Source organism: Serratia sp. J2 (assembly GCF_046269175.1).
In the GTDB taxonomy this organism is placed as follows: Bacteria; Pseudomonadota; Gammaproteobacteria; order Enterobacterales; family Enterobacteriaceae; genus Chania; species Chania fonticola_C.
Genome location: NZ_JBKABN010000030.1, coordinates 1 through 57,671 on the forward strand (window position 1 = coordinate 1; position 57,671 = coordinate 57,671).

Here is a 57,671-nt window from a genome sequence, read left to right on the forward strand (position 1 = left end):
CTGTAAACTTTGCTCACGGTGCGCAGGCTGAACTGTTGGCAGAGGACGGCGTTGATAGCCTTGTTGCGGGCAACTACCATCAGCCCGGAAGTGCCGAAATCAAGGCGGTGAATCAGAGTGCAGCCGGGGAATATCTTTACCAGCCGATAATGAACCGAATCGAGATTTTGCGGATTCTTTCCAGAGAGGCTAAGCAGCCCGGTGGGCTTATTGATAAGCACCAGGTGATCGTCCTGATAGAGGATCTCTATCTCGTCATGACACGGCGGGGCAATAAAGGTATCGAAAATCGTAGACATCAGGCTGCCGGATGGGGAGTGGATGTGGATAATAAAGAATTTTCAGCTGGCTGGCGAATCTCGCCGTTAGCCTAATGGAGCAACGGAAATTTTTGATGAAAGTGATACTTGTACGACACGCGCAAACGGAATGGAATCAGCGCGGCATTATCCAGGGACATATGGATAGCCCAGTGACGAAGCGAGGTGCGCTCGAGACATCAGCGTTACTTGAAGCATTAACAGACGCTGCTTACCCTACAGACTGTGTCTACGCATCTCCCCTTGGTCGTGCCTGGCATATGGGGCAGGCACTGGCGGATTGTTTCCTCTGCCCGTTGGTTGCTGAACCCGCGCTGAAAGAGCAGGCATTCGGTCATTATGAAGGGATGACACGGGAGCAAATACAATCTGACTATCCCAGTGAAGCAGAGTCGCTATTTGCGCGAGATGCGCAGTTTTGTCCCCCTGACGGCGAATCACTGACACAGGCTTCTCAGCGAGTTATCAATTTTTTGCACAGCCAACAAGCGGTAGCTCCACACCAGACAATATGCATAGTGTCTCACGGCCAAGTCAGCCAGGGCGTTCTGGCATTGCTCAAAGAGGGAAGAATCGACAATTTTTCCAGTTATGCTCAACCGAACGCGAGCTACTCTGTTTTAGACCTGGCTGGGGATAAATGCGTCACTCTCCGATGGGGGATCGCAACACATTTACTTAAGCTGTTGTGATTCATCTGAGCAATTATTAAGACCGGGAAAGCGCACCCGGTCACTATGCCGATATTCTGTGAGTTATCGCCACAGCTAAATGTGCAACTGACCATTTATCAGCGTGCAACTCTGCCCACCAACCCAAGGCTCATCGTCAATAAAACGAACGCTAACCCGGCCATCTCGATGCAGTTGGGTACCTTGGCGAACCTGATACCCCTGTGCCGTCGAGCTACCGTCGGGGAAGTTATTGGCCTTCAACAAACGGGCCAGGCACGCATTGGCACTGCCAGTCACTGGGTCCTCAACCAACTTGTCCCATTCAACCAGAAACGCTCGCATTTCGTAATCTGCTGGATCACCCGATGAATAGGCACCATAAATCACCACGCCATCAACATGATAATCAGTTTGCAGCTTCTTAATCATGGCTTGATCCGGCGTCATCGTCAGGCAGGATTGAGCGCTTGGCATACGTACCATAAGCCAGCGAATACCCATATCGGCAATCACCGGCATCGTATCGGCTTCAATAACCGCAGGCAGAAAAGCGGCCGTTAGCGTTTCCCTTTCTTCTGAAGTCAGCGTTCGAAGCGTTACCGCAGGTGCAGCAAACGCCAGCGTTCCTTCAGGTAAGATATTGACCGCAACCAGACCAACCCCGCATTCTTGCATCACCACACCCGGCTGTTTGGTCACCAGCCCAGCCTCCAGTAATGCATGAGCCGTACCCAATGTTGGATGCCCGGCAAAGGGTAGCTCTTTTTCGGGGGTAAAAATGCGCACCTGATAATCTGCCAGCGGATTAGTCGGTTTGAAAACAAACGTCGTTTCCGAAAGGTTGGTCCAGCGAGCTAATGAAAGCATCTGCATCTCATTCAAGCCCTCCGCCTCCAGGATCACTGCCAAGGGGTTTCCCTGCAATGGCGAGGTGGTAAATACATCAACCTGTTTATAGGCGCGTGGTTTCACATCATCTTTTCTGAGCATTTGCTGTAATCCGCTAGGTATAAGGCTTGATGATAGCGCTATTAAATGACAGACATCAATTGCTAATACCTTAAAATGGTTGGCTTTTGTGATACGTTGGCACTCATTGAGGCAGTCCCGGAAATTAACAGAGGAATACTACATGCAGAGTTTATTTTCGTTAACCGCTGGCGCCTGTGTGCGTTGGCACGATTTGCCAGGCCAGGGTATCCCGATTGTGTTTGTTCACGGGCTTGGGTGCGCGTCTTCCTATGAGTATCCACGCATTGTGGCAGATCCGGCATTTGCGGGACGACGCGCGATTCTGATTGACCTTCCTGGATATGGCTTTAGCGATAAACCTCGTGATTTTGATTACAGCATTGCTCATCAGGCAGACGTTGTGCTCGAAGTGATTACTGCATTGAATCTGTCACATTGCCATCTCTATGGTCACAGCATGGGGGGCAGTATCGCGATTGAAGTAGCAGAACGATTGGGTAAACGGATAGGTAAACTGGTGGTTTCGGAACCTAACTTTCATGCCGGTGGCGGCGTATACAGCCGCCTGCTGGTGGAGAGACCGGAAGCTGAGTTTATCTCGCAAGTGTACGACGAAATGCTGGCAGACCACACATCCCCCTGGAAAGGTTCGGCCCAAAATGCGGCCCCCTGGGCAATGTGGCGGGGAGCCAAAAGCCTGATTGATGGAGCTTCACCGTCATGGATGGAGACTTTCCTCAATCTGTCCTGTTCACGCTCACTGATTTTTGGCGAACAATCCTTACCGGACCGTGACTTTGAGTATGTCAGCCATCAGGGTATATCTGTAGCAACAGTGCCACAAGCAGGGCACTCTATGTCCTGGGAGAATCCGTCGGCATTTGCCGTGGTGTTACACAAGGCATTTAACGATTGATTTAGCACCATCGGTTATCATCCAAACCAATAGAAAAACTTTTAACAGATGCTAAATTTTACCGTTTGCCGCCCAACATCAAGTTCTACAAACTATGCGCGTCTGATAGAACCCTTAACCCTCAATGACGGAAAATCGCAATGTTGAAAAAATCCCTATCCTGTGTGCTGTTGCTCGCCACCTCAGGTTCAGTGTTTGCAGCACCGCAAACGGAAAAACAGATAGCCGACATTGTTAATCGCACCGTTGCGCCATTGATCAAAGAGCAGGGCATTCCCGGCATGGCCGTAGCGGTGATTTATCAGGGGCAGCCTTACTACTTCACCTGGGGATTGGCAGACGTTGCGGGCAAGCAGCCCGTCACGCAGCAAACCTTATTCGAGCTCGGTTCGGTCAGTAAAACGTTCACTGGAGTGCTAGGCGGTGATGCCATTGCTCGCGGTGAAATCAACCTTGGCGATCCGGCGAGCAAGTACTGGCCAGCGCTGTCGGGCAAGCAATGGCAAGGGATCACTTTGCTGCACCTGGCGACCTATACCGCCGGTGGCTTACCGTTGCAGATACCGGAAAACGTTACCGATGAAGCATTGCTGCTGAATTACTATCAAACTTGGCAACCACAATGGGCTCCAGGCACCAAGCGCCTTTACTCGAACGCCAGTATTGGTCTGTTTGGCGCACTGATGGTTAAACCGTCAGGCATGAGTTTTGATCAGGCGATGACCAAACGCGTGTTCCAACCGTTGAAGCTATCGCAAACCTGGATAAACGTGCCGCAGCAGGAAGATAAACACTACGCCTGGGGCTATCGCGATGGGAAGGCGGTTCGCGTTTCTCCGGGCATGCTTGATGCCGAAGCCTACGGCGTCAAGTCGACGATAGAGGATATGGCAAGCTGGGTGCAGGCCAACATGGTGCCTGCCAACGTGAAGGATGCTTCGCTGCAGAAGGGGATTACGCTTGCCCAATCGCGCTACTGGCATGCCGGTGATATGTATCAAGGTCTGGGTTGGGAAATGCTGAACTGGCCGGTTAAAGAGAAAACCGTGGTCGAGGGTAGCGATAATAAAAACGCACTGGCAGCGCTGAGCGTCACAAAAATCACTCCGCCAGCGCCAGCATCAAGCACCTCTTGGGTACATAAAACCGGCTCGACCGGCGGGTTTGGCAGCTACGTAGCCTTCATTCCTCAACAGGATCTCGGCATCGTGATGCTGGCGAACAAAAATTATCCTAATCCTGTGCGCGTTGAGGCGGCTTACCGCATTCTTGAGGCGTTGCAGAAGTAATTTTTTAGCCCCGCAGTCTCAGGGGGCATATTGCCCCCTAAATATCTCAACTACCCCAGCGACTTTTCAGGTAATTCACGGCCTGCTGGGTCTGTGGCTGATTAAGATAATCCTCTCTGAACAGGATCGTGCCTTTAATTTGCGATACGGACTCATTCAAATCCAGCTGCTTTTGTAGCTCCAGCACGCCACCGTTGACCATCCAATCGGGCTCGTTCTTTGACGGAATACCCACTTTATAGAGCGCCACACCGATATAAAGACGCGTATTGGTGGGGGTCACCACATTAGCCCACCATTTGGCGAGCACATCATAACGGGCCGCGTCACGCGCGAAGGGCCAATACAGCTGCGGAGCGATGTAATCCAGCAGCCCAAGTTGCACCCAATTGCGGGTGTCGGCATAAGATTCATCATATGCCGCAGCACCTCGCGTATTGGAACCGGCCGCATCGTGTGAGTGGTTACGCCATACGCCAGAAGGGCTGACTCCAAATTCAACGTCGGGATTCAACTTTTTGATCGTACGAGAAACTTGCCCAACCAATTGCTTGGTGTTGTCTCGCCGCCAGTCCGCTTTGGAGCCAAAGTGTTGACCATACTTTTTGAACGTCTGGCTGTCGTTGAGCACAGAACCAGGGGACTCAGCATAGAAATAATCATCAAACTGCACGCCGTCAATATCATAATGGGTAACCACCTCTGCTACGATGCTGGTGATCCAGTCTCGTACCTCCGGGATACCTGGGTCGAGCACGAATCGGTCGCCTGCGGTGCGGATCCAGTCAGGGTGTAGCACATAGACGCTGGCTGGCTGCTGCGACAATGTACGGTTCAATTTATCAATGGTTACAGGCTTGGTGTTAACGGACACTCGGTAGGGGTTAAACCAGGCATGGACTTTCATGCCGCGTTTGTGAGCTTCATCCAGCATAAACTGCAGCGGATCATAGCCTGGGTTGTCGCCAATATTCCCCGTCAGCACATCTGACCATGGCAAAATTTTTGATGCCCAGAGGGCAGTGCCATCAGGCTTAACCTGGAAAAAAACGGTGTTAATACCCAGCGTCTTCAGTTTATCCAGCTTGCCCTTCAGTGCTTCCTGCTGTTGGCGAATGCGGATGTCTGGGCTGCTGGCATTGACCGATGTCACTGGTGGCCAATCGAGGCGGGATACGGTTGCCAGCCAAACGCCACGCACCGGTTCCTGGCTTTGCCGTGATTTATCCGGGTGTGGTTGTTTTGCCACCGAAGGCAACGGAGTGACTAAGGATTTCGCAGGTTCAGAGGTGCAACTGGCCAGTGAAAGCACACCGGCAAGAAGTACGCCCAGTTGTTTAACTTTGGTAAAGCTATGAGAACAGGCGATGATTCGCTCCGGCTTCTATTGAGTATCTAAACAATCTTGTCATTCTCTTATTATTCGAATTTTAGTCAATACCGGTAGGCCAGATTGGTTGGACGCTGCAAACCACTATCAGCGCGAGATAGGCCAATCAGCCGGGACAACGTTGCCAGCCAACAGGTTGGAGTACGACCGTTAATCTGTCGTTTAAATCCTTTACACTATAATGTCTTCTATACCAAGGATTTCACCGTTAGCGTGACTGACCTGTCCGATAAAGATATCGAACTCAGTAAGTTATGTTTACAAGTATCCTCTGCTAACAAGATAGCCCCTTCAAATTAACTAAAGAAACTTTTATGAATAAATGTTTGCTTGCTGTTTTTCCCGCCATTATTTTGTCAGGCTGTGCTGCCACATGGGAACCGTTAGGTACGCCAACGCTGCCCCTTCAAGAGGCGAATAGCCTTTGCGATACTGAGTCATTAGCTCAGTACCCGGTTAAAAATGAGGTCGCTACTAGAAGCGTTGAAAAGCAGGTTTCATTGAAATGCAATAAAGATGACGATGGATGTAACAGCAGTGGTTATAAATATGAAAATAAACTAGGCGTTGAAAGCTACCCCTTGGACGTTAATATAAATAGCCGCAAAGCCGCATTTACTGCCTGCATGGCAAAAAAGGGCTGGAAAAACACCAGCTGGCTTCCGGGCTGATGTACCGCCCGGAGGGTGCCACCTAACATGCCACAGTTCAATTAGGACACTCCTCCTCTGAACACGGCACCGTACCAGCTCCCTCGCCCTGTGGGAGAGGGTTGGGGTGAGGGGCATGTAAAGCCAGTGTCTCAAGCCGTGCCGGGATCAAAGGAAATCTTGGCTGCGGTATGGGCCAGTCAAACAGATGTCGAGCCGCCGTGGCGCAGATTTTCCCTTGGCAAGCCCCCATACCGCAGCGGCTATGCAGTTTGGTGGGTGCCCAGCCCGTTTCGACATCAATTTCCCCCAGCGGCACATCCTCACAGCGGCACAGGAAGGTGTCGGCTGCGCCGAGGGTTTTCAGCGTTGGGTTTAGTACAAAGGTTTGGCTGACTGCGGCGGCAAAGTGCTGCCATACACTCCGTTTTGCCAGTAGTGCCTGAGCACGTACGATATTGCCGCTGGCGGCATACCCGGCAATCGCGCCTTCCGCCAAGGCCAGTTCACTTCCCCCCACACCGGTACATTCACCCGCTGCATACAGGTTGGCCACGCTGGTTTGTTGCAATGCATCAACGGTAATGGCCGCATTCTCTATTCTGCACCCCAATAGCATGGCTAATTCGATATTCGCCACCAGCCCGAATCCATAGGCAAGTCGATCGCAGGCGAACGTACGAACCTGATCCCCTTGTTGAACGCGAACTGCGGTCAGCCGCTGGTCGCCTAGCGCTTCCAGTACATAGCTATTGGGGCGATAGCGTCGGTGAAGTAAGCGTAATGACTGCCGCACTTTCGCTGGCCAATGCCACAACCCACTGGCGAATCTCGCCAGGCGTTTCATCGGGGCTTGTTCGGCCAGCAGTATGACCTTGCCACCCGCTTTGGTGACGCTATCGGCAACCGCCAGTAGCAACGGTCCGCTGCCTGCAATGACAATCCGCTCGCCTTGCAGCGATAAGCCATTTTTGATCTGCGCCTGTAAGCCGCCAGCACCTGTCACGCCCGGTAGCGTCCAACCAGGGAAGGGCAGTAGCAGCTCGCGCGCACCGCAGCATAAGATTAAGCGCTGATAGTCGATCGTCCCGCAACCCTGGGCATTTTCATACAGGAGTTGTTGCGGCCCGCTTTGTGCCACGACTGTTGTCGCACTGAGCAGGGTGAAGTTATCCAACGCCTCAACGGCTTGCCGATAGCGTAGGGCGATCGCGGGTAAAGTGACCGCTGGCCCATCACGCCAGATTTGCCCGCCAGGCCGAGGATTATCATCGAGCATGACTATGCGTTGCCGGCTTTCGCCTGCGGCCAGGGCTGCAGCCAATCCGGCTGGGCCAGCCCCAATAATCAACACTTCGCATTGCAGGTTGTTCATTTCTGCCCGTTCCTTTCGATATTCATCTCGGGCTGGCACAAGGTTTGGCAAGCCAGCCGCTGTACGCCATTGATGATGACTCGGCATTCCTGGCACACGCCCATGCCACAAAAGGGTGCGCGCGGTTGCTGGCTGACGGAGATCCGGCAATGATCCTCTCCGCTTAAGCTGAGTGCGGCGGCTACGGTAATGCCTTCCTGTACCTGATAAGGTTGCCCGGCAATGGTTAAGGCAATCAGTTTCATTGGTGGGCCTCGTTTGTGGTGAACATACGCGCGGCTCGATAAGGGGTGTCATCAATTGCTGTGCGCTGTTGCTGGATTTGTGCAGCGATCAATGCAGCGCTACCCATCGCCGTGGTTACGCCCAGCCCTTCATGGCCCAGAGCCAACCACAGCCATGGATAAGCCGGGTGTGGGCCCAGTAGGGGTATTCCGTCCGCCGATGCGGCTCGAAACCCCGCCCAGCAGCGGATGAGGTTCATGGTTGCCAATGCGGGCAGAAACTCTGCAGCACGCTTGAGCATGGTGGCGAGCAATGGCATGTCGATTGCCGGATCGAGCGAATCAAACTGGCGTGAGGAACCGATCAGCAACTGACCAGTTGGCCGAGCCTGCACGTTAAAGGCCACCGAGGTCCCATCAGAGGCATGCGCACTAGCCCCGTAGCCCAACTCAACCAATTGGTGCCGAACCCGTTGCGGGTAACGATCGGTGATCGCCAGTTGGCCTTTTTTCGCTCTGAGCAGCGGGGCTGGTAACAGCTTGTCGGCGTGCAATCCACAGGCTAACGTTATCACCGCTGCGCTAAGCCGCTCCCCATTGGCCAGTATCACCGCCTGTTGTTCCAACGCGACCACTTCGCCATAAATCTGCCGTACCGCATCCCCCGCATCTTCAACCAACCAACGCGCAGCATTTGGGGCATAAATGATGCCATCCCCCGGTACGCGCAATCCTCCGGCCAATCCGCTACGCAGCATGGGTTCAAGCTGTGCGACTTGTTGTGAGCCCACAAGTTCGCTGTTGACCCCAAGTGCAGCCATCCGCTGCTGCTTCACTTCGGCAATCGCCATTTCTTGCGGTTTTTCCGCCAACCATAACGTTCCGCAGCCGCGCCAGGCGCAGTTATCCGGCATACGGTCCAGCACGCTGCGCCACAAATGCAGGGAATAGGCACTCAGCGCCATCTCTGCTGGGTTGTCATCCATACAAACCAAATGGCCCATGCCAGCAGCGGTAGCGCCAGGGCGGCGATCGTCAACCAGTAACACCCGTAATCCTTGTTGCGCTAGCTGCCACGCGCAGGCAGCACCGATAATGCCCGCGCCAATGACAATCACATCGGCGGTTGCCATTAACGTATCCCCCAGGCGAAAACGTCACGCTCATCCAGCAAGAGTTGGCTATCGGCGCAAATAAAAGCTTCCCCGCGAATGAACGGCGTCACGCGGTTTCCTTCATTAGCTTGGTAATATCCACTGAATTCACTGCCGATCACGCTGGCCTGTCGCCATTCTTCACCTGGCTGCAGTTTTCCGTCTGCTGCCAGGCAGGCGAGTTTGGCGCTGGTCCCGGTGCCGCAGGGCGAGCGATCGTAGGCTTTGCCTGGGCACAACACGAAATTGCGACTATCGGCTCGTTCATCGGCGGCGAAAAGCTCAATATGATCGATGATCCCTCCGTCTTCACCGTAGATCCCCGCGTTTTCGAGCGCCTGCCGTACCGCCCAGCTAAAGGCCGTTAGTGCTTCCAGATTGTGGGTGTCGATCGCCAAATGATGATCGCTGATGAGAAAGAACCAGTTTCCGCCCCAGGCGATATCGCCGGTTACCTCGCCATAGCCGTCAACAGTCACGGTTACCTGCTGGCGGTAGCGATAGGCGGGCACATTCTCAATGGTTACGCTGCCATCGGCATGTAGCGTGGCGTTCACCGTCCCGACCGGGGTCTCGATCAGGTGTTCGCCGGCGCTGATGCGCCCCAGGTAAGCCAGGGAAGTGATTAGCCCAATCGTACCGTGGCCGCACATGCCAAGATAACCGGAATTATTGAAAAAGATCACCCCGGCTGCGGCTTGCGGTGAGCAGGGCTGGCACAGTAAAGCCCCCACCAAGACATCATTGCCCCGGGGTTCAAGAATGATGGCGCTGCGCCAATCATCATAGCGTTGTGCGAAAAGCGCCTTTCGCTCGGCCATGCTGCCGCTGCCCAGGTCGGGAAAACCGTCGATAATCAGCCGAGTGGGTTCACCGCCAGTATGGGAATCGATCGCTCGTAATGTGATGAAAGGGGATGCAGGTGTCATCGGAATCTCTCAATGGTTAATTAATTGTTATCAATAACCCAAGACTGACCGAAACCCACCTTCGCGGCTTGACCTGTTTCGGCAAAGGTAATGCCGAAATCAGCATAGTGCTAAATTGCCTGAACGAACTTATCCTTCAAGAAGGAATAAAAAGTATTTATTTATCAGAATATTAATTGTTTCTTAGCGCCAGAATTTGATGAGTTTGCCTGAAACTTGCCAAAAATTTGCGGTGATCCGCATATTCGGTAGAACGCGCTTGATAAGTTACAGAAAAGTTAATACTGATCCGGGTGAGTTAAAAACAGCCAATTATGGCCACTTGCTGAAAAGGGTATTGCTATGCGATTAACCTCAAGCTTTCAGGCTCCTCCGCTCACGCCCTGTAATGTTGAGCTGCAACCACAAGAGTGCTTTGCTGTCGAACACCTCACCCAGTTCTGTGATGGCTTGGTGCAACAGCGTCCCCATTCGTTACATAGCGTATTGAATTCACTAGCATTGATTGCGCCGCTGCTTAATGCCATTCCCAATGTGGTGTTTTTTATCAAGGATGCGCAGGCCCGCTATCTGCTGGCAAATCTCACTTTGGCCAAACGTTGTGGTTTTAAAACGGTGACGCCGCTGTTGGGTAAAACCTCGGCAGACGTTTTCCCGACCCAGTTGGGTTCAGGCTATACCGAGCAAGATCTGCGGGTGTTACACCAAGGGGTGCAGATCCAGGATCAGCTTGAAATGCACCTATACAGCGGCCGCGAAACGGGCTGGTGCCTGACGCAAAAGATGGCGCTGTATGACCAGCAGGGCAAGATTATCGGCATGGCCGGGATCTCACATGATTTGCAGGAAGCGAAGGCTAACCACCCGGCCTATCAACGATTGGCGGCGCTAGATGTTTATATCCGTCAGCACTACGGCAGGCCGATCGCGATGGAAGAGTTGAGGGCGTTGACCGGCCTTTCCGTGGCGCAAATCGAGCGCTACTGTAAACGTATTTTCCACCTGACACCGCGCCAGATGATCCACAAGGTCCGGCTAGAGAAGGCCACAGAACTGCTGGCTGGTGATATGCCAATTACCGAGATCGCATTGCAATGCGGTTATACCGATCACAGCGCTTTCAGTCGCCAGTTCAAGGCCATGACCGGTGCTAGCCCCCGCGATTTTCGTGCCACGTTAGTTCCCTAATTAGCTGAAATTATGACTTTTATGATGCAACTGCGTCACAGGCTCCGCTGCGCGCAATTCCCCCCATTATGCCAATTTCGTCCTCGCATTCGGTGAAAACCGTCAAGCCGCTGCCGAGAATACCCGTCAATCTGTTATTGAAATTCACCAAAAATTAACGGGCAATTAACATTTCAAGCAAAAGGGACCCATACGATGAGCAATAAAGCGATTAACTGGAGTGGGGTATTTCCGGCAGTCAGTACGCAATTTCGCAGCGATTTTTCTCTGGATCTTGATGCGACCCATGCGGTGATCAAAAACCTGGTCAAAGACGGTGTCTCTGGCCTGGTGGTTTGCGGCACCGTGGGTGAAAACACCTCGCTGACTATGCAGGAAAAACTGGCGGTCATCGAGGTGGCGAAAGACGCCGCACAAGGCAAAATCCCGGTGATCGCCGGGATTGCCGAATTCACCACCGCCTTTGCACAGAATATGGCACGCGAAGCGGAAAAAGCCGGTATCGACGGCGTGATGGTAATGCCTGCGCTGGTTTATTCATCCAAACCGCACGAAACCGCAGCACACTTCCGCAGCGTGGCCACCGCCACCGATCTGCCAATTATGGTCTACAACAACCCGCCGATTTATAAAAACGATGTCACACCTGACATTCTCACCACGTTGGTCGACTGCGACAACATCGTCTGTTTCAAAGACTCTTCTGGCGATACCCGCCGCTTTATCGATTTACGCAATGCGGTCGGCGATCGTTTCGTGTTGTTCGCCGGGTTGGACGACGTGGTGTTGGAAAGCCTCGCCGTGGGCGCAGAAGGGTGGATCTCTGGCATGTCCAACGCGTTCCCTCGCGAAGGGGAAACCTTGTTCCGGCTGGCGAAACAAAAGCGCTTCGAGGAAGCCCTGGCCCTGTATAGCTGGTTTATGCCGTTGCTACATCTGGATGCCCGCCCAGACCTGGTGCAGTGCATCAAGCTTTGTGAAGAACTGGTGGGTCGTGGCAGCGCGGTGACCCGCCCACCGCGTTTGGCATTGCAGGGGGAAACGCTGCAAGAGGTGACGAGAGTTATCAAAACAGCGCTGGCCAACCGTCCGACTCTGCCAGATGTCGGCCTGTGATCTCTCAAGGAGGCCCGGCTTTTAGCCGGGCTATAACAGGCAATCGAACAGGGGAAACCAATGCCGACTCACAGCACATACGCCCTTAGCGGCAAACAGTTTATTGGCGGGCAGCGGATAGCTAGCGGTAACGCCGAACTCCTCAGCCTGCGGGCCGATAATAACCGGCCAACTGGCCATCGTTTCCATCAGGCCAGCACCGTAGAGGTTGATGCCGCAGCGCAAGCCGCTGCCCGAGCTTTTAGCACCTATTGCCAAACCAATGCCGAGCAGCGGGCAGATTTTCTTGCCGCTATCGCCGATGAACTTGATGCGTTAGGGGAGGAGTTTTTTGCCTTTGCCACACAAGAGACCGCGCTACCTCTCCCACGTCTGATTGGCGAGCGCGCTAGAACCAGTGGACAGATGCGGCTGTTTGCAGAACTGCTACGTAGTGGCCGCGTGCACGGTGCAAGAATTGATTGCGCACAACCAGAACGCACACCGCAGCCAAGGCCCGATATACGCCAGTATCGCATCGCCATCGGCCCTGTTGCGGTGTTTGGGGCCAGTAACTTCCCGCTGGCGTTCTCTACCGCCGGTGGCGATACCGCTGCCGCACTGGCCGCCGGTTGCCCGGTGGTGTTCAAGGCACATAGTGGTCATATGATCACGGCGGAATTGACCGCGCAGGCTATTGAACGTGCAGTGCAAAAACAGCAGATGCCTGCGGGTGTCTTCAATATGGTGTTCGGCAGCAGCATCGGTGCTGATTTGGTGCAACACCCGGCGATCCAGGCGGTAGGGTTCACCGGCTCGTTGCAAGGGGGCCGGGCATTATTTGATTTGGCGATGCGACGTCCACACCCCATCCCGGTGTTTGCCGAAATGTCGAGCATCAACCCGGTGGTGGTCTTGCCACAGGCGTTAGCTCAGCGTGGCGCAAAAATTGCGCAAGAGTTGGTTGCTTCCTTCACGCTCGATTGCGGCCAATTCTGCACCAAACCGGGGCTGATTATCGGCCAGCGCAGTCCGGCCTTCAGCCAACTGATCGCCAATTTACAAACCCAGGTTAATGCCTGCCCGCCACAACCCATGCTGAATGCCGATACACGGGACCATTATCTGGGTGGCTTGCAGAGGTGGGCTCAACATCCTCAGCTTCAGCATCTGGCCGGAAGCCGGGTAGAACAACCCCATCTGGCGGTAGCTCAGCTCTATCAGGCCGACAGTAGCTTGTTACTTAACGCAGATCCGCTGTTGCAGGAAGAAGTCTTCGGCCCTGTGGCGATCGTTGTTGAAGTCGCAGACCGGGCGCAACTGTTTGCCGCACTGGAAAACCTGCAAGGGCAGCTCACCGCCACGCTACTGGCTGAACAGGAAGACCTTGGCGAGGCGAGTGAATTAGCGCAATTACTGATCCACAAAGCGGGGCGTGTCCTGTTTAACGGCTACCCGACCGGTGTGGAAGTCTGCGAAGCCATGGTGCACGGGGGCCCTTATCCGGCGACCAGCGATCCCCGTGGCACATCGGTCGGTACGCTGGCTATCGAGCGTTTTTTGCGCCCGGTCTGCCTGCAAAACTACCCGGCGGCGCTATTACCCCCTGCGCTGCAAGACAGCAATCCACTGAACCTGTTGCGCCTGGTCAACGGTGAATACACCCGCGCAGCCCTTCATTCACCTGCGGCAATCAAATAATTCGAAAGGTAATGCTATGACCATACAGGGAAAATTTAAAAAGCAGCTGACGCTAACCGATCTGACGTTTATCGGCCTGGGTGCGATTTTTGGTTCTGGCTGGCTGTTCGCCGCCAGCCATGTTGCGGCCATCGCAGGCCCTGCGGGGATCTATTCGTGGCTGATCGGTGGGTTCGCCGTGCTGCTGCTGGGCATTGTTTATTGCGAGCTGGGTGCAGCACTTCCCCGTGCCGGTGGCATCATTCGTTACCCGGTGTTTTCCCACGGGGAACTGATGGGTTATCTGTTGGGGTTCATCACACTGATTGCGTTCTCCAGCCTGATCTCGATCGAGGTTGTCGCCGCCCGGCAATATGCTGCAGCCTGGTTCCCAGCGCTCAGCCAGCCTGGCTCCGGCGATCCCACGTTGATCGGTTGGCTGACGCAATTTATCTTGCTGTGTCTGTTCTTTACGCTGAATTACTACAGCGTGAAGACATTTGCCAAATCCAACAACCTGATCAGCATACTCAAGTTCATCGTGCCGGTGCTGGTGATCGTGGTACTGTTCACCTTCTTCAAACCTGAAAACCTGCACAGTCAAGGCTTTGCTCCCTTTGGTTCCGCCGGGGTGGAAGCGGCGATTTCAGCCGGTGGGATCATCTTCGCCTATCTGGGGCTGACGCCGATTATCTCGGTGGCCAGCGAAGTCCAAAAGCCGCAGCGTACCATCCCGATCGCACTGATCCTGTCGGTGGTACTTTCCACCATTATCTATGTGCTGCTGCAACTGGCTTTCCTCGGCAGTATTCCAAGCGAAATGCTGAGCGGCGGCTGGCAGGATATCAGCAAGCACTTTTCACTGCCGTACCGCGATATAGCCGTAACGCTGGGGATGGGGTGGTTGGCTTTTCTGGTCGTGAGCGACGCGATCGTTTCACCGAGCGGCACGGGCAATATCTATATGAATGCCACACCACGTGTGGTGTATGGTTGGGCTCGGGCGGGTACTTTCTTCAAAATTTTTACCCGCGTCGATGGTGAATCGGGGATCCCGCGTCCGGCACTGTGGCTGACTTTCGGACTGGCTGTTTTCTGGACACTGCCGTTCCCTTCCTGGGAAAAGCTGATCGGAGTGGTCTCCGCCGCGCTGGTACTTAGCTATGCCATTGCCCCGGTTACCGCCGCCGGGCTACGTCGCAATGCACCGAATTTGCCACGGCCGTTCTATGTCTGGGGATTTAGCGTGTTAGGGCCAGTGTCATTCATCATCTCGGCATTGATCGTTTACTGGTCAGGCTGGAACACTGTCTCCTGGCTGCTTGGCCTGCAAATTCTGATGTTCTTGGTCTATATCCTGTTTAAAAACAAAGTACCGACTCACGCCGTCAGTCTGAAGCAACAGATTTGGTCTTCGCTGTGGCTGATAGCTTTCTACGCCTTGATCATCGTGGCTTCCTATCTCGGCAGTTTTGGCGGAATCAATGCGATTGGTCACCCGTGGGACACCCTGTTGGTGGCGGCTATCGCGCTGCTGATTTATTACTGGGGAGCTTACACCTGTTTACCTCAGGCAAATTTTGTCGGGGACGAGGAAGAGTAATGCTAAAGGAGGAAACGACAATGACCACCACAGTCAATCTTACGTTGCCAGAGGCCTATCAACTGGCGTACCGAGCCTTGCACAGTAATGGTTTCAGCGTCAGACATGCCGATGCGGTGGCCAAAAACGTCACCGCCGGTGAGCGCGATGGCTGCCATTCCCATGGTTTGTATCGTGTACTGGGCTGTGTCCGATCGCTGCATGCTGGCAAAGTGATGGCAGATGCTGAACCGACGTTCACCGACAGCGCTCCGGCGATTTTACGCGTAGATGCTCACGGTGCGTTCTCGTTGGTCGCCTATCAAACTGCACTGCCTGCCTTTATCGCCAAGGTTCGTCACTGTGGTATTGCCGCACTGGCGATCAATCATTGCGTCCACTTCTCTGCGCTGTGGGCGGATATCGAGCCGCTTACCGAGCAGGGATTGGTGGCGTTGGCTTGTACCCCTAGCCATGCCTGGGTAACGCCCGCCGGGGGGAGCCAGCCCTTGTTTGGTACCAACCCGATAGCCTTTGGTTGGCCACGCCAGGGACAAGCCCCGTTTGTGTTTGATATGGCGACCAGCGCAGCCGCACGCGGTGAGATTGAGCTGCATCGCCGGGCGAATAAACCGCTGCCAGAAGGGTGGGGAATCGATCGGCAAGGTAAACCCTCCACTGATGCCGCCAGCGTATTACAAGGTGCAATGTTGACATTTGGCGGCCATAAGGGGTCAGCACTGGCAGCAATGGTGGAGCTGATTGCCGGGCCGTTGATTGGCGATATGACCAGTAAAGAATCGTTAGCTTACGACCAATCGACAGGTTCTTCACCTTACGGCGGAGAACTGATTATTGCGATGGATCCTGAGCGTTTTCTGGGGCCGGATAAGGAAGAGCATTTCGCCAGAGCGGAAGGGCTTTTTAATGATATGGCAGAGCAAGGAGCCCGTATTCCTGGGGAACGGCGTTTTAAGGCGCGTCAGCACAGTGATCGGTTCGGTGTGGCATTACCACTGACGTTATATGAAGAGATTTTGGCGTTGTGTCAGTAGCTTCTAGCAGGCTCATCGTTTACCGATGGGCCGATGTGTTCGCCGTTAAGTGACTCTCTTGTCGCTGTGGCATAGATATAAATTCAACAATATGTTAACAATGTCGAAACAATTAATTCGGCGATAAATTGTGGGGACGGTTAACGAGAAAACGGCGTTACCGGATATCAAAGAGACCATTTGATAAAGGGGAAGGGCATGAGACAACAACGCTGGTGGGGAGTCGTGGCGGCATTACTGCTAATCGTGATCGCCTATGCTGACCGGGTAAATATCTCCGTCATGCTGGTTAATCCCGAATTTCTCCATCACTTTGGCCTGGCAGGCAATCGAGCCTATCAAGGAACGTTGATGACCGCCTTTCTGCTGGGCTATGGCCTTTCAGCCATGTTGTTGACCCCGTTTCTGGAAACGCTATTCGGGTATCGTAAAGGTTTAACCCTCAGTGTGGTTCTCTGGGCACTCTTTACCGCGGCTTCTCCGTTGGTGGGATCGTTCATCGTTTTACTGGTCGTGCGGGCCTTCCTCGGTGTCAGTGAAGGGCCACTTTTCTCGCTGAAAACCATGTACATCAGTGACCATTTCGCCGCCAATGAGCGGGGAAAGCCCAATGCGGTATCTGCATTAGGAGTGTCTTTGGGGCTGGTGATTGGTTTCCCGCTGGTGGCTTTCCTGATGAGCCATTTCGGTTGGGCCCTCTCATTTCATATCCTGGCATTAATCAATCTTCTGGTTGGCCTGCTTTTGGTGCGTGTGTTTATCCATCCTAGAGCAACCGGAGTGGTGCAACGCAGCAGTGAACCCATGATGCAACGTGTCTGCCATACCTTCTTTCTGGCTTGGAAAACACCAATGCTCGGTTGGATCATGTTGGTTGAGATAGCCACGCTAAGTTATCTTTGGGGAGCAAGTTCCTGGCTGCCCGCTTACCTGACCAATGAACGTGGTTTTTCCATCACCCAAATGGGTTGGCTGGCATCGCTACCCTTTATTATCAGTATCTTCTCCAAGTATCTTGGCGGGGTGATCCTGGATCGCGTTCGACCCCAACAGATGCCACTGATTTTTGCCTTTGGCGGGGCAGCAACGGCTATCTGCATGCTAGGCGTGATGCTGAGCTCTCAAAGTGGCTGGCTGGCCGTGTTCCTGCTATCGGCCAACGCTTGTTGGGGGGCGCAAGGGGCGGCAATTCCCACCCTGATCCAACACCATGCCAAAGCAAAAAGCGTTGGTTCTGCCTATGGGCTGATCAACGGCGTGGGTAATCTCTTTTCGGCATTTATTCCCTTGCTGATGGGGCTAGTGATGATGTCGTTTGGCACCGTCTCCTCAGGCTTTTCGGTGCTGGTGGCATCGCAGGTTCTCACTATGTTCGCTGGTGGGATGCTGTTTATTCGTATGCAAGGTAACCGGCAATTCACCACAGCGTGGTAAGCGTGAAGGGCTTGGTGTTGCCAAGGCTAGTCGATACGCAATTCGGCAGCGAGCAGGTCCAGCATGGCATCCACTTTTGGCTGCAGTTGTCGCCCAATGGGCCACACCAGATTGAGCGGCAGACCATCAGTCGCCAGTTCCGGTAGGATTTGCACCAATTCACCGCGTGCAATTTCATCGCAGACCAGCCAGGTTGCCAACTGTGCGATACCGCATCCAGCCTTGACCGCGGCAACCTGAGCTTCGCCGTTGCCGACAATAATGCGGCCTTCCATCGTTCGCCGCTCAATCAATCCTGCATCATGTGCGATCAGCCAAGGCCCCGTGGTTCCATCGGCCTTGCCATAGAGCACGGCATCATGGCGAGACAGTTCGGCGGGCGATGTCGGTGTCCCGTTGCGGGCCAGGTAATCGGGCGAGGCGCAGAAAATGAGACGTTCACAGCCCAGGTAGCGATGGCCAACTGAGGTAGGCCAATGATCCGGGCCACCGATACGCACAGCCACGTCGATCGCTTCCTCGAGCAAATCAACGAAACGATCGGTCAAGGAAACATGCGGGCGTAAGTGCGGGTGTTGCTGTGAGAACTGGAGCAGCAACGGCCAAACACGGAGGCGACCAAACGTCGCTGGTGCGTCTAGCCGCAGACGACCCACCGGTTCACTGTGCTGTGCGGCGAGCACGGCTTCAGCTTCTTCCAAATCGGCCAGCACTCGTACGCAAGTGCGGTAGAACGCAGCCCCTGCATCCGTCAGAGCCAACCGGCGGGTTGTGCGCTCGAACAGCCGAGTCCCAAGCCGATCCTCCAGGCGTGCCACACTTTTGCTGACGGCAGAGCTGGTCAGGTGCAATTGCTCTGCCGCTGCCGTGAAACTGCCTGCGTCGGCCGTTGCCACAAAGGTTTCGATGCCCTTAAGCCGCTCCGCTGGGATCATGCTGCCCTCCCTTATTAAGGAATTTAATTCAAAAATTTCGGTAAAATATATCAATAATAAGAATATATTTCTTAAATATACTGAAGGCAACAGCAAATCCCCCCGTAGGAGCCTTTTTGATGTCTTGCATTACCGCACCGGGCACCGCCATTTCGGCGAGTCGTAGCCGCCTTTCCATCGTCATTCTTGCGGTGGCGGCTTTCGTCATTGTCACGACCGAATACCTGATCGTCGGACTATTGCCAGCACTGGCACGCGACTTGGATATTTCAATTTCCGCTGCCGGCCAGTTCGTTACCCTGTTCGCCTTCACGGTCATGCTGTTCGGCCCTTTGCTGACTGCGTTGTTGTCACACATTGAACGTAAGCGCCTGTTCATCGCTATTCTGATGATCTTTAGCGTTTCGAACGCTCTGGCCGCAATCGCTCCGAACGTTTGGGTGCTTGCGATTGCCAGGTTCATTCCAGCGCTGGTACTGCCAGTATTCTGGGGGACGGCCAGCGAGACGGCCGGACAGATTGCCGGGCCGCATCGTGCCGGTCGCGCAGTATCGCAGGTGTATCTGGGGATTTCAGCCGCCTTACTGTTTGGCATTCCACTGGGTACGCTAGCGTCGGACATCATCGGCTGGCGTGGCACCTTCTGGATACTGGCCGGGCTGTCGCTGGTTATGGCATTGGCCCTGGCGATCTTCATGCCGACCCTGGCACGCCCCGAACGGCTGAGGCTGGCAGAGCAGACACGCATCCTCAAAGATCCGTATTTTGTCGGTAACGTTGTGTTGTCGGTCATTGTGTTCACCGCAATGTTTACGGCTTACACTTATCTAGCCGACATGCTGGAGCGCATCGCTGGTGTGGCACCGGCGCAAGTCGGTTGGTGGCTTATGGGCTTCGGTGCTATCGGCCTGGTAGGTAATTGGCTTGGCGGGCGCTTTGTGGATCGCAACCCACTGGGCGCTACCGCCATATTCTCGTTATTGCTGGGCATAGGCATGATGGCCAGCGTGCCTGCGGCAGACTCGCTCATTCTGTTATGGTTGGCACTTGCACTATGGGGTATCGCCTATACTGCACTGTTTCCAATCTGTCAGGTACGGGTGATGAAGTCCGCTTCGCACGCTCAGGCGCTAGCCGGGACGTTGAACGTCTCTGCTGCCAATGCCGGTACGGGTCTTGGCGCCATTATCGGTGGCCTGGTGATCCCCCAATGGGGATTGGAAAACATCGGTTACGTCGCCACTGGCGTCGCGATAACAGCCATTTTGCTGGCGGCTTGGCTTGTACGCTTTCGGCGGCAAAGCGCGGAATAAGCAGGAAAGGGCAGATGACCCACCTATGCGATCACCTTGATAAAAATCACGCCTCAAATAAATTGCTTGGTGGAAATAGTGGAGAGATGATTTTGTCTGCTACCTTGGAAGTGAGGGAATTTTTTAATAAATTGATTTAAGAGGATTTAATGGTGATTATCATTGAAAGTCTGAAGACAAAGTATCCGGGGGCCATTGCATGGCCATTTGGCGATTCCGCCGAAATGGCAGACAAGCTAGCAGACCTGGTTATTAAAGGGGTAAAAACCGCAACCTGCTGTTCGCTTTCATCTTTCAAAAATGAAGAAGAATCACCAACGATCGGCGGCTACAGCATTATCCTAAATGGCAAAGGTGATCCAGTCTGTGTCATTAGGACGATCGCTATGCGGATAATTCGTTTCTGCGATGTGACAGACGAACTGGCGAAAAAAGAAGGCGAGGGAGATTTCAGCCTCAGGTACTGGAGGCAAGGGCACAAAGAGTTCTTCCAAAGAGAAGGGAGTTACTGCGACACAATGGAACTTGTTTCAGAAGAGTTTGAACTGGTCGAGTTGTTGTAATATATGATCCTGCGGTGCCGTAAAATAAATGGAAATAGGGTGAATTTAAATGCAGCTGATTTATCCCAGTGATTACGTTAACCCTGCCAAGGCCGATGAAACCTTTGAGCAGGAGTTTAACTGTGCCAGACAGAATGGATTAACCTGTGCGCTGCTGTCGTCTGAACACGCCTCGATGGGAAAGTACAAGTTCTCTCACAGCTTTGAGCCAGATGTCCCCGTGATATGGCGTGGATGGATGCTAAGCCCGGAAGAATATCAACAACTGCATAGAGCCGTTTCGCTAAGCGGCGGGCAAATGCTTGAATCATTTGATGATTACATTCGGTGCCATTACATCACAGGCTGGTACGAAATTTGCCAAAAGTATACGCCGGAAACCGTATTGGTCGGTGCAGATGCTGATTTCGATAAGCTGACCGATCAGCTTAAGTGGCCGTGTTACTTCGTTAAGGATTATGTTAAATCTTTAACCACCTCCAGAGGCTCTGTTGCCGTAAATGCCGATGAGATCCGCGAAGTATTGCAATTCATTGAACACTTCCGTGGAAAAATTGAAGGGGGAGTTAGCCTTAGACGTTTTGAAAATTTTGTCCCCGAGAGTGAGCGCAGATATTTTTCGTTGAATGGCAAAGTTTTCTCTGCAGACGGAATCATTCCAGAAGTGGCTATTGAAATCGCGCAGCTCATAGATGCTCCATTTTTCTCCATCGATATGGTTGAAAATGATGCGGGTCAGCTCCGGCTTATAGAGATTGGGGATGGGCAGGTATCCGACATCAAGGAATGGCCGGTTGAGCGTTTTGTACGGATGTTTATGGAGCCACAGGCGCGTTTTAGGGGCGCATAAACGCCCCGATTTAACTCACTCAAATAACCTACGGTGCAGCGCAATAACTGCGCCATCAGCAACGTCGCTTGGCAGCAGGAAGCAAAGATTATCATTGGATGCGCCATGGAAAATCATGCGCACGGCATACTCATCCAGATCCATAAATGTATCCCGGCATACTCCCGCGCCACGATGGAGTTGATTGCCAATCAGCGTGACCAGGGCCAGCCCGGTTTCAATCTCGACCCGGCAATGAGAAGAGAGTGCCGTAAGCAGCGCGGTGGTTAGGGTGTGATCTTCTCCCGAAGTGGACCCCGTGGAATTCAGGGCCAGCGCTATGCAGCTGTCGGAGGTGGTCACCAGATCCACATCAACCTGATGTTCTGCAAGAATCGCGAACATTTCTGCAAAGAATGTGTATGCCGGTTGCGCATGCAGGCGGTGCAATCTCAGTAACGTCTGTTTACGACGAACGGCAATGGCGCGATAAAGTGGTGGATTGTCCGTCTCGCGGCGAACCAGCGTGCCGCCGGCAGCGGTATTTTTGCTGGAACCCACAAAGACCGGGATATTTTTCCGCACCGCGGGTAACAGGGTCGCTGGATGGAGCACTTTTGCACCAAAAGCAGCCATGTCGCTGGCTTCGGAAAAGGAGATATGGTCGATACGCCTGGCCTGCGCCACAATGCGCGGATCGGTGGTGTAGATCCCGGCCACATCAGTCCAGATATCGACACGTGCGGCCTGCAATGCTTCCCCAAGCAGGGAGGCGGTGTAGTCGCTGCCGCCCCGGCCCAACGTGGTGGTATGCCCGGCGTCATCACGGCCGATAAAACCCTGGGTGATAACAATCGCCTGCTCAATACGCGGCCGCAGATGGGCTTCTGCCTGATCTTTCACAAGGCTGATATTGGGTTCGGCGCAACCGTAAAAGTTGTTGGTTCGAATGACTTTACGTGCATCAAACCATTCTGCTTGCGCTTTACGCTCACGAAGCACTTCAGCAAATAACAAACTCGACATCAGCTCGCCATGGCTGACCAGTTCATCACTCAGCGCAGTGGAAGGCGTTGCCAATGCCGTCTCGGCAAGACGGGCAATATTTTCAAGGAGTTGGTCGATTTCCTTGCCAATGACCAACGGCGCTTTCAGGCGGGAAATAATGTTGTACTGGATAGTGCGAAGGGTATCAATTTTATCCATACGGTCACGACTTTCCAGCCCTTCAGAAAGTTCGACTAATAGATTTGTGACTCCCGCGGAGGCAGACAACACGACCAAACGAACCAGGTCATCAGCAAGAACAATACCGGCACTGCGATTCATCGAGTCAAAGTCAGCAACGCTGGTGCCGCCAAACTTGGCAACGACGAATTGTGGATAAATGCGTGTCATAACAGTCTCATATCAGGGCGCCATAAAAATGGCTAGAAAATTTTCATTCTCGGCATAAGGGAAGCTCGCTTCGCCTTACGAAATGTCCGCCCGCGAACATTTCTGATGACAACCCAGGAAAGCCTCCTGTTGTCGATAACGTGTATTGCCTCTTACGCGTTACCGGTGTGATGCGCATTAATTCTTTATTTACGGATAGTAAAAATAAGCGCGCCATAGTAAGTGATTTATCTTAATGGATCGACATTTTTATTTTATTTGGCAATAAATCAGTGAAAAAGAATGCATTACAGGCCAATGCCTAACATTCTTAACGGTAAAATCGTGTAACAAAAGAATAAAACCATATCAAAACGATGGTTTTCATGACGTTGTGTGCAATCTGGGTATTCGTAACGTTTTGCACGATATTGGTAACAAAAATTAATGCATGATGAAAGGTAACTTGTTGTTGCACTTGGATTTTACAGGGTTGATTGCATGCTGAAACAAATGATTGAGTACACCATTAAAATAATATATATTGGCCGCGTTTTTACAGGCAATCCCCTTAACCTTTAACTCAACCCGGCGTTAATAATACCCGAGGTTGTGGGAGTGATATGATGACGGATAAAGTCCGTATTGATACTTTAAGTGCTCGTTCATTACCACAAAGCAATGATACCTTTTTAGCAAGACAGGCTGAGTTTGAGTCTAACGTCAGAAGCTATCCACGTAAACTGCCATTGGCAATAGCTAAAGCGCAGGGCGTTTGGATTACTGATGTTGAAAATAATCAATATCTTGATTGTCTTGCAGGCGCCGGGACTCTGGCGCTGGGTCATAATCATCCTGACGTGCTTCAAAGCATTCAAAGTGTCATCAGCAGCGGCTTACCGTTACATACGCTGGACCTTACCACACCTCTGAAAGATGAATTTTCCTCTTATTTACTCTCTTTATTACCGGGCCAGGGCAAAGAGTATTGCCTGCAATTCACCGGTCCTTCTGGCGCTGATGCGGTTGAAGCCGCGCTCAAACTGGCAAAAAAAGTAACTGGCCGTTCAAGCATCATCAGTTTCTCCGGCGGCTACCACGGTATGACGCACGGTGCGCTCTCCGTAACCGGTAACCTGTCACCAAAAGAAGCCGTCAGCAATATGATGCCTGAAGTGCAGTTTATGCCTTATCCGCATCAGTACCGCTGCCCGCTGGGTATCGGTGGCGACGCAGGCGTTAAAGCGCTGACGTACTACTTCGATAACTTGATCAACGACGTGGAAAGCGGCGTACGCAAACCAGCGGCGGTGATCCTCGAAGCGGTGCAGGGTGAGGGCGGCGTGAACCCGGCTCCGGCCGAGTGGCTACAGCGCATCCGTAAAGTCACGCAAGACCATGGAATTCTGCTGATCATCGACGAAGTCCAAGCTGGTTTTGCACGCACCGGTAAGCTGTTCGCATTTGAACACGCAGGTATCGAGCCAGACATCATCGTTATGTCTAAAGCTGTCGGTGGCGGTCTGCCGTTGGCCGTACTGGGCATCAAAAAACAGTTTGATGCATGGGCGCCAGGCCACCATACCGGAACATTCCGTGGTAACCAGCTGGCAATGGCCACCGGTCTGACCACGCTTAAGATCCTTAAAGACAACGCCATTGCGGATAAAGTTGCCGCCCAGGGCGAGTGGCTGAAAGGCAAACTGGTCGAGCTGCAAAAACGGTTCCCGGTTATCGGTCACGTACGTGGCCTGGGCCTGATGATCGGCATTGAAATCGTGAAGCCTAACGAAGCGCAGGATCACATGGGATGTTACCCGGCGGATGGCGAGCTTTCGGCACTGCTGCAGAAAAAATGCTTCGAATCTGGTTTGATTCTGGAGCGGGGCGGCCGTCATGGTTGCGTACTGCGCCTGTTACCGTCACTGCTGATCACCGACGCTGAGCTGGAAATTTTCCTCGATAAATTTGAAAACGCCTTGCTGGCCACTGGCATGGAGCCGGTTTAATCGGAGTTAACGATCGTGTCTGATAACAACCCAATTCTCTCCGGTTCGGCGCAAAGTATCGCCGCCTATCAGGATGCCATTGAGCAGAGCAGCAAAGCCGTTATCGAATGGTTAAAGCAGCCAGAAATGTATCAGGGGAAAACCGTCGACCAGTTGCGCGAGCGCATCCAGTTGAACTTTACCTCTCAGGGCCTGGGTAACCAGGCCGCCATTGAGCGTGCAGTTGAGTATTTCCTCAAGGACAGCCTCTCTGTACATCACGCACAATGTGTGGCACATCTGCACTGCCCGAGCCTGGTGATAAGCCAGGCTGCAGAGGTGCTGATCAATGCTACTAACCAGAGCATGGACTCCTGGGATCAAAGCCCATCAGCGACCATCATTGAGATCAAACTCATCGAGTGGCTGCGTGAGCAGATAGGATACAGCGCCGGTGATGCCGGCGTGTTCACCAGTGGCGGCACCCAAAGTAACCTTATGGGGCTGATGCTGGCGCGTGATGCTTTCTTCGCGCGTCAGGGGCACTCCGTTCAGCAGCAGGGTTTAACGGGCGATCTGAGCAAAATCAAAGTGTTTTGCTCCGAAAGCGCACACTTCTCCGTGCAAAAAAACATGGCGTTGATGGGGCTGGGCTATCAGTCAGTGACCCAGGTGAAAACCGATGCGTTCTCACGTATGGATATCGCTGACCTGAAAAGCAAACTGGCGCAGGCAAAAGCCAACGGTGAGCAGGTGATGGCGATTGTGGCCACCGCCGGTACGACTGATGCAGGTGCAATTGATCCGTTAGAGGATATCACCGCGCTGGCCGCGCAGGAAAATATCTGGGTTCACGTTGATGCCGCATGGGGCGGAGCACTGCTGCTTTCTGAGAAGTATCGCCACTACCTGAACGGCCTGGAATCCGCAGACTCCGTGACACTGGATTTCCACAAGCAGTTCTTCCAGACCATCAGCTGTGGTGCATTCCTGCTGAAAGATGCACGTCATTATGAGTTGATGCGTTATCAGGCGGCGTACCTGAACTCTGATTTTGACGAAGAGCACGGTGTACCTAATCTGGTATCAAAATCACTGCAAACCACGCGTCGTTTTGATGCACTGAAGCTGTGGATGAGCCTTGAAGCGTTGGGTAAAAAACAGTACGCCGAAATCATTGATAATGGCGTTACACTGTCACAGAAAGTGGCTGAGTATGTCTCTGCACAACCGCATCTGGAACTGGTTATGCAGCCACAATTGGCAAGCGTACTGTTCCGTTTCTGCCCGAAAAGCGGCGATCGCGCGTATATCGCGCTGTTGAACCAGCGTATCGGCGATGTTCTGTTGGCATCAGGTAGCGCAAACGTTGGGGTTACTGAAGCAGATGGCGTAACCTGTCTGAAGCTAACGCTGCTGAACCCAACGGTTTGTCTGGAGGACGTAAAAGTCCTGCTGGCAAGTGTGAAAGAGACGGCTGAAAAATTGCTCAACGCGTAATCCTTAATAGCCGAATCTGCGTCGAGTTGCTAGTCAATTCGGCGCAGTCAAAATGCTTCCTATGGTGAAATCTGTTGGGTAATGACAGCCATTATTCCTCAGATTTCACGTAGCGCGATCAAAAAAGGAGGGCATTTTGAACGATATTGCACAGCTTTTACCAGTAATCCAAGCACTAGAGGTTCAACTCCATCAGTCGGCAATACGCAACGATGCCATTCTCGTTGGAGAATTGCTGCATGACGATTTTGAAGAGATCGGCTGTTCCGGGTTGTACTATGACAAACAGCAAACCATTGCGGCGCTAAAGTTGGAAAGCGGCCCGCCACAGATTTTTGCCGAAGAATTCAAACTGGTGAAGATTGCCGATGGTGCCGTATTGTTGAGGTATAAAAGTTTTCAACGTGATGCGGATGGCGGCATTGTTCACCGTGCCGAGCGTTCATCGATCTGGTTGCAATCGTCACAAGACAGCGGAGGCCATTGGCAGATGCGTTTTCATCAGGGCACACCGATCGGGGATTGAAACCGACTGAGTATCAACTCGAACAATCGTCATTCATGAACCAACTTCTAGAAAACTAAGCAATCAAAGCATGAAGGTGAGGTGAGATAAACCTAGCGGGATAACCCGGTGCGTAACTGCCAATGCAATTTAACATAATATACATTATGCGCACCAAGACAACGATATGTAGAATCTGGCTATCTGGTACTGTCATTGGTTCTTCATTGGCCCTGGTCAAAAATTCACGTTGCCAGTGAACCTCATGCTCTTTCCTGACTTTTCAGTACCAAATCTCATCCAAGCAATCCGCTGATGCAACCGACAAAGCTGTAACCTCGGGCTGGCCCGCACCGTGGCAAGCCATCAGCAGCAGTAACGGAAGAAGCCCCGCCATTAGGAATAATGTCTGCTACCAATTACCGTAGGGATACGTTTTCCCTTTGATAAAACTCTCAGTATTTTCCCCATATTCATAGCCGTTAGAAAACCGTGTTATCCCTTTGCAAAGCTCTAATTTATCCCCGGACACGGTCTTTAAGACTGATGGCGTCACGCGATAATTAGGCTGACTACCGATACCTCGTAGCCAGACTGCAACCTTACCTCCTGGAGCCAGACCAATTTGTATGTTGTCGTAATACCCGATATTACCCTGATAATCCTTATACACGCTGGGATTGCGCATCTTCTCCACAACGGCGTCAGACAATGTCAGGCGAGTTTCATATACTCTTTTATCAATCACCGAGTCCCAGCAAAAAAGAATATGCCTGGGGGGATGTTTAACGTGATTCCAGTGCCCTCCGGGTGCTCGATCGGTATCATTCCAATTACCGATGACTTTATCCAGGTCCGGGGTGCTGTCCAGCGTATTAAACCGGTAATCAGTTCCGTTAGCATCAAGGATAGCGACAAACGTTACCAGTGCGGGTAGCGCCTTGGGCGTGAAAAAATTAAACTTCCACTCGGTGGGCACATCGTTTTGGACAGAAGCCTCGGGCTTGCCCGCACTGTGACTGTGGCACGCCGCCAGCAGCAGTACCGGAAGAAGCCCCGCCAAACGGATTATTTTCATATTTTATTTCCATCCATATCGTATACCGTTCTCTGCCAGCTTTCGTCAGGACGGTTAGTAAAGGTTACCAGCTTCGCCGGTTTGACTGCCCCAGCTATCATCCCCTCACCGTCTCTGACCACGCTGTTCCAGTTGGCTGAACAATGGATATATTTCTCCGCCAGCATTTCGATTTCCCGACTAGTGAATCCGGGAGCAGATGCCCCATTCCTTACCGCGCGACCCATCACAATTGCTTTTTCACACAGGCTGTTCAGATCAGCTCGCAGTGACAGATTATCGTCTTTAGGTAATATAGGATCGAATACCACGCCTGCATCCTGCGCAGCATCGATCATTACCCGCAGCACCACCCTCGACCAGTCGTTGCGCGTCGGGCGCTCAATGACCGCTGCCGCCCCGCTGCGTTTTTGCGGAATGCCGTAGCGATCGGCTGGCATCCGCTCGTCGTGCCAGGTATCAATGTTGATCTCCAATGCCTGCAATAAAGGGCCAATCGCTGGCCAGGTATCCATCGCACTGAGCTGCTCACAGGCCTGTTGATAAACCCGCGTGTTCGTATCAGGTGTGGAAAAGGGCACGGTTTCAAACTGCGGACGGGTAATGAAATAGGCTTCGTACTCGTCAGGGTTGTAACCGCCACCAATGTCAGAGTGCGCACCTGGCAAAGCCAGTTCCGGCCACGCAGGCTTCACGCTGTTCAACGCAAAGTTAAACCGGCATTCGTGCTGTGCGGTGATATGAAAAACCTTCTCGGCCACACCCGGACGCAGCACAATATTCACCTCGCCCGTATCGGCGCTGTGCGGATTGAACCCGTTGACCGGGGTACCGATGCCAGCCACCGTATCAAATATCCCCAGAAAACGGGTTTTACCACCGGGCGTGCCTGAGAACTCAATACTTCCCAGACCGGCCTTAATGGCAGTGATAATAGCCTGATCCTTACTGAATACCCGGTTGGCAAAATGCCGTGCCGCAGCAGCTCCCCGGCTGAACCCGAAAATATCAAACTGCAATTCTTTGATGATGCAGGAACTGGCGTCAGGCAGGTTATCCAGATAACCTTTGATAGCAGCAACCAGCATAGCAACTGCCTTATCGGTTTTTCTCACTACGCCAGTGTTACCCCTGCCGGTGCCCATCCCGTAAGTACTGTCGCCTTCCCCGCTTTCCGTACCAATCCCCTCGATATAAATTGCGCGCTGGCCGTATCCCGTATCGGCAGTGAGTTTTTGGTTATACAGAATATTAAGCCAGTGCACATTGGTGTAATAACCGAGATGACTTCCTGCCGCGAAGCCGCTGTGTCCGCTTTTTAGCTGGACACACTGGAAATAAGCTGACTGAGCATCGGCATTGTTCATCCCAAAATGCTCTCCGGAGCAGGCATCAAGGCTGGCTGCGGTATTATCCGCATTATTGCCGGTGCCGTCGAAGAATACCCCGATGGTCAGGGTAATTTCCCGCTTCTGCCTTTCCTTTTTGGCAGCCTGCGCGTGCTGCTCTGGTTCTACTGCCTGTTTCTTTGCACTTTGAGCATACTGCGCTGGCTCCGCTGCCTGTCCGCTATTCATCAGCAGTGAGCGCGGAGATATGGATGGGGCAACCGAAAGCGGTTGACTGCTCGCAACTAGACGATGGCTACCAGCCGGACAACCACATGCCACACGATGGCCGTCAAGTGCCGTTGGTACACCATAAAAACTTAAGTTTACTTCCCCTTCGGCAATAACCCCCACTTTCCCGCAAGCCGGACAAGAAACCTTATGCCCTTTCAGCGAGACAGGAATACCATCACATGTGTAACGATTTCCCAGAACGCCCTCCAATACCCGCCCCCCTGTGGTGGTGGTATCGCCCTGGCAAATGACCGATATTCCCTGGTAGTTCATTCCTCTGCTCATATCCTGCGAGCCTCTTTGTCAGCCTCTTCCATGACATTACTCCATGTTTTATTAAGGGTTGTATCCGGAACCAGACTAAACTCTCTACGACAAGCTGTCAAAAATTGACCAATTTGAAGAAGCCAGTGGACACCAGCATGTTAAACGTCAACATCATCAAATCGGCGCCAATGCGTATCATCGGCCTGTCTCACACGGGTTCTTACATATACCAGTTGGTGAATTGTGTTCGCGCTGAAAAGCCAAGTATTAATGTTGAGAAATATTGAAGTGGCATTCAGCTCTGGAATGCCACGGTGTGTGTCCCTATCGATACCGACTTCCCTACCTCAACGCCAGTTCGGATCCTTCATTACCGAATAGCGACCACTGCCAAGGAAGGCGATGGCCAGCCCGGCAAAGAAATACACCGCCATATCTTCTGCTCCCCAGGCCCCAACCTTTGTCAGCATCAGCGCCTTGCCGGGATCGATCAGCAGGTAAGCCGCCAGCATGGTAAATGAAAACACCAACGCCGCCGGGCGGGTAAAAATCCCCAAAATAATCAACAGAGGAGCCACTAACTCGCCGAGGAAAACGCCGTAACCGATAAATCCTGGCAGCCCATGCTGAGTCAGCAATCCCTGGATATAATCGATGCCGCCGATCAGTTTATGCCACCCATGGAATATCATCATAATGCTGAACGCCAAACGCAGGACCAGCTTGCCCAGATCCGGACGATCCATGACACGATTAAACCAATTCACCATGTTGCACCCATTAAAAGTTAATGATAATCGCAATCAATCTAATCCTAAGTTGTATTTTTACAACGAAATTCGCAGTAAACTTTGATCTAACACATTAAATTAGCTTTCATAAAAACCAACGCCACCTGCATGCCTGCCTCCTTAGATCGCGGCGTTATAGTAAGCTTGTAAAGAATTATCTTTCTATCTATAGGGAGCAAATGTTAAAAATTGATATTTTATGCTGGCATGGTGTCTTTGGTAGCAAAATATATCGCACTCATGGGAATTATATATCATTAAATACTTTATTAATGCTTAAGCTTGCGGAATATGGCCTCTCATACCATATTTATTACACTCTCAAGAATGTGGTGGATTAAGTGAAATAAAAAACTTAACCACGTACTTTACCTGTAACATTCTGAATGAGCTTTTATTTTAATGAGATGCCACTCGCCTGCGCAATGTTGGCCCGCTATGTGTATTTCATTTTATTTAGCATAGCAATTCACCGCTAATATAATTAGCCCGGGAAGTAAACGTTGTGAACCTCACGTAACTGTTCGCCACCACCGGTGGTCTTACCTACGCGTGGTACACACTATTCGTTCCAATTCAAAAGGTTACAATGAGTTAAATTACCGTTATTGTTTTTACAATAGCGTACTTTTTAGTGCGCCTAAAAAACAAGAAATCATGAACATCCACGTTACTGGAGGCTCAGGGATTAATACACCTATTAATCCATGGCAATAAATAAAACGATAAATGCAACCTGTTTTATTGATTATTCCCGGCGGTGGTAATACGGCCGCCATAATAAAACCCTATACAGGCAGCACCTTATGAGCGATGAACAACTTGCATCCGATGCAGCACTACAGCAATTTATCGATCTTTCTCGTTTATTAACCGGTTTTGACCGTTTTGAGTTACTCGGTACTGGCCAGGCAGCCTTTTATTATGACTGGGTACAAACGCACGCGGCAGAACGTTTTGCCACATTGTTGGCGACCTACGGTGAACTCCCGGCAGATGCTGCGCAGCACTCGTCATTTGTAGAAACCCGGCTGTTGGGTTCAGAAAAATTATCAACGTTGGTGACCAGCATTATCAAACTGTTATCGTGTTGCAGAGCGTGGCATTCCAATTGGATATCGACCCACACAGTAAGGCGATCAACGGCGTTCAGTTAAAACACTATCGCTATCCTGGGGATGATTCCTACAGCCTGCATACGGTGCGGGGCAAACGCTATGTGCTCGCCGCCCACGCTGTCGCCAACGCAGTGCTATTACTTGCCTCCGGTGCCTGTAAAGGCAACGATCTGGTTGGCCGCCATCTGATGGATCACCCGGAGTTGCTGACATGGGGCCTAACCAAGAAAACGCCATTGTGGCCGCTACGTGGCCCATTAGCGACCTCCGGCATCGAGGATCTCCGCGGTGGCAGCTTCCGTAAACACCATGCGCCGTATCGATTCGAAATGGGCAACGACGGTTGGCTGTGGCCAGCTCAGGCACCGTCGAAGGATGTGATCACCCTGGTAGACGAGGAGCAACTGCACGGTAAAGAGTTACGTGAAAGGCTCAAAGACCAGGTTTCACGTCAATTCCGCTTCGGCATCTTGGTGGAACAGCTACCGGAGTACGATAACCGCGTCACCATCGATCCGAATTATCTAGACATAATGGGTAACTACCGCCCGGTTATTCACTACGATTTATCGCCCTATACCCGAGCCGGTTTCGCCAGCGCTTACGATATGTCGATGAAAATCTTCGACCAGGCCGATATCAAGAACTACTCGTCCTACTCAAAAGAGGATGCTGGAGCCTTCGTCTGCCCAGACGGCAGAACCCTCACCTTTAACGGTGCCGGGCATTTTGCCGGAACCCACTGCATGGGGGGTTCACCAGAAAGCTCCGTGGTGAATAAGGACCAGCGCACCTGGGAGCACCCCAACCTCTATCTGGTAGGCTGCGGCAACATGATCAACATGGGTACCTCAAACCCAACGCTAACCATGTCGGCGCTCACCTGTTGGGCTGCGCACAACATCCTGCAGGATCTGAACAGGGGGCATCATGCGGCAGATTGATTGGCAGCAAGCCACCGCCCAACCCTATGATGCGGTGATCGTAGGTTCAGGATTTGCCGGTTGTATCATGGCCAAGCAGCTGACCCGCGCTGGCCGCCGGGTGCTGATCGTCGAAGCCGGGACGGGTAACGACAGCTTTGGCCAGCACCTGGATCATGTGCAAACCTTTATGCAGGCGGTGGCAAAAACGCCTAACGCGCCCTATCCCAACTCGCCCAACGCACCACAGCCAGAAGTGACTGACGTTGAACCCATCACGCCGGGGAAACCTTCGCACAAAGGGTATTTCGTGCAGATGGGTCCCTATCCCTTTGAAAGTAACTATACCCGCCGGCTGGGTGGTACTTCGCTGCACTGGTTCGGCAGTTGTCCACGGATGTTGCCTGAGGATTTTGCCATGGCCACGCTGTTTGGCCGTGGCGTGGACTGGCCACTGAGCTATGAAGAATTGCTGCCGTATTATCAACGCGCTGAACTGGAAATTGGGGTTTCCGCCGACGTGCAGGATCAGCAATACCACGGCATCTATTTTGCACCAGGCTATCAGTACCCGATGCAAAAAATCCCCCAAAGCTATCTGGATCGCTGGATGATCGCCGGATTGTCACAGGCCGAATTACCCGGTACGGCAGACAAAGCCCAGATCCGTTCTATCCCGCAAGCCAGAAACAGCGTGCCCAATGCAGGTTATACCCCGCGTGGTGCAGTGGATAATCCGGCAGTGGGTCGCCGATGTATGGGCAACTCCAGCTGTATTCCTATCTGCCCGATCCAGGCTCGTTACAACGCATTAAAAACCCTGGTGGAAACGGATGCCGATCTGTTGATCCAGGCGGTTGCCTCTCGTCTGCATATCTCGCCAGAGACGGGGCAAATCAGCGCGTTGGACTGCAAGGTGTGGAAGAACGACAGCAGCCATGACTTTGAGCCGATCACCTTACACAGCGAGCTGTTTATTCTGGCCGCCAATGCCATCGAAAATGCCGTGTTATTACAGGCATCACAGGCCTGTCAGTCCAGCGGAGAGCTGGGGCGCAACCTGATGGATCACCCCGCCATTCTGTCTTGGGGGTTAGCGCCGGAAGCGATAGGTGCATTTCGTGGGCCGGGTTTGACGTCAACGCTGGTGAACTACCGGGGGGGCGAATTCCGCCGCGAACGCGCCGCATTTGTGCTGGAGATCGGCAACTGGGGCTGGAGCTGGCCACGCAACGAGCCGGTGGACAGCACGGTGGATATGGTGGATGACGAGCGATTGTATGGCAAGGCGTTACGCCAGCGGCTTGGGCAAGTGCTGCCCCGGCAAATCCGCCTGGATATGATGACCGAACAGCTGCCGGATGCCGCCAATCGCGTCACCATCGACGATCGCTGGCGTGATCCGCTCGGCAATTACCGGCCAGTGATCCACTACAACGTGGATGACTACAGCCAAGGTGGCATGGCGTTTGGCCGCGAAGTAGCCAGCAGCCTGTTCAGCCAGCTGGGTATCAAGGATTTCACCCACTACCCGTCGGACAACCCCGGCTATTTTACCTGGCAAGGTAACGGTTACATCTGGGCAGGCGTTGGCCATGTGGCAGGCACTCACCGGATGGGAACGCGGCCAGAAAACTCGGTAGTCAACCGGCACCAGCAAAGCTGGGATCACCCCAACCTTTACGTTATTGGCTGCGGCAGCATGCCAACGCTGGGTACCTCAAACCCCACGCTCACTATGACGGCCCTGACCTTCGCCACTGCCGACCACATACTCGGACGGAAACATTGATATGAATATGACCGCAAAAGCCAAGACCTTCCAACTTGCTGAAACCTCGTTTGCCCAACTCGGCTATGTGCAGTTTGCCGACGAAAAAAGCCTGGCGCAGGATCTGAACGAACTGCGCGATCTGCTGCAGAACGCCATGCGGCTGGAACATGCCACCATTCCCCCTTATTTGACGATGCTCTATACCCTGGATGACGACGTGGACTGGCGTATCATCGAAAGCCTGCGTTCAATCGTAGTTGAAGAGATGCTGCACTTCACCCTGACGGCCAACCTGCTCAACGCCATCGGCGGTACGCCTGCGGTCGATTCGCCCGACTTCTTGCCCAGTTATCCCGCACGTCTGCCTTACGATATTGATGATATTGAAGTGAATCTGTACGGCTTCTCAAAAAACGGCATCTTCCAGGGCATGGTGATCGAGCATCCGAAAGATGTCCGCCCTCGCGCCATCGCCAATGAAGTCCCCAGCGATATGACCATCGGTGAGTTTTATCTTTACGTTGAATCGCGGCTGCGGGCGGCGGTGGAAACCCATGGAGAACAGGCGATTTTCTGCGGCGATCCTCAGCGCCAGATCCCGCCAGATGTCTTCTACTACGGCGGCGGAGGCAACGTACTGAAAGTAAACGATCTGAAGACTGCGATAGCCGCCATGAAACTGATTACCGATCAGGGTGAAGGCACAGAAAACGATATCTGGGTCGTGGATGAAGATGAGTTGGCCCACTATTTCCGTTTTAGCCAGATCTACAATGAACGGCTGTATCAAAAAGGCGATAACGTGGCCACTGGCCCTACCGGCGAGCCGTTCCCGGTGCCGTGGGGGAAAAGCGTGCTGATCGACAGCAACGCCAAGGTCAATGATTATCCACCAGGTGAAGTTCGTGACGCCATCATCCGTTTTAACCAGCGTTACTGTCAGTTGCTCGGCGACCTGCAGGCTGCATTTACCGGTGCCCCAGACAAGTTGATGGCCGCCGTGGTGGCGATGTGCGCGTTGCGGGATGACTTCCGGGCCATCACCGCCAACCCTTTCCCCGGCAAGGAATTATTCCACTGCGCTCCCACGTTTGAGTACAGCGTGGCTAACCGCCAGCCGCTGGGTAAACAGGTGTTCATGGCTGCTCCGGCCACCGCAGCAGCAACCGTAACCGACAGTGCTAGTGCTAGTGCTAGTGCCAGCAATGAGGCCACTCTGGATCAACTGCAGCAAGCCTATTCCACCGGTAACCTGCAGTTGGCACTCTCCTGCATGACTGACGAGGTGATCTGGGATATCTCCGGCCCCAGCGAATGCCCCTATCTGGGGGTGTTCTACGGCCACGAAGGGTTTACCCGTTTTTGGACACTGCTCGGTGCAACGGTGAATTTTGGCAGCGCGGGCGTCGAGAAATCCTTCTTCAGCGGCGATCAGGCAATGTCCTACGGGGGCGAACAAGGCACGACCAAATGCGGCCGCGTGCCCTATCGCTACGACTGGGCGATCCGTTATCAATTCAATGAACAACATCAAATCACCCTGATGCGTCAGTACTTCAACCCACTGAATATTCTTTCGGCGCTGAAGGCCGCGCCTTATCCGGTACCGGCGGCTTGCCCACACTCGGCCAAACCTCAATCCCAACAACAGTAGGAACCACGCACATGTCTAATCAGCAAAATGATTTACCCAGCATCCCGACGCCGTTCACCATGCCGTTCTACTACGCCTCACTGACCAACGTTGGCGTGTATTATCTGGTGCCGCTGAGCCGCGTGGAACCTTATTTGCAGGGAACCGGGCTTAGCGCGGCGCGGTTTGGCGATAAGGCGATGGTGAGCTTTAACTTCCAATTGTACGCTGGGCAGTTTGCCTCTGGCATCAATACCCCGCCGGAGCAATGGGGCAGCAGCGGTGCAGCGATCACCCAGGAGCTGGAGCTCAACATTGTTGCCTATCCCGAGCACCGTAAAGACCAGTTGGCTCCGATTGGCTATGAGGAATTTATTCAAGACGGCGATCAAACCAAACTGTACGGCAACCATCGCGTCTGGGTGCCTTGCGATGCCCCTATCGCCATCGCCGCCGGTGAGCAACTGTTTGGCGAGCCTAAATTCCAGACCACTTTCAAGGTCAATTTGGCCTCACAAAATCCGGTGCGGACCAACTCTGCGGTCTATCAACCCGAGTGGGTAGAAACCTGGGGCTTCCGGGTGGACGATCCAAAGGATGCCAACACCGCGATATTCACCTGCATCGTCAACACATTGGGCATCAAGGCGATCCCGGGCAACATCTCGCCAATTACCGAATACGGCGTTCACGATAACAAACTGATCGGTTGCCGCTGGAACATCCTGCAGGCGATGGATACCTATTTCCTCAATGGCGGCCACGCTGAGGCGGTAAAACTGGTGCTGGGTACCAGCAGCCACCCCATGCGTAAAGATCTGGAGCAGTTGATCGGCGGTTGCGCCCCTGTGGCAGTGCAAACCCTCAACTCAGCCCCGGCGGCCATTCAAAGCCGCGCCTATTACCCATAGCCGTTTGCCCCGCCGCCGGTTCGGGGCGGGGATGATTTTTCGCATGCCACGTTCCGGGAGCCAACTATGAGTGAAGTCGACAATATCTACTTTTCCCGCTTTGCCCAGATCAAGGGGCAGTCTTTTGACTATATCGTGATTGGTGGCGGTGCCTATGGCACCAGCTTTACCCACCGGGTGCTGCAACATAATCCCCATGCCCGAATTCTGGTGCTGGAGAAAGGTGACTATCTGATCCCCGACCATATTCAGAACATTCCACCGGCCTACATCAAACTCAATACCAGCGTGGGTATCCGTCCATGGACGTATCATGGTTCTGCCGATATGAAGCTCAGCCTTAACTTTATGCCGCAGATCCCTTATGTGGGCGGTCGCGCGCTGTTTTGGAACGCCTGGACACCGCAACCCGATAGCAGCGAAATGCCGGACTGGCCACCGCAGGCGATCGAGCGCCTGGATAATCAGTGGTATCCCACCGGCGAATTTATGGGGCGGCGCTACTCCCTGGAGATCCCCGGCAATCGCAACCAGTCACTGAATCGCTTTATGGGTGAGCGCCTGTTCTCGCAGTTGGCCAATATCAGTGGAGCCAAGCCGCAGCCAAGCCCGAGCGCGTTGGACTCAGCCATGGCAACTGGCCAGGGAGTGGCACCAGAGGATTGGGCCAAGTTCTCGCCCATTTCGGTACTGGTGAATGATGTGCAGGCTTACGCCTCACTCAAGGTGGTGGTCAATGCCGAAGTGGAGAAACTGATTGCAGAAGGTGACGTTGTCACAGAAATCATTACTAAAGATGGCTCACTAAGCGTCGGCAATGCCAAGGTGATTTTGGCCTGCAACACGCTGGAAGCCGGGTTTATCCTCACCAAGTCTTTCCCTGACGATAAACTGGTGGGAAAAAACCTGTGCGGTCATATCCGTTCCTGGCTGGCAGCCCGTATCCCCGCCAGCAGCCTGCCGGTATTAACCAACCAGTTGCAAACCGTGGCCTATTACCTGCCCGGTATCGATAAAACCACCAACCGCCTGATGCACACCCACATCAGCGTGGTCCATAACCCACAACCGGCGGAAAGCTACGACGTGTTGTATCGCATCCTGCCAGATGCTTCTTCACCAGAAGCCGTTGCCACCTATCAGGATCCTGACTACGTGGTGATCATGCTGCATTCCATGGGGGAGTTCCTCGGGGAACGCTCGGTAAACTCGTGGAATTACGTCACGACCAACCCGCTGGGTGAGGCCGAAGTGTATATCCAGATGAAGGAAACCGACCGTCAATTCTGGGATGCGATGGATAAAACCACCTATGACGTGATGTACGCCCTAGCTGGAGATGCCCCACTTGAGTACCAGCACAATAACCCTGACGGCAGCTTTACCTGGGAAAAATCGCCGCCGGACAATATCCGCAATCAGGGGTTAGTGCACGAGGCGGGCACCCTGTGGATGGGCGACGATCCTGCAACCTCGGTCACCGCCCTCAACGGTCAGATGCACCGTTACCCGAACGTTTATGGCCTGGGCAGCATGCTGTTCCCCCGCCCTGGCTCATGGAACCCAACGCTGACCGGCGTAGCCCAGTCATTCGCTCTGGCCGATGAACTCAGTGGCCCACATCAGGATCAAAATCAATGAAGCGACGTAAACTGAAAATTGATGTGCAGAAAGTCCCCAAATCGTACCGCGCCTATCTGGAACTGTTGGCCAGCAAGGGGGAAGTGGTGGCGATCCCTGATGAGGTGGATTGGTATCTGGAGATTGGCGCTATTCTGCGCCACGCCTGCGAAACGGAAAGCCCAATGCCGCTGTTTAGCAAGGTGAAGGGCGCCCCCGGTTTTCGGGCGGCAGAAATGGGCCCGACGGTCAGCCGCGTGCCGGGCAAACGCTGGCAGCGTCTGGCGCTGATGCTAGGTTTACCGGACGATGCTCAGTTGCTGGAGATCCAGGATGCCTTTCTGGATGCCATCGGCCAGGAGCCGCATCCGCCAGTGATGGTTGACCCGGCCACGGCCCCATGTAAACAAAACAAATGGGTGGGCGATCAGGTTGATATGACCAAAATCCCGGCTCCTATCCTGCACGACGGCGACGGCGGCCGCTATTTCCAGACTGCCGGAGCCATCATGGTGCGAACCCCGCCGGGTGAGCCTGTGCCGGAAGACGCCTACACGGTAGATAAGGACGCCTGGACCAATTGGTCATTCAGCCGGGCGATGATCGCCGGTTCACGGCCGCAGAATAACCCAACGCCAAAACCGCCTCACGCCAGTTCGGTCGGCGTACCACACGGTAATGGCCCGCATTATTCGAAGAACAATATTGTCGGCCTGTGGCTGCCTTTCCAGCATAACGGCATGATCTACAATATGTGGACGGCTCAGGGAAAAGACTGCCCGTTCGTGATCGCGCTGGGAGTGCCTCCGGCGGTTACCATGTTGCTGTCTGCCGCACCGCCAGCCTGGCATGATGAATACAACTATGCTTCGGCATTCCTTGGCCACGGCATTGAGATGGTGAAAGCGGAAACCTGCGATGTGTTGGTACCAGCCGAATGTGAAATCATCATCGAAGGCTATGTCAGCGCGGATAAATCCGTGGCTGAAGGCCCGTTTGGCGAGTTCCCAGGCTACCTTTCCAACCAGTCCAGCCTGAAACCCTTGGCTAAAATCACCTGCGTCACCTTCCGCGATGAGGCTATCTTGCCGATCTGCATTCCGGGTGTTCCGATCGACTCTACGTTAATGCTTGGCTGCTTCTGTTTATCTGCCACCGCCAGAGTGTATTTTGAAAAGTCCGGTCTGCCGATCATCGACTGTTTCAGCCCGTTGGAGGCCTCTTCCCATTGGCTGGTGATCCGGGTACGTGACGACTGGCATAAAATCACCGGCATGACGGTCAAAGCCTTTATCGACAAGATTGCCGAAGTGTTCTGGACCAACCATATTGGTAAAACCACCGCCAAGCTGATCATCGTGGGAGAAGATATTCCCCCTGATGACAGCAACAAAGTGACTTGGGCATTAGCGACGCGCAATAACCCGGTGCAAGGCGTGTTTCACTATCCGCAGTACGACTCCGACGGTACCGGGTTACAGATTTACCTGGATGTGGCCACCAAACTGCGCGGGCGCGGCGGCCTGGTGGCGTACAGTTGCTTGCAGATCCAACAGCAGGTCAACCAACCGTTGGAGCAGGTATTGAGTTTTGCTACCAATTATCCGCTGCCGTTGCAGGAGAAAATCAAAAGCAAATGGTCTGAGTGGGGATTTGAACGCTAAAAAACCGTCCCCGCACCGCTTAGGTGGTGCGGGAACAACCCGGTTACTTGCCCTTGTTATCACTCTCACCGTTGCTGAAAAATGCATCAATATTGAGATCGTGATTAACCACCTCACCGTTGAGCGATCGTACCAGCAATTCACTGCCTAACAACTGCAGTGAGAGTACGGCATCGGGTTTGACACGTTTGATCTTGTTCATATTCTGGCTTTCGTTGACCAACGTGATGGTTTTGGTGTCTGCCCCACCCACCTCTTTGGCCGCCAATATGATGAAAGCGTTAACCGCATCGCTTTCGGTCAAGGCAACAATGTATTTCGCCTTTTCAGCCCCGGCTAATGCCAGCGTCGCAACGGCGGAAGGATCGCCTTCAACCACATCCGCATGGTCAGGGTAATGTTGCTTATTGCCTGGCTCGCAAACAATAGTCACGTTACCGCCGCTTTCAATCAGCCCCTGATAGACATTGAGTGCCAATGAAGAGGTACCAACAATAATATAATGATTTTTGCGAACCATGTGAGAGAACCGCCCTTTGATAATACGTTGAAGATTTTGGCTGATTAGCACGCCAGCAACCGATGCCAGAGAGGCGGCAAAAACCGTAATGCCAAAGATAATCACCGTGAGTGTGAACATCCGCGCAGTAGTGGTATCCGGAATGATATCGCCAAAACCGACAGTAGACATGCAGACCACGGCAAAATAAAACGCCGTAGGCAGATCGGTGACCGCGGGGGTGAATTGATCGCCAATGTACAGCGTTCCTAACATACTGTAGACAATCAATGAGGCTATGCTGGTAACAGCAAAGAAACTGGTACTCGCCAGCTTACGTTGGTCAAAACGGCGCCAGTAGATGAGCATCCCTAATAGGGTGACCAGTGAATACCCTGCCAACACCGTGATTTGCCTATAGATAACGATATCTACGATAACGATGCAACTGAGCAACAGTAACGAGAAAAACCAGGCAATACGCGTTTTTAACAGTAACATCCCCGCCATAAAGAGCAGCACAATGCCAATCATAAAGCGGGGAATATCCATCGTGTCGAGAAAGCCCAGAGCCTGTTGCCAGGAACTGAAATTCTCCGCAAAATCATGAGAATGTTGCAACCCGTGCCACAGGATCGGGCTGAGCACCAAGTACCCAATATGTGCAACCATCAACGCCAGGATAAACGTTGGCGGTACGTATTTTTCTATCTTTCTCATGACTTTCATTATGATCATATTTTTCAACACCGTCACTTGGCTGATGGTCTATCTATAGCGGACTGTGGCAGAAAGTGATGCAGTGATGACTCGCCAAGTTGCGCCAACCAAACAGTATGCCCGCCACAGTCGGGATCTTCGGCCACCATACTGACCACCTGGAATCCCTGCTCTTGCAATAATTGCCTGTATTCCTCCGGTGCCAGGCTGGAATGATAAAGGGCTTCTCCTTCAAATGTCCCTATTGCTTCGCCATTACTGGGACCGCTAGTGAACATCAATGCGGCCTGGCTATTGGCATGTTGCCGGAAAATGTTAAACATCTGGCGCTGATCTTCACGCGTCAGATGGAAAAAACTGTCCCAGGCTATTAGCCCGTCAAATTTCTCCGCTAACGCTAACGTTCTCATATCGGCCACTGCCCAATGCTGTTCCGGGAAGCGTTGCAGGCAACGATCGATCATCGGTGGCGAACTATCCACCCCCGTCACCTGAAAGCCCTTGCGGATAAAATAGTCGGCGATCGGCGTGCCGTTGCCGCAGCCAATATCCAGGATCCGCCCGTTGTCGGGTAACAGGCTCTGAAACCGCTCTAACCAGGGTTGCTCAAACAGCGTGGTTGACCGCTTCAGCTCAAACGCCTCGGCATGCCGTTGATAAATTCCGATGACGTTATCGGCTATTGAGTGACTCATCGGTGTTACCTCATCAAGATGAATGTTCTTCTTCATCAACCAGGTTTTTAGCTCGTTGTTTCATGAAAACCACCTCTTTCGGGCTGGAAAGGTTAACGTTCTGGGCACGCAGGAGCTTCAAGATATTGAACAGCAGATCGCTCTTGGTGGCGCCGACCATGCGTGGACTGGCAACATAACCGGTCACGCTGAGGATAATCCCGTCAGGGCCAAGCTGGCTGAAGCGAACGTAAGGGGCTGGCGTTTCCAGAATGGAATCGTGTTCATGGTAGGCACTCAGCAACACGTTGCGTACCTGCTCTGGGTCGATATCAGTGGGGAAAGTCAGCGCGACGGTAACCACCCCTTGGGCATTCCCCATAGTGGCGTTACGCACGTTCTGCGAGATTAGCTGAGAGTTAGGCACAATCATGGTCGAGCGATCGCTCAGTTGGATCTCGGTGGCGCGTACATTGATTCGCCGTACATCCCCTTCAACCCCGCCGATACCGATCATATCCCCAACTTTAACCGGTCGCTCCGTCAACAGGATCAGGCCAGAGATAAAGTTCTTCACGATTTCCTGCAGGCCAAAACCGATACCCACCGATAACGCACTCACGATCCAGGCCAGGTTATTCCACTGGATCCCCAACGTCGCCAGCGTGATCAGGATCAGCAGCACATAGCCGACGTTGCTGAACAAGGTAACAAGCGAGGCGCGGATACCGATATCACTGATGGTTTTTGGCAGCAGCTCATGGCTTAACCAACGTTGCGTGACCCGCAGCACATAGATACCGATCGCCAGGCAAACCACCGCATTGAGCAGGTTGCTTGGAACGATATTTAGCCGCTTCAGACCTTCACCGCTCAGGATGGCAACAATCTTTTGCAGTAAGGAGTTTGGCGTGGTGGTGCCAAAGGAGCCATTAATCAGGGCAACAATCATCAACAATATCAAAGAACATTTGCACAACGCCGTGAAGATGACGGTCAGTTGCTCAAGATGGCGATCTTTAAAGTTGAGCGATTTTTTCAGCGCCCGCCCGCTGGCAGTTTGAGGGGAAAAAATGACCGTACAGAAATCGGTAGCAAAGATCACCAGGAAATAAAACGCCATCAGTACCAGTGCCACCCAAATCAACTGATAGGTCAGGAAGCGAGCGAAAGCCACATAGCCGATCAACAGCGATAGCAGGATCACGGTTGCCGATACCACAATAACGATATGGATTATCCCGGCAATCGCCGAGCGTTTTTCCAGATGCATCCCCTGCTGCTCTAGCTTATAGCGGATACGGCGTGCCCGAACCGGTATTGCGAACAAGATTAATGCCATCAGTGCGGTAGCCAAGCCATTACCTAGCACCGTGCTGCCAAGACTGGCACCAATCACGTTATTCACCAGTTCCACGGTGCCAAAAGCCATAGCCAATCCGGCCAATAACGGCGACAGGAAACGCATGCCGCTCGCAATGGCATCATCCATCTGCGCCAGACGCCATGATGGACGGCTCAGCGAAAGGTACGCCCTGCCTAATCCCGCGATCAGCGCACAGAAAATCCCCAACTGCATAAATCCATCGGCAAAATCCTGGACCTGAGGCGTCAGCGGCTGAACACGGTCAAACGCAGAAATAAGCAGATTTAGCGCCAGCGTGGTGGCAAACAACGTGATCAGCACCGTCATTAATGCCATAAAACTGCGGCGCAAGCGGCCATCGGGTAAATAGCGGATACACACCCAGGCAAAAAACTGCTCCACGAAATAGCGCCCTAAAGACCAGCAAGCCGCAGCCAGGATCAGTAACGCTATCGTCCCGTAGCGCCATTCCTCCTGCCAACTGGCATCCAGGGTTTGCTCCAGTTGCTGCTTAAAGTCATTAAGACGAGCTAAATCCTCAACCTGTGAAGATGACTCTGGCAACCAGAATTGCGAACTAAGAATACTGCCGGTATTCAACGCCAACTGGGATTTGAAGGCCACACGGCGCAGATCGGTAATTTGTTGACCTAAGTCGAGCGCCCCCGTTCTGATGGCTTGTGAGCGTTTTACGGCATCGTCCAACTGTTTTTTGGCATTATTGAGCGTATTGCGTTGTTGCACCACACTGGCAGTTTCGGTCATTACCCCAGGTTCGGGCTGCGGGCCAAGCACGTCTAACTGTGCCTGTAACTTCACCTGCATAGGTTGCAGATCGGTGGTCAGTTTTTCTGCGTCCGTGGCTAAGACCTGCGTGGCTTCAAACAGCTTGTTCAACTGGCCATCAGAGCTCGCCTTTGAGACCTGTTGTTTAATCGTATCCAGCTGTTTTTGATAACTTTTCAATGAAGCCGCTATTTCCTGCGGGCTGAGTTCAACCGCAGCAGCACCCTGCTGTGCTGCATTGGCTAACGGGGCCAGCGGTAAGCCGAACAACAAAAAGGTGAACAGGAAAATCTGTAATGACTTGATCATAAAGGTGAATGCTCAGCATGGGGTTGGCGATAAACGCAACAGGCGAAACGATGAATATCACTGCGCCTGATCAACAATAAGCGGTGAGTATAATAACAACCTATTCAGTGAAAAAGCGCATTAATCCTAGAAGGTTAGTAGAAATTTTAGCTAACGCCTCACTTACCCCTATTTACCCCCCCACGGCGCTCTGTCCATGACCGTTTACCGCTCAAAGAGAAACCTCAACAGGGTTGTTTAGTGAACAAAACAACCATTAACTGATCGCATTTCGATAATTTATTATTGTTTTACGATAATTAAAGAGGTAAGGTCACTGCGACTTCCACTCAACGACTTGAGGTTTTTATGACATTGGATCGCCTGACCCGCTTCAGCCAACGTATGGCCACCATCACGTTGTGCTTGTTACTCGCCATGTTGCTGTTTAATGCTTCCTATTGGTTATTCCCAAGCCTCGCCGCCAACGATGGCTACGGATTTCATGTCTCCATCTCAAACGATTTAATCGGCGCCCTGGGTGCTGATTTGACGCACTTCCCATGGTGGCAAATTGCCGGTGGCATTATCTTGTCGAGCGTGCCGCTACTGGCACTTGCGCTTGGGTTGTATCATTTACGCAAGTTGTTCCAAACCTATGGTCAACGCGCCTACTTTTCTGGCATAGCGGCGCATCATTTGGGAAGAATGGGTCAATACGTCGCCATTTGGACGATTTTAGAGTTGTTGTGCCAGCCTGTTCTCAGTTATTGGATAACCATGCATGAGCCTGTTGGCCAACGAATGGTGACATTAGGTATCGATACAGGGAATATTGTTGCCCTGTTTCTTGCGGCCTGTATTACCGTCATTGCACAAATCCTGAAACAGGCCAGCAAGTTGCATTGTGAAAATCAACAGTTCGTGTGAGGTTAGCCCATTATGTCGATCATCGTCCGGCTAGACGTGTTGTTAGCCACACGCAAAGTCAAATCCAAAGACCTGGCCGCCGCAGCCGGCATCACCGAACAAAACCTTTCGCTGTTAAAGCAAGGCAAGGTGAAAGGAATACGTTTTGCTACGCTGGATGCTATCTGCCGCTATCTTGATTGCCAACCTGGAGACGTGCTGGAACATATTCAGGACCCAGATATCTACGCAGAAGATGAGTGAACGGCCGCTCATTGACTCTCTAAACGGGTGCAGCATGTAGCACCACCTGCATGGTGAGCCCGTTTAGATTTTAAGGGGTACCTTCCTGTTACGCCTTCCACTGCCAGGCCAGTAGCAGAAACCGTAAATCCCCTTTATAATCCGTTCACCTATCAACCAAAAACTATGAAAAGGAGGTCCCCTATGCTGTCGTGTGAATGGTTCAAATTCTCACCTCACCTTGGTGATCGTCGCTGCTCAAGCATTACCGGTATCGTGCTCCGATAACCTAAGCTTGAGCGAAGTTTACTCACATCAAAGTTCTTCCCTCCGGCTTACCGGGTTATCGTCGGCAATTTTTTGACGATAGGCATTTGCATGCCTGTAACCTTGAGTAAGCACCATGACGACATTACTTTCTGCACAATCTGTTGGTATTGATACCGCTTTCGGCCCGCTGCTGGCTGAGGTTTCCTTTAGCCTGAAAAAGGGCGACCGCATTGGTTTAATCGGCCATAACGGCTGTGGCAAAAGCACCCTTCTTAAAATTCTCAGCGGCGATCTCCCTGCCAGCACGGGGACTGTCACCTCATCACACCAATGCCTGATGGCTCGGGTGGAACAACACCTGCCCGAAACCTTGTATCACTGCAGCTTGTTGGAAGCCGTGCTCACGGGCCTGGCTGATGACCAACACCAGCCTGAACGTTGGCAAGGTGAAGTGTTACTCGCCGAACTGGGATTCGACCGAGCGGCGTGGGATCTGACCGCGGGAACCCTGAGCGGTGGCCAGCATACCCGGTTGTTGTTAGCTCGGGCGCTGATCCGCCAGCCAGATTTGCTGCTGCTGGATGAACCCAGTAACCATTTGGATCTGCCGACGCTACTGTGGCTGGAGCAATTCCTCAATGGCTGGAACGGTAGCTTCGTGCTGGTTTCCCACGACGGCCGGTTACTGGACAGCGTAACCAACTGTACCTGGATCCTGCGTGACAAAACTCTGCAGTATTTCCGTTTACCCTGTTCGCAGGCGCGCCTCGCCCTCCAAGAGCAGGACTTGGCTGATGAGCACCGCCATCAGGCTGAACAAAAGGAAATTGACCGCGTAGAGAAAAGTGCCAAACGCCTGGCAGTCTGGGGCCAGGTGTATGACAACGAAGATCTCTCACGTAAAGCCAAACAGATGGAAAAACAGGTGGTTCGATTAAAGGACCAACAAACCGCCTTGAGCACAGGCAACCAGTGGCGGCTCAGGCTCAGTGGTGAAGCGCTGCCTGCCGATCGACTGTTTGCGTTGGAGCATTTAGCCATTCGCCCTGCTCCTACCGCGCCGGTGCTGTTCAGTCTGGAACATCTTCAGGTAAAAAGTGGCGATCGCATCGCGTTAGTAGGCCGTAACGGTTGTGGTAAGTCTTCATTGCTGCACTTCCTTTGGCAGCAATACCAACAAGCAAGCTGCCAGGGGGTGGTTTTTCACCCTCGCGTGCGTATTGGTTATTACGACCAGAGCCTGCAACAGCTCAACGATGAGGACTCGTTAAGCGATGCTCTGAGCCACTTCGCGCCTCTGACCGAAGACCAACGGAAAATGGCGCTGATCGGTGCCGGTTTCCCTTACCTGCGCCACCAACAGAAAGTGTCTACGCTGAGCGGTGGCGAGCGTTCGCGGTTATTGTTTGTTGCGCTTAGCCTGGCCAACTACTCACTGTTGCTGCTCGACGAACCGACCAACCATCTGGATATGGAGGGTAAGGAAGAACTGGCCGCAACGTTGCAACAATTTGCAGGAGCCGTGCTGCTGGTCACCCACGATCGGACGCTGATGGAGCAAAGCTGTAATCGCTACTGGTTGATAGACGATCGTCAACTGACCGAATGGCACGACCTTTTACCCGTCTACACCATCTTGAGTGGTGGCGGCCATTCCGAGCTGGTGGCATCCCCTGAACGTGAGTTGCTCGTTGCACCTGCGATATCGAGCAATGAAGAACACCTGCTGGCAACGTTGGTTGCTTTGGAGCACAAACTTGAGGAAGATTTAACACGTAAACCCAAGCATCAAAAGCCGCAGTTGCAGCAGCAATGGCGGCGCGAGATCATGGAAATTAGTGGCAAACTTGGGTTGATTTAACCCAACTATGGGCGCAACCAGCATATGAACTGAATTGAGTTTGGTCATCTGTCTGGCTGCGCCCATCCGTTAGCCCTTTATCAACGCTCATGGAATGTTAACAAATCACAATGGGGCTAATCATCACCCATCTCTTGATGGCAAAGTCCAGATAAATCTTCGGAAGTCCACTTGCTGGCTTTTATTTAGGAAAAAACCCAGAAAACTCGCTGTTACCCAAGAATAAACTCACATCCATATATTGAGATTATTCTTGATTTTGTTGTTGGCGCGTTATTTATTGCATTAAGCACGACAGGAAATTATTTCTTATCGATGAATCCATGTAGGTTATTAATCAGTGTCAGTGTTCCCCATAGTTAGCCACCACCTAAAATAAATGCAATACATTGATTTTAAACAAAATTTATTTTTTTTGTTTATTTTAACCCTGAGTGTAACCCTATCTGTAACCTAAGGATTTCTAATAAAAAAACAGATCGATAAAATATCGCATATAACAGCGAAGTTTAATTCCAGTATTTAAATCTTTATGCTACGCTCTCTCCTTTAACTGCACTAACCTAATAATGAAAATGCACCCCCAACGCCTAGGAAGCCACACCTCATGGAGAAATGCACATTGACCAGCGTCAGAGAGTTTATATATAGAAAGCATGACGGAGATATTAAAACCTTCGCACAACTGCACAGAACCAGTGTTTACAAAGTTAATGAGTGGATCCGCCGAGATGCCCACATTATTAACGGAAAGATCTGTATCCCTACCAGGCACTCAGCCTGACCCTGTACTTTATTGCGGGGCAGAATATTCTTAGGTAAAACCCTAATCCTGCCCCTATATCATTACCCGCAAAAACCCCACTCAACGGCAGCTTTTATCCCGCCGTGGCTTTTTGGGGCTCAACAGATAATCCACTACTGCGCTATCCACACAACCGTCAACACCCGTCAACGCCAGCGTATGGCCATCCCCTTCGCGGGTAATCAGCGGGCTTTTAAAACTCGAAGCCATTTCACGGGCGTTACGATATGGCGTAACCGGGTCATAGCGCTGGGTAATGAACAGCAACGGCGGGAGAGCGGTAGAAAGTACTGGAACATGCGGTTCCACATGGCCAGGGTATGGCCAGAAATCACAGGTCTCTAGTGGATACTCATGCAACGGTAAGTAGTTGGGAAATGAGGCTGCGGTATTGATTTGCTGGCGCTGCCGACGTAACAGCTGCTGGTCAGCATCAGGCTTAGCCATATCTGCACAGGTGATCACCGTTCGCGCATCATCAGCGTCCGGGGTATAGCTTTCGTCGATAAGATCGGTCACTGCATCATCGGCTTTGCCCGCATCAATTTTACGCAAGGCCGTGGCCAACTCGGGCCAACGTTCCCTCCTTGGCAACAGGTTACGCGTAAGGGTGATCACGTCATCGGCAGAGATCTCATAACCCGAGGGGGTAACGAAAGGAGTATCATGCAACTTGTGCAGCATCCTGTGGTACAACTGGATCGCCCGGTTAGGCTCGCTGGTTAATGGGCATGAGCCGTTTTTCTCACAATCATCGGCAAAACGCAGGAAGCTTTGCTGAAAACCCCGCTCCTGATTGATGCGTTGGCTAAAGTCATCATCCTTCAGGTTCACCACGCCATCCAGCACCAACGCACGGGTTTTCTTAGGGAATCGCTCCGCATACAATGCCGCGACCTTGGTACCGTAAGAATACGCCACGGCGGACAACGCGGGTTCACCCAACGCCCGGCGAATAGCGTCCAGATCGTTAACGGCTTCATGGGTGCCCATATGCTGCACCACGTCGGCCCCTGTCTGCTTGATGCAGGCCGCCACCATATCTCGTGCCTGTTGCTCTGCGCCTGGGATATCGTTTTCATCGGGTGACGGTGTTTCCTCGCTAGCTGTCAGTTGACAGGAAATCTTGGGTGTCGATTGCCCCACACCGCGGGGATCATAACCAATGATGTCGTAAGATTTTTGCAACCGCCAGGCGGGCCCCTGCTCGGCAATTTGTGGATTGATCCCTGGCGAGCCAGGTCCATCTGCGATAATCACCACGCTGCCTTTTTTTGGGCCTACCGCAGGTAACCGCGTGAGAGCCAGCCGAACGGTTTGTGCTGCATTCTGGCCACTCAGTGGCGCTTCAACATAGCCACATTGTAAACCGGCCGGAGGCGGCCCATCGCTGAACCAGTGCTGAAAGGCGGTACTGTTGCAGGGTTGCCATTGAATGGTACCTGGTGCAGTGCCGGATGATTTGACCAAAGGCTTGGCATAGGCCGGCAGTTGGACCGCAACGGCGAGCAAAAACAGAACACGAAACGCAGACATGACGAGTCCTTTCAGCAAACGGTTACTCGGTATTTTAACGCCGCTACATTAAACCGCCTACCAACGGATTATGGAAGGGCTATTAAGCTGTTTGGCAGGATCTGTATACCAACCGGCAGAAAATATTCATTGAAAAGAACGCATGTGAAGGAGAGTAACACCGGAACCGCCGCGAGTAGCGGCGGCTCCGAGGTTTCGAGAAAGCCAAGCCATTTTTAGCGACAGTAATGGCGTAGAACAGCTCCCTCAAAACCTTTTAGGACATTTCTATCAGAAACGATAGCCAGCGCCGACGGTCCAGGTACCGACTTTAAAGTCACCCAACTTTGAATACTCGTAGTGAGCATCAAGAGCAATATTAGGGGTTACGTTAAACTGTAAGCCAGCACCGTAAGCGACGCTGGTCTTGCTTTCGTCGGTGTTAGAAGAGTAACCCCGCATAGAGACATTGGATGTCGCCTTGCCGTGGCCAAAACCGATTAAACCGTAGGCGCTGATATAGTCATTAAAGCGATAGGCTGGGCCTGCAGTCAGTGAGTAATATTTTAAATCACCATCACCCACTTTGTTACTGCCATAATAGAAATCATACGACTGCGTAGTGTAGGTGAATGAAGTAATAAATCCTAAATTGCTATCAATTTCATAGCGATACTTGAGATTGAAACCCTTAGGATTCTCATTCAGGTTGTTACCATCAACCTTCACATGGCTTTGAGCGTAACCTAAAGAAATGGTGCTTTCACCCGCAGCCTGAGCACCGAATGACAATGCCATTGCGCCAGCCAGAAGTACTGATAAATATGTTTTTTGCATGTTAATCTCTTAATCCATGAGTAAATAAAATTCGCTCTGCAATAAAATAATGTGCTATTTGAGCGAATTCTGAATTTAACCATGAAGTTTGTGGGATGTCTCGCTCTACTTCACATAAACATCAATTTCTCTGCAGAAAAATTTATAGCAATAGGCGAGCCAGCTTGTTTTCAGGCAACCTGAACATTATTTATCTTGGTTGCTGGAAATTTCTTGTACAACCGTTCAGTTTGCCCCCCTTCACACCCTGGCAAGTGCTATCCGCAGAACAACCCCGTGATCTGTAATGTTTAGTTTTTAAACGACCTATCACAGTCATAGGTTAATAAACTTAATACTATCAACTACGATTACTCTAAGGCCGTAGGACGTTGTTGTTCCAGGCCTGGCTGATAACCCATTGAGGGATATCATTTTACGTAAACTGTTAAAGCCGTACGCCACAAGGCTAAGAAAGGTTGATTATGGCACGCACTACCCCCATCGAACGCTACCGCAATATCGGCATCTCGGCGCACATTGATGCCGGCAAAACCACGACGACCGAGCGGATTCTGTTTTACACCGGGGTCAGTCACAAGCTGGGCGAAGTCCACGACGGCGCCGCTACCATGGACTGGATGGCGCAGGAACAGGAGCGCGGGATCACCATTACCTCCGCGGCTACCACCTGCTTCTGGAACGGCATGGAGCATAATTATCCTCAGCACCGGATCAATATCATCGATACCCCTGGGCACGTCGATTTCACCATTGAGGTGGAACGCTCAATGCGCGTGTTGGACGGTGCCGTAATGGTGTATGACTCGGTTGGCGGCGTGCAACCGCAGTCTGAAACCGTGTGGCGTCAGGCTAATAAGTACAAGGTGCCGCGGTTGGCCTTCGTCAACAAAATGGACCGCACCGGGGCGGACTTTTTCCGCGTGCGCAATATGATGATCGAGCGCCTGAAAGCCAATCCGGTGCCGGTGGTGATCCCCATCGGCGCTGAAGACCATTTTGCCGGCGTAGTAGATTTGATCCGCATGCAGGCCATCTTCTGGGATGAAGCGACTCAGGGTATGACCTACCGCTTCGAGGCGATCCCAGCAGAAATGCTCGAGCAGGCCCAAGAGTGGCGCGACAAGATGATTGAAGCGGCGGCGGAAGGCTCTGAAGCACTGATGGACAAGTACCTCAATCAGGTCGAATTAACCAATGAGGAGATCGTCCAGGGGTTGCGCGCCCGCACCGTTGCCGGTGAGATCCAGCCAATGCTGTGCGGTTCGGCATTCCGTAACAAAGGGATTCAGCGCATGTTGGACGCGGTGATCGAACTGATGCCCTCTCCGCTGGATGTCCCGCCGATGGAAGGCCATGATGAACGCGATAACATTATCACCCGCAAGGCCGATGATAATGAAAAATTCTCGGCGCTGGCATTCAAGCTGATGACCGACCCGTTTGTTGGCCAATTGACTTTCGTGCGCGTCTATTCCGGCATTCTGGCCAAAGGCGATAGCGTCTATAACCCGGTAAAAGGCAAAAAAGAGCGTATTGGCCGTATCGTGCAGATGCACGCCAACGATCGTAAAGAAGTCGATGAGCTGCACGCCGGGGATATTGCCGCCTGCGTGGGCCTGAAGGATGTGACCACCGGCGATACGCTATGCGACCCCAATGCCATTATCACGCTGGAACGTATGGTGTTCCCGGAGCCGGTTATCGCGCAGGCCATCGAGCCAAAAACCAAGGCCGACCAGGAGAAAATGGGGATTGCGCTGCAACGCCTGACTTCGGAAGATCCTTCGCTGCGCGTACGTACCGATGAAGACTCGGGCCAGACCATCATTTACGGCATGGGTGAATTGCACCTGGAGATCATAGTTGACCGGATGCGGCGCGAGTTCGGCGTTGAAACCAACACCGGTAAACCGCAGGTCTCTTACCGCGAAACCATCCGTCAGAAAGTGACCGACGTAGAAGGCAAATTTGTACGTCAGTCCGGTGGTAAAGGCCAATACGGCCACGTGGTGTTGACGGTGGAGCCCAATGAACCCGGTAAAGGCTTTGAGTTTTTTGATGAAATCAAAGGTGGCGTGATCCCCGGTGAATATATTCCAGCAGTCAAAAAAGGCATTCTGGAGGCGCTCAATAATGGCGTGCTGGCGGGTTATCAGATGGTCGATGTCAAAGTGCATCTGACCTTCGGTTCCTACCACGATGTGGATTCCTCCGAGCAGGCTTTCCGTATGGCGGCTATCTTTGGGTTTAAAGAGGCCTGTCGCCTGGCCAGTCCGGTGATCCTGGAGCCAATCATGGCGGTAGAGGTGGAAACGCCGGAGGATTACGCCGGAAACGTGATGGGCGATCTGTCGTCACGACGCGGTATGGTGCAAGGGATGGAGGATATCCCCGGTGGCGGAGGCAAAGAGATCCATGCCAAGGTCCCGCTGTCTGAGATGTTCGGCTATTCCACCACCCTGCGCTCCATGTCGCAAGGCCGTGCCACCTACACCATGGAGTTCAGCCATTACGCAGAGGCTCCGCGCAATGTGGCCGAAGAGATTATCCACCACAGTAAACGTTAATCGATAACGGCTACGGGGAAACCCGTAGCCTCATCTTTTGACGAATGCAGCATACGTTTTAACGTGTCTCCTCTAGCGCAACCACCTTCGGTTCCAACTTGATGCGCATGGCGTAAATCACCCCAACCGTCAGGCAGGCAATACCGCATAGCGTCAGCAGGGGTGGCCAGCTATGGCGCAGCATAAAGGTATAGGCCAATCCAGCCAGGATCTCGAATACGATCAGCGGCCCAAGCAGCACCGTCGGTAAACGCTGACTCGCCTCGTTCCAACACAACGTACCTAGCCAGGAACACAAGACGCCAATAGCAATCATCAACGGGATAAACACCTGCGGTCTCGGGCCAAACGGCAGCGCGAACTGCGGCTGTGTCAGCGCCAATTGGCCGCAAACCAGCACATAACCCACCAACGCCAAAGGTAAAGTCACAATCCCCTGCGCCGTGGCCCAGGTTGTGGGCCGTTTATCCGGGTTATCGCGTAGCCAACGCGCGTTACGCAGAGGGAACCAGGTCCAACACGCCACCGCTAAGAGTGCCAATCCCAGGCCGCTGGTATAACGCCAGACATCAATAGGCTCGCTATTGCCTTGCAGTTCCGCAACGTTGACCAGCACCAGCCCGAGGGCAATCACCAGCAAGGCCGGGGTTAATTTTCGCCAGGAGAGACGGCCGTCGTGATGGCCGTAAAACAGATTGGCAGCGACCGATATCACTACCGGTAGCGTGCCGATAATCATGGTCGATACAGGCGCTCCGGTACGTTGGATCGCACTGGCCAGGCACAGGTAATACAGCAGATTGCCAATCGCGGTCAGTTTTAACGCCTCTAGCCAATCTTTAGCCAGCAGCTGACGCAGGCGGCGGCGATCCAGCCAGGCCAGCGGCAGCACGACAAGCCCAAAAGCCAGATAGCGCCCGGTGGATTGCAACGCGGCTGGATAGTCCGGCACCAATACCGGGCCAATAAATATCAGCCCCCACATCAACCCGGCAATCAGGGCAAACATCACACCGACAAACATAGTGACTCCATCATCAACAGCCATTCTCAAGTGGCTTAAGGATAGAGGGACGTGGGGGCAGAATATTGTACCAGGTTGCTGTTTTTTGATTGATAGCAACGTTGGCCAATCTGAAGGGGCCGAGCAGTATCGACCCTGACCAAGTTAAATAGATAACCCCGCCGTAAACGGCGGGAAACGATCATATTGCTAACTCATCAACCACTTCAGCTACGCTTTTAACATCCCGAATGCTACCGATGCCGGTGCCAAGCGAGATATAGCCGTCATCCGTATTTCCTTCGAGCATGCCTATACGCAAACCGCGTAATCCACCCATCGTTTTTCCAAGCTCTTCGTTACTGGCTCCTGCCTTATCCATTTGCACCAGCTTTTGTGCCAGCTTGCCGGGCAACGAGCGATAGTAATCTGGCATGGTACGGAAAAGCAGCATATCCAGACCATCCGAATCAATGATTTTGTCTTTCACCGATTGTGGTACACGGCTTTCTTCCGTACTGATAAAAATAGAGCCGGCAAAAACTCCGCTTGCCCCAAGGGCGTGGGCTGCTCTGGCGGTGCGTCTATCGGTGATCCCCCCTGCGGCCAGCACGGGTACATTTTGTACGGCATCGGCAATAAGCGGTACAATTGAAAATGTTCCCAGAGCCTTACCTGGCAAGGTTCCTCCTTCGTCAAAACCGGTGGCGACAATAATATCTGCCCCTGCAGCTTCGGCAAGACGGGTATTTTCAGGGGTTGGATTAATGTCGCGGTAGATAATACTGATGCCCGCGTTTTTCAGTTCGTCAAACAGAGCGGGGATCACCGCGCCTTCACCATAGCCTGTATAAACCACAACTTTCACCCCTTCTTCTTTTATCACCTGCATGATGGATGGAGTCCATACGTCGTTCTCAGGCGTCGGGATCAGATTGACGCCAAAAGGTTTTTCGGTAAGCATTTTGGTTTTACGGATTTCTTCTCGCATTTTCTCGGCAGTTTCTTCCGGCGTGGAAACTTCGGTTTCTGCCGTCAAGCCTGCATTTGGCCCCAGGACACCAAGGCCCCCGGCGTTGCTGACAGCAGCGACCAAACGGGCATCGGTTAACCAGGATAACGGTCCCTGGATGACAGGCTTTTCTATGCCCAGAATCTGACAAATACGGTTATTTTGCATGGCGGAATATCCTTAACAAATGGGTTCTGGCGACCTGATAAGGCTGCCTTAAAGCGTTCCAACGTTTCAAAATGGTGCTACGGAGCAGCTCAGCTTTCGAAGTGAGAAGAGTGTAGATCGCGATATTGTTTGGAAAAATAGCAAAAACACTTCATCACTATTATTAAATAAGTAACAATAGGGCTATTCGGGTACTGCTTAACAACGTGTCCCCCTCGCCTAAAAATAAGTACGCTATGCAAATTAATCTTTTTGAATCTATTAAAATTTTTATTGAAATTGTCGAATCTGGCAGCTTTACTCAGGCGGCGGAAAATCTGCAAATCCATCGCCCCGCAGTCACCAAAGCCGTGCAGCAACTTGAGCAACACTGCGGCATTCGTTTAATGCAGCGAACGACGCGGCGGATTAACCTGACGCCTGATGGGGAGGAGTTTTATCGCCGCAGCAAACCCTTGCTGGCCCAAACGGATGAGTTGCTGGAGTCGTTTGGCCCCGATTGTGCTTTACGCGGACAACTGCGTGTGGATATGCCAATCGCTTTTGCGGTTTCACTGGTCGTGCCCAATCTGCCTGTTTTTTATCGTGAGCACCCTGATATCGAAATCATTCTGAGCAGCTCTGACCGTCGTCAGGATATGCTGCGCGACGGTCTGGACTGTGTATTGCGGATGGGGGAACTGGACGACGGCGACTACATCGCACGACCTATGGGCAACATTAAAATGACGACTTGCGCCAGTCCTGTTTATCTTGCAGTACATGGCATGCCAAAAAATCTTGAGGAATTGCAGCAACATCAGGCCGTCAACTGGTTTAACAGCAGCAGTAGGCAAATTATTCCGTGGACGTTCGAAACACCGTCGGGAGCAGTAGAAGTTAACCTTCCGGGTAAGCTTGTTCTGGATAACTCTGAAACCTATATTGCCGCGGGGCTTGCCGGGTTGGGGATGCTTCAGGGCATGAATCTTTTTTTACAACCTTATCTCGAAAGCGGCCTCCTGGTAGAAATAATGCCAGACTATCCCGCCCCATCTCGAAAGTTGTCTCTGCTTTATCCGCACCGTCATCTCTCCCGCAAAGTGCGGGTATTTGCCGAGTGGTTAGACAACTTACTGTAGGTGTCCTGGCACCTGTAGCGGAATGAAGAACAGCAATAACCTGACAGCTTGCCCGCCCAAAATGTCTCCATTCTGAGCAGGCGATTGGAACAAAATCTCAGCTGAAGAAACGCTCAGAGGATTCAGTGATCCGATCGATTAAACGATGCTGGCGCAAGGCATCTTCAAACGTAGTTGCTTCACTGGAGCCCCTCGCTTTGTCCCGGGCATAGGCCGCGTAGAGATAGGCCACATCCTGTGAACTGGCATCAAGATGAGAAACGGGTAAAAACGCATATTCTGCGGGGACAGCCAGAGGTTCAAATGTCTCAACACCATTGCGCATTATCGCTATCGCGTTATCATCTTTATTCTCAAAACCACGCGCATTAGTAATACGCAGCACGCCTTCAGTGCCGGTGATATCAATCTGCAGGCCGGTACGATGTTTCTGGCCCCCCTCAAGCTGCACCGAGAACAGCCCACCGTTGGTAAGTGTCCCGATAACCATCACTTCATTCGGGCTGGTATAAGGCACTTTCTCACCGGTTTCCGCAATCGTGGTGACAGGAAACTGGTTTTCAGTAATTGCCGTCAGTTTTTGCGGGAAACCCACACCGTGGAACAACATATCGTGGAAGTGGCCGCCGTATATCGACAGTATTTCGGTGAAGTTAGCCGCATCCAGCGCCCATTTTGCAAACGCC

Annotated in this window: 49 protein-coding genes (1 of these 49 running past the window's edge); 29 read left to right on the top strand and 20 right to left on the bottom strand. The window is 52.5% G+C overall.

Going from position 1 to position 57,671, the window contains the following annotated elements; genetic code table 11:
• A partial coding sequence (locus tag ACKWMY_RS23370; RefSeq protein WP_409487134.1) for a pseudouridine synthase occupies nt 1-299 on the bottom strand: 299 nt, incomplete at its 3' end.
• 95 nt (nt 300-394) lie between these two features.
• Here ACKWMY_RS23370 and ACKWMY_RS23375 point away from each other — a divergent pair.
• Nucleotides 395-1,012, top strand: coding sequence for a histidine phosphatase family protein (locus ACKWMY_RS23375; RefSeq protein WP_161711522.1), 618 nt, complete (start codon nt 395-397; stop codon nt 1,010-1,012).
• Between the two features lie 75 nt (nt 1,013-1,087).
• On the opposite strand, the gene ACKWMY_RS23380 is transcribed toward ACKWMY_RS23375, so the two are convergent.
• A complete protein-coding gene (locus ACKWMY_RS23380; protein WP_409487135.1) occupies nt 1,088-1,984 on the bottom strand; it encodes a PhzF family phenazine biosynthesis protein in 897 nt (298 codons plus the stop codon).
• 142 nt (nt 1,985-2,126) lie between these two features.
• Between ACKWMY_RS23380 and ACKWMY_RS23385 the strand changes: the two genes are divergently transcribed.
• Both ACKWMY_RS23385 and blaSFDC read left to right on the top strand, forming a co-directional pair.
• Nucleotides 2,127-2,882: an alpha/beta fold hydrolase gene (locus ACKWMY_RS23385; protein WP_409487136.1), complete on the top strand. Its 756-nt coding sequence runs from the start codon at nt 2,127-2,129 to the stop codon at nt 2,880-2,882.
• Between the two features lie 140 nt (nt 2,883-3,022).
• Nucleotides 3,023-4,171 carry an SFDC family class C beta-lactamase gene (gene blaSFDC, locus ACKWMY_RS23390; protein ID WP_409487137.1) on the top strand — a complete coding sequence of 383 codons (1,149 nt, stop codon included), beginning with the start codon at nt 3,023-3,025 and terminating at the stop codon, nt 4,169-4,171.
• Nucleotides 4,172-4,217: 46 nt separating this feature from the next.
• Here blaSFDC and ACKWMY_RS23395 read toward each other — a convergent pair whose 3' ends face one another.
• Nucleotides 4,218-5,543 (bottom strand): glycoside hydrolase family 10 protein, encoded by a 1,326-nt coding sequence (locus ACKWMY_RS23395; RefSeq protein ID WP_409487165.1) that lies wholly within the window; start codon nt 5,541-5,543, stop codon nt 4,218-4,220.
• An 81-nt stretch (nt 5,544-5,624) separates the two neighbouring features.
• On the opposite strand from ACKWMY_RS23395, the gene ACKWMY_RS23400 reads away from it, so the two are divergent.
• On the top strand, nt 5,625-5,861 hold the full coding sequence (locus tag ACKWMY_RS23400; RefSeq protein WP_143182277.1) for a DUF4354 family protein: 237 nt from the start codon (nt 5,625-5,627) through the stop codon (nt 5,859-5,861).
• A 14-nt stretch (nt 5,862-5,875) separates the two neighbouring features.
• Nucleotides 5,876-6,232 carry a hypothetical protein gene (locus ACKWMY_RS23405; protein WP_409487138.1) on the top strand — a complete coding sequence of 119 codons (357 nt, stop codon included), beginning with the start codon at nt 5,876-5,878 and terminating at the stop codon, nt 6,230-6,232.
• Nucleotides 6,233-6,269: 37 nt separating this feature from the next.
• Here the strand turns inward: ACKWMY_RS23405 and ACKWMY_RS23410 are convergent, their stop codons facing one another.
• Genes ACKWMY_RS23410 through ACKWMY_RS23425 form a run of 4 tightly spaced genes read right to left on the bottom strand, consistent with a single transcriptional unit; the run spans nt 6,270 to nt 9,893 of the window.
• A complete protein-coding gene (locus tag ACKWMY_RS23410) occupies nt 6,270-7,586 on the bottom strand; it encodes an FAD-dependent oxidoreductase (protein ID WP_409487139.1) in 1,317 nt (438 codons plus the stop codon).
• Nucleotides 7,583-7,831, bottom strand: coding sequence for a (2Fe-2S)-binding protein (locus tag ACKWMY_RS23415; RefSeq protein WP_409487140.1), 249 nt, complete (start codon nt 7,829-7,831; stop codon nt 7,583-7,585). The genes ACKWMY_RS23410 and ACKWMY_RS23415 overlap by 4 nt, the downstream gene beginning before the upstream one ends.
• Complete coding sequence (locus ACKWMY_RS23420) at nt 7,828-8,943, bottom strand: NAD(P)/FAD-dependent oxidoreductase (RefSeq protein WP_409487141.1); 1,116 nt, start codon at nt 8,941-8,943, stop codon at nt 7,828-7,830. Before ACKWMY_RS23420 ends, ACKWMY_RS23415 begins: the two co-directional genes overlap by 4 nt.
• Nucleotides 8,943-9,893, bottom strand: coding sequence for a 4-hydroxyproline epimerase (locus ACKWMY_RS23425; protein WP_409487142.1), 951 nt, complete (start codon nt 9,891-9,893; stop codon nt 8,943-8,945). Before ACKWMY_RS23425 ends, ACKWMY_RS23420 begins: the two co-directional genes overlap by 1 nt.
• Before the next feature lie 342 nt (nt 9,894-10,235).
• On the opposite strand from ACKWMY_RS23425, the gene ACKWMY_RS23430 reads away from it, so the two are divergent.
• The 6 genes from ACKWMY_RS23430 (at nt 10,236) to ACKWMY_RS23455 (ending at nt 17,927) form a co-directional block, all read left to right on the top strand.
• Nucleotides 10,236-11,081, top strand: a complete 846-nt coding sequence (locus tag ACKWMY_RS23430; RefSeq protein ID WP_024530105.1) for an AraC family transcriptional regulator — start codon at nt 10,236-10,238, stop codon at nt 11,079-11,081.
• A gap of 195 nt (nt 11,082-11,276) precedes the next feature.
• The gene (locus ACKWMY_RS23435) at nt 11,277-12,197 is read left to right on the top strand and encodes a dihydrodipicolinate synthase family protein (protein ID WP_308870335.1); all 921 of its coding nucleotides are present in this window, start codon (nt 11,277-11,279) and stop codon (nt 12,195-12,197) included.
• Nucleotides 12,198-12,257: 60 nt separating this feature from the next.
• Entirely contained in the window at nt 12,258-13,877 is a 1,620-nt protein-coding gene (locus ACKWMY_RS23440; protein ID WP_409487143.1) for an aldehyde dehydrogenase (NADP(+)), read from the top strand.
• 16 nt (nt 13,878-13,893) lie between these two features.
• Nucleotides 13,894-15,459, top strand: coding sequence for an APC family permease (locus ACKWMY_RS23445; RefSeq protein ID WP_037435281.1), 1,566 nt, complete (start codon nt 13,894-13,896; stop codon nt 15,457-15,459).
• A 20-nt stretch (nt 15,460-15,479) separates the two neighbouring features.
• Complete coding sequence (locus tag ACKWMY_RS23450) at nt 15,480-16,493, top strand: Ldh family oxidoreductase (RefSeq protein ID WP_409487144.1); 1,014 nt, start codon at nt 15,480-15,482, stop codon at nt 16,491-16,493.
• 198 nt (nt 16,494-16,691) lie between these two features.
• A complete protein-coding gene (locus tag ACKWMY_RS23455) occupies nt 16,692-17,927 on the top strand; it encodes an MFS transporter (RefSeq protein WP_409487145.1) in 1,236 nt (411 codons plus the stop codon).
• A gap of 26 nt (nt 17,928-17,953) precedes the next feature.
• Here ACKWMY_RS23455 and ACKWMY_RS23460 read toward each other — a convergent pair whose 3' ends face one another.
• Nucleotides 17,954-18,862: a LysR family transcriptional regulator gene (locus ACKWMY_RS23460; RefSeq protein WP_409487146.1), complete on the bottom strand. Its 909-nt coding sequence runs from the start codon at nt 18,860-18,862 to the stop codon at nt 17,954-17,956.
• Nucleotides 18,863-18,981: 119 nt separating this feature from the next.
• Between ACKWMY_RS23460 and ACKWMY_RS23465 the strand changes: the two genes are divergently transcribed.
• From ACKWMY_RS23465 to ACKWMY_RS23475, 3 genes are all read left to right on the top strand, one after another.
• Nucleotides 18,982-20,175 (top strand): MFS transporter, encoded by a 1,194-nt coding sequence (locus ACKWMY_RS23465; RefSeq protein ID WP_409487147.1) that lies wholly within the window; start codon nt 18,982-18,984, stop codon nt 20,173-20,175.
• 149 nt (nt 20,176-20,324) lie between these two features.
• The gene (locus ACKWMY_RS23470; protein ID WP_029711530.1) at nt 20,325-20,738 is read left to right on the top strand and encodes an ASCH domain-containing protein; all 414 of its coding nucleotides are present in this window, start codon (nt 20,325-20,327) and stop codon (nt 20,736-20,738) included.
• Nucleotides 20,739-20,787: 49 nt separating this feature from the next.
• Complete coding sequence (locus tag ACKWMY_RS23475) at nt 20,788-21,588, top strand: ATP-grasp domain-containing protein (protein ID WP_409487148.1); 801 nt, start codon at nt 20,788-20,790, stop codon at nt 21,586-21,588.
• Between the two features lie 15 nt (nt 21,589-21,603).
• Here the strand turns inward: ACKWMY_RS23475 and lysC are convergent, their stop codons facing one another.
• Nucleotides 21,604-22,965 (bottom strand): lysine-sensitive aspartokinase 3, encoded by a 1,362-nt coding sequence (lysC, locus tag ACKWMY_RS23480; protein ID WP_024530115.1) that lies wholly within the window; start codon nt 22,963-22,965, stop codon nt 21,604-21,606.
• 602 nt (nt 22,966-23,567) lie between these two features.
• Here lysC and ACKWMY_RS23485 point away from each other — a divergent pair.
• The 3 genes from ACKWMY_RS23485 (at nt 23,568) to ACKWMY_RS23495 (ending at nt 26,958) form a co-directional block, all read left to right on the top strand.
• Nucleotides 23,568-24,953, top strand: a complete 1,386-nt coding sequence (locus ACKWMY_RS23485) for a diaminobutyrate--2-oxoglutarate transaminase (protein ID WP_024530116.1) — start codon at nt 23,568-23,570, stop codon at nt 24,951-24,953.
• Between the two features lie 15 nt (nt 24,954-24,968).
• On the top strand, nt 24,969-26,432 hold the full coding sequence (locus ACKWMY_RS23490; RefSeq protein ID WP_409487149.1) for a pyridoxal phosphate-dependent decarboxylase family protein: 1,464 nt from the start codon (nt 24,969-24,971) through the stop codon (nt 26,430-26,432).
• A 136-nt stretch (nt 26,433-26,568) separates the two neighbouring features.
• On the top strand, nt 26,569-26,958 hold the full coding sequence (locus ACKWMY_RS23495) for a DUF4440 domain-containing protein (RefSeq protein ID WP_409487150.1): 390 nt from the start codon (nt 26,569-26,571) through the stop codon (nt 26,956-26,958).
• Nucleotides 26,959-27,349: 391 nt separating this feature from the next.
• Here the strand turns inward: ACKWMY_RS23495 and ACKWMY_RS23500 are convergent, their stop codons facing one another.
• The 3 genes from ACKWMY_RS23500 to ACKWMY_RS23510 all read right to left on the bottom strand — a co-directional run bounded on the left by ACKWMY_RS23500 (nt 27,350) and on the right by ACKWMY_RS23510 (nt 30,674).
• Nucleotides 27,350-28,015, bottom strand: a complete 666-nt coding sequence (locus ACKWMY_RS23500; RefSeq protein ID WP_024530120.1) for a DUF2931 family protein — start codon at nt 28,013-28,015, stop codon at nt 27,350-27,352.
• Nucleotides 28,012-29,922, bottom strand: a complete 1,911-nt coding sequence (locus ACKWMY_RS23505; RefSeq protein WP_409487151.1) for a PAAR domain-containing protein — start codon at nt 29,920-29,922, stop codon at nt 28,012-28,014. The genes ACKWMY_RS23500 and ACKWMY_RS23505 overlap by 4 nt, the downstream gene beginning before the upstream one ends.
• Before the next feature lie 329 nt (nt 29,923-30,251).
• A complete protein-coding gene (locus ACKWMY_RS23510; protein WP_024530122.1) occupies nt 30,252-30,674 on the bottom strand; it encodes a DoxX family protein in 423 nt (140 codons plus the stop codon).
• Nucleotides 30,675-31,501: 827 nt separating this feature from the next.
• On the opposite strand from ACKWMY_RS23510, the gene ACKWMY_RS23515 reads away from it, so the two are divergent.
• The 7 genes from ACKWMY_RS23515 to ACKWMY_RS23545 all read left to right on the top strand — a co-directional run bounded on the left by ACKWMY_RS23515 (nt 31,502) and on the right by ACKWMY_RS23545 (nt 40,338).
• Entirely contained in the window at nt 31,502-31,852 is a 351-nt protein-coding gene (locus tag ACKWMY_RS23515; RefSeq protein ID WP_409487152.1) for a hypothetical protein, read from the top strand.
• A complete protein-coding gene (locus ACKWMY_RS23520) occupies nt 31,795-32,757 on the top strand; it encodes a GMC oxidoreductase (RefSeq protein WP_409487153.1) in 963 nt (320 codons plus the stop codon). Before ACKWMY_RS23515 ends, ACKWMY_RS23520 begins: the two co-directional genes overlap by 58 nt.
• On the top strand, nt 32,744-34,528 hold the full coding sequence (locus tag ACKWMY_RS23525; protein ID WP_308870322.1) for a GMC family oxidoreductase: 1,785 nt from the start codon (nt 32,744-32,746) through the stop codon (nt 34,526-34,528). Before ACKWMY_RS23520 ends, ACKWMY_RS23525 begins: the two co-directional genes overlap by 14 nt.
• 1 nt (nt 34,529) lies before the next feature.
• Nucleotides 34,530-36,164, top strand: coding sequence for a ferritin-like domain-containing protein (locus ACKWMY_RS23530; RefSeq protein ID WP_409487154.1), 1,635 nt, complete (start codon nt 34,530-34,532; stop codon nt 36,162-36,164).
• Nucleotides 36,165-36,175: 11 nt separating this feature from the next.
• Nucleotides 36,176-37,054, top strand: a complete 879-nt coding sequence (locus tag ACKWMY_RS23535) for a hypothetical protein (protein ID WP_024530127.1) — start codon at nt 36,176-36,178, stop codon at nt 37,052-37,054.
• A 66-nt stretch (nt 37,055-37,120) separates the two neighbouring features.
• Nucleotides 37,121-38,695, top strand: coding sequence for a GMC oxidoreductase (locus ACKWMY_RS23540; protein WP_261160463.1), 1,575 nt, complete (start codon nt 37,121-37,123; stop codon nt 38,693-38,695).
• Nucleotides 38,692-40,338, top strand: a complete 1,647-nt coding sequence (locus tag ACKWMY_RS23545) for a UbiD family decarboxylase (RefSeq protein WP_211136809.1) — start codon at nt 38,692-38,694, stop codon at nt 40,336-40,338. Before ACKWMY_RS23540 ends, ACKWMY_RS23545 begins: the two co-directional genes overlap by 4 nt.
• 43 nt (nt 40,339-40,381) lie before the next feature.
• On the opposite strand, the gene kch is transcribed toward ACKWMY_RS23545, so the two are convergent.
• From kch to ACKWMY_RS23560, 3 genes are read right to left on the bottom strand one after another with little or no spacing between them, the layout of a single operon-like run.
• Nucleotides 40,382-41,566, bottom strand: coding sequence for a voltage-gated potassium channel protein (gene kch / locus ACKWMY_RS23550; RefSeq protein WP_074031184.1), 1,185 nt, complete (start codon nt 41,564-41,566; stop codon nt 40,382-40,384).
• Nucleotides 41,567-41,589: 23 nt separating this feature from the next.
• Complete coding sequence (locus tag ACKWMY_RS23555) at nt 41,590-42,252, bottom strand: class I SAM-dependent DNA methyltransferase (protein ID WP_409487155.1); 663 nt, start codon at nt 42,250-42,252, stop codon at nt 41,590-41,592.
• A 13-nt stretch (nt 42,253-42,265) separates the two neighbouring features.
• A complete protein-coding gene (locus ACKWMY_RS23560; RefSeq protein WP_074031170.1) occupies nt 42,266-44,692 on the bottom strand; it encodes a DUF3772 domain-containing protein in 2,427 nt (808 codons plus the stop codon).
• 348 nt (nt 44,693-45,040) lie between these two features.
• On the opposite strand from ACKWMY_RS23560, the gene ACKWMY_RS23565 reads away from it, so the two are divergent.
• From ACKWMY_RS23565 to ACKWMY_RS23575, 3 genes are all read left to right on the top strand, one after another.
• Nucleotides 45,041-45,601: a DUF2975 domain-containing protein gene (locus ACKWMY_RS23565; RefSeq protein WP_409487156.1), complete on the top strand. Its 561-nt coding sequence runs from the start codon at nt 45,041-45,043 to the stop codon at nt 45,599-45,601.
• Nucleotides 45,602-45,613: 12 nt separating this feature from the next.
• Complete coding sequence (locus ACKWMY_RS23570; RefSeq protein WP_024530134.1) at nt 45,614-45,844, top strand: helix-turn-helix domain-containing protein; 231 nt, start codon at nt 45,614-45,616, stop codon at nt 45,842-45,844.
• Nucleotides 45,845-46,226: 382 nt separating this feature from the next.
• Complete coding sequence (locus ACKWMY_RS23575) at nt 46,227-47,954, top strand: ABC-F family ATP-binding cassette domain-containing protein (RefSeq protein WP_409487157.1); 1,728 nt, start codon at nt 46,227-46,229, stop codon at nt 47,952-47,954.
• An 865-nt stretch (nt 47,955-48,819) separates the two neighbouring features.
• Here the strand turns inward: ACKWMY_RS23575 and ACKWMY_RS23580 are convergent.
• Together ACKWMY_RS23580 and ACKWMY_RS23585 are read right to left on the bottom strand one after the other, a co-directional pair.
• Nucleotides 48,820-50,295: an alpha/beta hydrolase gene (locus tag ACKWMY_RS23580; protein ID WP_409487158.1), complete on the bottom strand. Its 1,476-nt coding sequence runs from the start codon at nt 50,293-50,295 to the stop codon at nt 48,820-48,822.
• Nucleotides 50,296-50,565: 270 nt separating this feature from the next.
• Complete coding sequence (locus ACKWMY_RS23585; RefSeq protein WP_199063083.1) at nt 50,566-51,111, bottom strand: Ail/Lom family outer membrane beta-barrel protein; 546 nt, start codon at nt 51,109-51,111, stop codon at nt 50,566-50,568.
• A gap of 464 nt (nt 51,112-51,575) precedes the next feature.
• On the opposite strand from ACKWMY_RS23585, the gene fusA reads away from it, so the two are divergent.
• Nucleotides 51,576-53,681: an elongation factor G gene (gene fusA / locus ACKWMY_RS23590; RefSeq protein ID WP_211136634.1), complete on the top strand. Its 2,106-nt coding sequence runs from the start codon at nt 51,576-51,578 to the stop codon at nt 53,679-53,681.
• A 58-nt stretch (nt 53,682-53,739) separates the two neighbouring features.
• Here fusA and ACKWMY_RS23595 read toward each other — a convergent pair whose 3' ends face one another.
• Nucleotides 53,740-54,705 carry a DMT family transporter gene (locus tag ACKWMY_RS23595; RefSeq protein ID WP_199063085.1) on the bottom strand — a complete coding sequence of 322 codons (966 nt, stop codon included), beginning with the start codon at nt 54,703-54,705 and terminating at the stop codon, nt 53,740-53,742.
• A gap of 181 nt (nt 54,706-54,886) precedes the next feature.
• A complete protein-coding gene (locus tag ACKWMY_RS23600; protein ID WP_409487159.1) occupies nt 54,887-55,864 on the bottom strand; it encodes an NAD(P)H-dependent flavin oxidoreductase in 978 nt (325 codons plus the stop codon).
• Between the two features lie 236 nt (nt 55,865-56,100).
• Here ACKWMY_RS23600 and ACKWMY_RS23605 point away from each other — a divergent pair, with 236 nt between their 5' ends.
• The gene (locus tag ACKWMY_RS23605) at nt 56,101-56,985 is read left to right on the top strand and encodes a LysR family transcriptional regulator (protein ID WP_409487160.1); all 885 of its coding nucleotides are present in this window, start codon (nt 56,101-56,103) and stop codon (nt 56,983-56,985) included.
• Between the two features lie 97 nt (nt 56,986-57,082).
• Here the strand turns inward: ACKWMY_RS23605 and ACKWMY_RS23610 are convergent, their stop codons facing one another.
• Nucleotides 57,083-57,671, bottom strand: the 3' portion of a protein-coding gene (locus tag ACKWMY_RS23610; RefSeq protein WP_074032289.1) for a Gfo/Idh/MocA family protein. It continues 494 nt past the right edge of the window; the window shows 589 of its 1,083 coding nt (coding positions 495-1,083); its start codon lies off the right edge, out of view — the gene reads right to left on this strand; the stop codon is at nt 57,083-57,085.

Bases quoted from the DNA above. Each gene is read 5' to 3' on its own strand.
- ACKWMY_RS23385 (WP_409487136.1), top strand. From the start codon at position 2,127: ATGCAGAGTTTATTTTCGTTAACCGCTGGCGCCTGTGTGCGTTGGCAC.
- ACKWMY_RS23575 (WP_409487157.1), top strand. From the start codon at position 46,227: ATGACGACATTACTTTCTGCACAATCTGTTGGTATTGATACCGCTTTC.
- ACKWMY_RS23440 (WP_409487143.1), top strand. From the start codon at position 12,258: ATGCCGACTCACAGCACATACGCCCTTAGCGGCAAACAGTTTATTGGC.
- ACKWMY_RS23555 (WP_409487155.1), bottom strand. From the start codon at position 42,252: ATGAGTCACTCAATAGCCGATAACGTCATCGGAATTTATCAACGGCAT.
- lysC (WP_024530115.1), bottom strand. From the start codon at position 22,965: ATGACACGCATTTATCCACAATTCGTCGTTGCCAAGTTTGGCGGCACC.
- ACKWMY_RS23525 (WP_308870322.1), top strand. From the start codon at position 32,744: ATGCGGCAGATTGATTGGCAGCAAGCCACCGCCCAACCCTATGATGCG.
- kch (WP_074031184.1), bottom strand. From the start codon at position 41,566: ATGAAAGTCATGAGAAAGATAGAAAAATACGTACCGCCAACGTTTATC.
- ACKWMY_RS23560 (WP_074031170.1), bottom strand. From the start codon at position 44,692: ATGATCAAGTCATTACAGATTTTCCTGTTCACCTTTTTGTTGTTCGGC.
- ACKWMY_RS23450 (WP_409487144.1), top strand. From the start codon at position 15,480: ATGACCACCACAGTCAATCTTACGTTGCCAGAGGCCTATCAACTGGCG.
- ACKWMY_RS23380 (WP_409487135.1), bottom strand. From the start codon at position 1,984: ATGCTCAGAAAAGATGATGTGAAACCACGCGCCTATAAACAGGTTGAT.
- ACKWMY_RS23485 (WP_024530116.1), top strand. From the start codon at position 23,568: ATGATGACGGATAAAGTCCGTATTGATACTTTAAGTGCTCGTTCATTA.
- ACKWMY_RS23530 (WP_409487154.1), top strand. From the start codon at position 34,530: ATGAATATGACCGCAAAAGCCAAGACCTTCCAACTTGCTGAAACCTCG.
- ACKWMY_RS23445 (WP_037435281.1), top strand. From the start codon at position 13,894: ATGACCATACAGGGAAAATTTAAAAAGCAGCTGACGCTAACCGATCTG.
- blaSFDC (WP_409487137.1), top strand. From the start codon at position 3,023: ATGTTGAAAAAATCCCTATCCTGTGTGCTGTTGCTCGCCACCTCAGGT.
- ACKWMY_RS23375 (WP_161711522.1), top strand. From the start codon at position 395: ATGAAAGTGATACTTGTACGACACGCGCAAACGGAATGGAATCAGCGC.
- fusA (WP_211136634.1), top strand. From the start codon at position 51,576: ATGGCACGCACTACCCCCATCGAACGCTACCGCAATATCGGCATCTCG.
- ACKWMY_RS23535 (WP_024530127.1), top strand. From the start codon at position 36,176: ATGTCTAATCAGCAAAATGATTTACCCAGCATCCCGACGCCGTTCACC.
- ACKWMY_RS23410 (WP_409487139.1), bottom strand. From the start codon at position 7,586: ATGAACAACCTGCAATGCGAAGTGTTGATTATTGGGGCTGGCCCAGCC.
- ACKWMY_RS23515 (WP_409487152.1), top strand. From the start codon at position 31,502: ATGAGCGATGAACAACTTGCATCCGATGCAGCACTACAGCAATTTATC.
- ACKWMY_RS23605 (WP_409487160.1), top strand. From the start codon at position 56,101: ATGCAAATTAATCTTTTTGAATCTATTAAAATTTTTATTGAAATTGTC.
- ACKWMY_RS23500 (WP_024530120.1), bottom strand. From the start codon at position 28,015: ATGAAAATAATCCGTTTGGCGGGGCTTCTTCCGGTACTGCTGCTGGCG.
- ACKWMY_RS23505 (WP_409487151.1), bottom strand. From the start codon at position 29,922: ATGAGCAGAGGAATGAACTACCAGGGAATATCGGTCATTTGCCAGGGC.
- ACKWMY_RS23540 (WP_261160463.1), top strand. From the start codon at position 37,121: ATGAGTGAAGTCGACAATATCTACTTTTCCCGCTTTGCCCAGATCAAG.
- ACKWMY_RS23415 (WP_409487140.1), bottom strand. From the start codon at position 7,831: ATGAAACTGATTGCCTTAACCATTGCCGGGCAACCTTATCAGGTACAG.
- ACKWMY_RS23405 (WP_409487138.1), top strand. From the start codon at position 5,876: ATGAATAAATGTTTGCTTGCTGTTTTTCCCGCCATTATTTTGTCAGGC.
- ACKWMY_RS23475 (WP_409487148.1), top strand. From the start codon at position 20,788: ATGCAGCTGATTTATCCCAGTGATTACGTTAACCCTGCCAAGGCCGAT.
- ACKWMY_RS23570 (WP_024530134.1), top strand. From the start codon at position 45,614: ATGTCGATCATCGTCCGGCTAGACGTGTTGTTAGCCACACGCAAAGTC.
- ACKWMY_RS23510 (WP_024530122.1), bottom strand. From the start codon at position 30,674: ATGGTGAATTGGTTTAATCGTGTCATGGATCGTCCGGATCTGGGCAAG.
- ACKWMY_RS23435 (WP_308870335.1), top strand. From the start codon at position 11,277: ATGAGCAATAAAGCGATTAACTGGAGTGGGGTATTTCCGGCAGTCAGT.
- ACKWMY_RS23425 (WP_409487142.1), bottom strand. From the start codon at position 9,893: ATGACACCTGCATCCCCTTTCATCACATTACGAGCGATCGATTCCCAT.
- ACKWMY_RS23580 (WP_409487158.1), bottom strand. From the start codon at position 50,295: ATGTCTGCGTTTCGTGTTCTGTTTTTGCTCGCCGTTGCGGTCCAACTG.
- ACKWMY_RS23565 (WP_409487156.1), top strand. From the start codon at position 45,041: ATGACATTGGATCGCCTGACCCGCTTCAGCCAACGTATGGCCACCATC.
- ACKWMY_RS23430 (WP_024530105.1), top strand. From the start codon at position 10,236: ATGCGATTAACCTCAAGCTTTCAGGCTCCTCCGCTCACGCCCTGTAAT.
- ACKWMY_RS23420 (WP_409487141.1), bottom strand. From the start codon at position 8,943: ATGGCAACCGCCGATGTGATTGTCATTGGCGCGGGCATTATCGGTGCT.
- ACKWMY_RS23595 (WP_199063085.1), bottom strand. From the start codon at position 54,705: ATGTTTGTCGGTGTGATGTTTGCCCTGATTGCCGGGTTGATGTGGGGG.
- ACKWMY_RS23465 (WP_409487147.1), top strand. From the start codon at position 18,982: ATGTCTTGCATTACCGCACCGGGCACCGCCATTTCGGCGAGTCGTAGC.
- ACKWMY_RS23600 (WP_409487159.1), bottom strand. From the start codon at position 55,864: ATGCAAAATAACCGTATTTGTCAGATTCTGGGCATAGAAAAGCCTGTC.
- ACKWMY_RS23455 (WP_409487145.1), top strand. From the start codon at position 16,692: ATGAGACAACAACGCTGGTGGGGAGTCGTGGCGGCATTACTGCTAATC.
- ACKWMY_RS23545 (WP_211136809.1), top strand. From the start codon at position 38,692: ATGAAGCGACGTAAACTGAAAATTGATGTGCAGAAAGTCCCCAAATCG.
- ACKWMY_RS23585 (WP_199063083.1), bottom strand. From the start codon at position 51,111: ATGCAAAAAACATATTTATCAGTACTTCTGGCTGGCGCAATGGCATTG.
- ACKWMY_RS23470 (WP_029711530.1), top strand. From the start codon at position 20,325: ATGGTGATTATCATTGAAAGTCTGAAGACAAAGTATCCGGGGGCCATT.
- ACKWMY_RS23460 (WP_409487146.1), bottom strand. From the start codon at position 18,862: ATGATCCCAGCGGAGCGGCTTAAGGGCATCGAAACCTTTGTGGCAACG.